Origin of the sequence: Rathayibacter sp. AY1C4 (genome assembly GCF_002932195.1) — a bacterium.
GTDB lineage: Bacteria > Actinomycetota > Actinomycetes > Actinomycetales > Microbacteriaceae > Rathayibacter.
The window spans coordinates 56561-114231 of the sequence record NZ_PSWE01000009.1 but is presented as its reverse complement, the minus strand read 5'-3'; the positions used below and the strand labels follow the sequence as shown (position 1 = coordinate 114231).

The following is a 57671-nucleotide window of genomic DNA, read 5'->3' as shown; positions in this document are numbered from 1 at the left end:
AAGGTGAGGTAGCGGTCGAAGAACTCCTGGGTCGGGGTGATCGCGATGCCCCGCCCGTCCTGCACGACCTTGGGGACGGCCTTCAGGCGGCCACCGTCCTCCGTTCCGACCGTGGCGCTGAGGCCCGCGAGGTCGAAGAAGCCGGGGACACCGGAGTCGAGGACGATGACGTCGCCCGCGCCGGCCTCGGTGACAGTGCCGCCGCCGGCCCAGAATTCGCCGCCGGCGCGCCCGGAGGAGGTGGACGTCGACAGGTCGAGGTCGGCCTCCGCGGACCCGCTCGCAGCAGTCACCTGGAGGTCGGCGGAGAGGGCGAGGACGAAGCCCGTCCGGTCGATGCCGGACGGAGCGTAGGCGTCGGCCGCCTTCTTCTCGGAACCGTTCAGGAGGAGCGACAGCGAGGTGCCGCCGAAGGAGCCGGCGGCGCGCCCGATCGGGATGTCGATCGAGTTGGTGGCGGTGTCGACGACGGATTCGCCGCTCGCGAGGTCCGTCGCGGTGCTCCTCAGCTGCCACGTCACGACCCGGTAGCCGGGGTGCGACCACTCGGTGAAGGTGTCGGGAGCGGTGGAGTCGGGCAGCTCGACGGTCAGCGTGGTCGCGTCTCCGGGCACCGGCAGCGGCTCGGTGCCGCCGAACCGGGCGTTGTCCGACCAGGAGTACGGCGCGGGCGCGACCGGGATCACCTTGTTCGCTGCGGAGGCCGGCCCTGCCGCCACCAGCGATCCCGCTGCGACGGCCGCGATGCTCGCGAGCGCCGCCCCCGTCCTGATCCAGCGCTTCCTCGTGCTCGTAGGCACCACGGACTACCACCCTTCGTCATGGTGGAGGACCGGTCGTCGACGCTGCAGCCCCCCATGCGGATCGATCCCGATCCACGGCCGCGTCCTGGCGTCCGAAAGCTACCGGTCCGCTGTGAGGCGCCGCAATCCCCGAGGACACGATATCCCGGACGGGGGGGGTGCGTCGCCCGTCCGGGAGGGGGGACGGGCGCCGGCGACGGGGCTCGCGCTACTTCTTGTCCTTGGTCTCGACGTCACCCGAGAGCGCGGCGATGAACGCCTCCTGGGGGACCTCGACGCGGCCGACCATCTTCATCCGCTTCTTGCCCTCCTTCTGCTTCTCGAGGAGCTTGCGCTTGCGGGTGATGTCGCCGCCGTAGCACTTGGCGAGGACGTCCTTGCGCATCGCGCTGATCGACTCGCGGGCGATGATCCGGGCGCCGATGGCGGCCTGGATCGGCACCTCGAACTGCTGACGCGGGATCAGCTTGCGCAGGCGCCCCGTCATCAGCACGCCGTAGGCGTAGGCCTTCTCCCGGTGCACGATCGCGCTGAACGCGTCGACCTGCTCGCCCTGCAGCAGGATGTCGACCTTCACGAGGTCGGCCTCCTGCGAGCCGGCGGGCTCGTAGTCGAGCGAGGCGTAGCCGGCGGTCTTTGACTTGAGGTTGTCGAAGAAGTCGAAGACGATCTCGCCGAGGGGCATGTGGTAGCGGATCTCGACCCGGTCCTCGCCCAGGTACTCCATGCCGATCAGGGTCCCGCGGCGGCTCTGGCAGAGCTCCATGATCGTGCCGACGTAGTCCTTCGGCGCGAGGATCGCGGCCTTGACGATCGGCTCCGTGACGGCGGCGATCTTCCCGACGGGGAACTCGCTCGGGTTCGTGACGGTGACGGTCTTCTTGTCCTCCGTCGAGACCTCGTAGATGACCGAGGGCGCCGTGGTGATGAGGTCGAGACCGAACTCGCGCTGCAGGCGCTCGGTGATGATCTCGAGGTGCAGGAGGCCGAGGAAGCCGCAGCGGAAGCCGAAGCCGAGCGCCACCGACGTCTCGGGCTCGTAGACGAGCGCCGCGTCCGAGAGCTTGAGCTTGTCGAGGGCCTCGCGCAGGTCCGGGTAGTCGCTGCCGTCGATCGGGTACAGGCCCGAGAACACCATCGGGAGCGGCTCGGTGTAGCCGGGCAGCGCCTGCGTCGCGGGCTTGGACGCCGTGGTGACGGTGTCGCCGACCTTCGACTGGCGCACGTCCTTCACACCGGTGATCAGGTAGCCCACCTCGCCGACCGCGAGACCCTGTGTCGCGACGGGCTCGGGGCTCGACACGCCGATCTCGAGGATCTCGTGCGTGGCGCGGGTCGACATCATCTGGATCTTCTCGCGCGGCGAGAGCTTGCCGTCGATCATCCGGACGTAGGTGACGACCCCGCGGTAGGCGTCGTACACGGAGTCGAAGATCATGGCGCGCGCAGGGGCGGAGGGGTCGCCGACGGGCGGCGGGATGAGCTCGGTGACGCGGTCGAGCAGCGCCTCGACGCCCATGCCGGTCTTGCCGGAGACGCGGAGGACGTCGTCCGGGTCGCCGCCGATGAGGCTCGCGAGCTCCTTCGCGTACTTCTCGGGATCCGCGGCCGGCAGGTCGATCTTGTTCAGGACAGGGATGATCGTGAGGTCGTTCTCGAGCGCGAGGTAGAGGTTCGCGAGCGTCTGCGCCTCGATGCCCTGCGCCGCGTCGACCAGGAGGATCGCGCCCTCGCAGGCCGCCAGCGAGCGGCTGACCTCGTAGGAGAAGTCGACGTGACCCGGAGTGTCGATCATGTTCAGGGCGAACGTGCGCCCGTCGCGCTCCCACGGCATCCGCACGGCCTGCGACTTGATCGTGATGCCGCGCTCGCGCTCGATGTCCATGCGGTCGAGGTACTGCGCGCGCATCGCCCGGTCCTCGACGACACCCGTGATGCCCAGCATCCGGTCGGCGAGGGTGGACTTGCCGTGGTCGATGTGGGCGATGATGCAGAAGTTGCGGATGGACGCCGGATCGGTCGCGGCGGGCTCGAGCCCGGAGTGTGCACGTGGAGACATCGTGGGACCAGTGTCCCATGCCCGGCGGCGGAGGCCGGGACCGGCGGCTACAGATCGAGTCCGTAGGTGCGGGTGGGCTCGACGCCGGGCGGGTTCTCCCGCTCGCCGAGGCGGACGAAGCCCATGCTCTCGTAGAGGGCGTGCGCGGTGGTCATCAGCGTGCCGCTGTTCATCACGACCCGCTGGAGGCCCCGCTCGGCGGCGAGCATCACGACGAACTCGGTGAGCAGCCGCCCGAGACCCCGCCCACGTGCCTCCGGGGCGACGGCGAGAAGCCGCCAGTCCAGCTCGCCGGGGCGGCCGAGCTCGTACAGGTTGGCGCCCGGGCGCGCAGTGGTGACCGTGGCGAGGATCCGCCCGTCGCCCTCGACGGCGACCCAGACCTCGCCCTCGACGTCGTGCCGGGCGACCGCGGCGACGTCGGCGGCGTACTCCTCCCCCAGCTCGTAGTCGTGGGCGTAGGCGGCGAGCCGCAGGCGCGAGACCTCCTCGTACTCCTCCGCCCGGACGCGCCGGACCAGCACCTCGGCGGCGCTCATCCGCGCACCGGGGCCGGGAGGGCGCGCAGCCCGTGCTCCAGCGCCGCGGGGTCAGCGGCGAGGCAGACGCGGATCCAGCCCTCGCCGGTGCGGCCGAAGGCGCTGCCGGGAGCGACGGCGACGAGGGTCTCGAGGAGGAAGGACTCGACCCAGGAGGCGACGTCCCCGCCGGTCGCGTGCGCCATGTCGATCCACAGGTAGAACGCGCCCTCGGGCTCGCGGTAGGCGATCCCCCGCTCGTCGAGCACGCCCGTCGCGAGCCGCAGGTTGGCGAGGTAGTGGTCGGAGGCGGCGGCCACCGCGTCCTGCGGCCCGGTCAGAGCGGCGAGGGCGGCGCGCTGGTCCGGAGTGGCGACGCAGCTGATCGCCGCCTCCTGCACCGTGACCATGATCGACGTGAAGCCGGGAGGCGTCACGAGGTAGCCGACGCGGACGCCGGTCATCGCGTAGGTCTTCGAGAAGGAGAAGACGCTGAGGACGCGGTCGGCGTCGTCCCCGCGCTCCTGCGCGATCGCCGCGAGGCTCACGTGCGGGCGCCCGTAGGTGAAGTACTCGTAGACCTCGTCGCTGAGCACCCACAGGTCGTGGCGCCGGGCGATGTCGAGCAGGCGCTCGAGGACCTCCCTCGGGAACACCACGCCGAGCGGGTTGGACGGGCTGTTGACGATCAGGACGCGGGTCCGGTCGGTGATCAGGCGCTCGACCTCCTCGGGATCGGGGAGGAAGGCGTTCTCGGCGCGCAGCGTGTACGGCACGGGGACGGCGCCGATGGTCCGCGCGTTGGTCGTGAAGACGGTGTAGCCCGGGTCGGGGATGAGCACCTCGTCGCCGGGCCCGAGCAGGAGCGTCATCGCCTGGTGCAGCGCCTGCGTGGCGCCGACGGTCACCCACACCTGCTCGACGTCCGCCTCGATGCCGTTGTCTCGCGCCAGCTTCTCCACGATGGCGCGCCGGAGCTCGGGGACTCCGCCGTTGGGCCCGTAGCGGGTGTCGTCGGCCGCCCACGCCGCCCGGGCCGCCTCGATGATGTGCGGCGCGGTCGGCACGTCGGGCTCGCCCACCGCGAGGAGGGTGACTCCGTCGAGCCGCAGCGCGATCTCGAACAGGTGGCGGATGCCCGAGGGCGGCACCGCGGAGAGGTGATCGGCGAGACGGGGCACCGGCGTCACGTTACCGGCGGGCCCGGACCGCGAGACGCCACGGCGGTCCGCCTCCCCCTGCGTGTCGCCCCGGCGGCCCCGACCCGGACGGCGCCACCTCCGCGGGCGCGGCGCGGTTGAAGGGTGACGACGGGTGCGCTAAAGTTCCTTGTTGGCTTGCGCTCCCCCTCCGGACACCCGGCAGGCGTGGAGTGATCAGAAGCCGGCGACCTCCAGTCGCACCGCAGGGCGTTCAGACGCCCGCGGAAGGGGCACTCCGTCGAGTAGCCGGCTGCACACACGCACATCCGAGAAGAAGGTAATCCACGTGGCAAACATCAAGTCGCAGATCAAGCGCAACCTCACCAACAAGAAGGCGAACGAGCGCAACAAGGCCGTCAAGAGCGAGCTGAAGACCGCCATCCGCTCGGTCCACACCGCCATCGCCGCCGGCGACACCGAGAAGGCCGGCACCGCCCTCGCCTTCGCCGCCAAGAAGCTCGACAAGGCCGCCAGCAAGGGCGTCATCCACAAGAACCAGGCCGCGAACCGCAAGTCGGCCATCGCGAAGCAGGTCGCCGCGCTGTAGTACTGCGCGAAGCTGCAACGACGAAGGGTCCGGCCTCTGGCCGGGCCCTTCGTCGTTTCCGCTTCGCGGTCGACGGGCTCCTCGTGCCTCGTCGCCCGTCGCGCAGTCGGCTTACAGGGGTGGTCGCGGTGGGAGGAGCGGGTTTCGTTCCGGGTACGACGATCCGCTCGCACGCGGATCGCCTGTGACCCTGCGAGGTCGACGGGCGACGCTTCGTCGTCCATCGGACGTGGCGCGGTCGGGTCTCATGACGGTCGCGGTGGGAGGAGCGGGGAGCGTTCAAGGTACGACGATCCGCTCGCACGCGGATCGCCGGTGGGCCCTACCGTTCTCGACGGGCTCCTCGTTCCTCGTCGCCCGTCGCGCGGTCGGCTTACAGGGGTGGTCGCGGTGGGAGGAGCGGGGAGCGTTCCGGGTACGACGATCCGCTCGCACGCGGATCGGCGGTGACCCGCACCGATCTCGACGGGCTCCTCGTGCCTCGTCGCCCGTCGCGCAGTCGGCTTCCGCGCATGGTCGCAGTGGGAGGAGCGGGTTCCGTTCCGGGTACGACGATCCGCTCGCACGCGGATCGCCGGTGACCCTGCGGGGTCGTCGTCCGACTCTTCGTCGGCCGCGGTGCGACCCTGCGAGGGAAGGTGATCCCCTCACTGCTGGTCGAGCGGCCGCGGAGCGGCGTACCGAGAACCGCAGGGGACGAGGTCGGTGCGGATCGCGGGCGCAGTGTCTTTCGGGCGGGTCAGAGGCCCCGGGCGGAGACGACGGAGACCATGCGCTCGAGGGCGTACACGGGGTCGCGGGTGGCGCCCTTCACGTTCGCGTCGGCGTCGGCGACCGTCAGGATCGCGGTGCCGAGGCCCTCGCCGGTCCAGCCCTGCAGGTCGCGCCGGGCCCGGTCCACCTGCCACGGAGCGAGGCCCAGACGCGAGGCGACCTGGCCCGAGCCCTCGCGCGAGCCGGCGACCTTCGCCATGGTCCGCAGCTTGCTCGCGAACGCGGCGACGATCGGTACCGGGTCGGCACCGGAGGCGAGGGCGTGGCGGAGCCCGAGCAGCGCCTCGCCGTGACGGCCCGCGATCGCGGAGTCGGCGACGGTGAAGGCCGTGGTCTCGACGCGGCCGCCGTAGTACTTCGCCACGGTCGCCTCGGTGATCTCGCCGGTGACGTCGGACAGCAGCTGCTGGCACGCCGACGCGAGCTCGTCGAGGTCGTCGGAGAAGGCAGACACCAGGGCTCGGACGGCACCGGTGGTCGCCGTGCGGCCGGCGGTGCGGAACTCGGCGATCGCGAAGTCGACCTTGTCGCTCTCGCGCTTGAGCTCGGCGCAGACGATCTCGATGCCGCCGCCCGTGCCCGAGCGGATGGCGTCGAGGAGCTTCTTGCCCCGGTTGCCGCCGCCGTGGCGGAGCACCAGGGTCGCCCCGTCCGCGGGCGCCGAGAGGTAGTCGAGGGTCTCGAGGAGGAACGCGTCCGTGCACTTCTCGACGTTCGAGACGCGGATGAGGCGGGGCTCGTCGAAGAGGGACGGGCTCGCGAGCGTCAGCAGCTCCCCCGGCGCGTAGCCGCCGGCGTCGATGTCGCTGACCTCGAGGCTCGGGTCCTCGGCCCGGAGGAACTCGCGGAGGAAGCGCAGCGCGCGGTCGGCGAGGAACTGCTCCGGGCCGGTGATCAGCACGATCGGCGCCGGCCGGGTCTGGTTCCAGGCGAGCTGCGGGATCGCCGCCTTCGAGGGCGCTGCCTTCGCGCGCGCCGGGGCCCTGCCTGCCATGCCGTGTCCTTCCGTGCCGCGCCCGTCCGAGCGCCCTCCACCCTACGGCCCGCTCACGGCGCCCCGAGGCCGCCGCGGGAGCCGTCGCGCCGCTCACCCAGACCGCGATCCCGTCGCTGCGGGACGCGAGCACGACCGTACCCTCGACATCCGACCTCAGCGCCTCGACCCCGCGCTCGGCCAGCAGAGCGAGGAGCGACGGATTCGGATGACCGTAGTCGTTCTCCGCCCCGACGGAGATCAGCCCGACGCTCGCGCCGAGCGCGTCGTAGAGGGCGGGCGACTGGTCGGCGGAGCCGTGGTGCGCGACCTTGACGACGTCGACCCGGCCGACCGGCAGTCGGGAGACGCGCCCCTGCTCCTGCTCGCCGAGGTCGCCCAGGAGTGCGACGGAGAGCGGGCCGCCGCGGGCGTCCGCGCCGATGTCGACCCGGAGGGTCACGCTCGCCTCGTTGCCCCGCAGCGCGCTCCGCCGCTCCGGCCACTCGACCCGCCAGCGCAGCGAGCCGAGCGCGCCGCTGTCGCCGCGGACCGCCTCCTGCACGGCGACCCCGGCGCCGGTGAGCGCCGCCCGGTCGCGCTCGTCGTCGCGGCCCGCGGCGGGCCCGACGAGCGCGGCATCGGTCCGTCCGAGGACGGCGTGGAGCCCGCCGACGTGGTCGAGGTCGTAGTGAGTGAGCACCAGCAGCGGGATCCGGTCCACTCCCATCAGGCGGAGGCAGGCCTCGAGCGGTGCGGGCTCGGGCCCCGTGTCGACGAGCAGCACGCCCGCGTCTCCGCGGAGGAGGACCGCGTCGCCCTGCCCGACGTCGCACATCGCGACACGCCAGTCCTCGGGAACCGAGGCGGCGCGGAGGAGCGGCGTGGCGACGGTGGTGCCGCCGGCGGCCGCGATCGCGCACGCCAGCCCGACGGCGGCGATCCGGCGCACCCGCGCGAGCCGCGGCGACTGCGTGACGAGCACGAGGGCGAGCAGGGTCAGCACGGTGAGCGCGAGCGCTCCTCCCACGCCGGGCCACCAGGCGATCCTCGGAGCGGGCCACGAGTCGACGGCGCGGGCGATCGAGGCGATCCACCAGGCGGGAACGGCGGCGAGACGGATCGCCGCGTCGGCGGCTCCGGGCCACCAGGGAGCGAGCAGGCAGCCGACGAGCCCGAGCCCGGTCGCGGCGGGTGCCGCGGGCTCGGCGAGCAGGTTGGCGAGCACTCCGTACACCGGCACCGACGGGTCCACGAGCAGCAGCACGGGCTGGCAGGCGAGCTGCGCCGCGGTCGGCACCGCGAGCAGCAGGGCGAGAGGCCGGGGCAGCACCCGACCGAGAGCGCCCGCGATCGGCTCGGCGAGCAGCAGGAGTCCGGCGGTGGCGAGGACGGACAGCACGAAGCCGAGCCTCCCCGCGATCGAGGGGTCGGCGGCCACGAGGAGGACGACGGTCGCGAGCAGAGCGGGCACGGCCGCTCCGGAGCGACGCCCCAGCCGCGCGAGGAGGACCACCGTCGCCATCACGGCGGCCCGCACCACGCTCGGCTCGGGGGTCACCAGCACGACGAAGCCGGCGAGCAGGGCGAGGGCGGCGACGGTCCGGAGGCGGCGCCCGGCGCCGAGGAGCGCCGCGATCGTCCAGCCGGCGACCACCACCACGGCGCAGTTGGCGCCCGAGACGGCGGTCAGGTGGGTGAGCGACGCGGTGCGCATCGCCTCCTCGAGCCCCGCGTCGAGCGCGGACGTGTCGCCGGTCGCGAGGCCCGGCAGCAGCCCCGCCACATCGCCGCTGACCAGCGCCGCGCGTTCGAGGAAGCGCGAGCGCAGCACCTCCGCGACGGCCGCCGCTCCCCCGGGACCGCGCCGGTCCTCAACGGACGCCGCCCTCAGCATCGTCGCCTCGCCGACGGACCCCTCCTGCGCCGCAGCACGCGCCTCCAGGTCGAGCTCGGCGCCCACGGGCAGACGACCGCCGGGATCGGCGAGCAGCACGCGGACGGGGGCCGCGGTCGACGCGTCTCCCACCCGCAGCGCCGTCGCGTCGAACCACACTCCCCCGGTCGCGAGCGGTCGGGCACCCGTGTCGACGCGCACGGTGACCGGAGTGAGGGCGCGATCCTCCTGGGCCTCCCGCAACAACGCCGGGTGGCCACCGGGCGCCGCAGCGACGACGGAGGTGAGGGCCAGGGCGGCACCCGCGCCCGCGACGAGCACCGCTCCGACCAGCCGCCCGCCGAGGCCGCGCCGGAGCAGGACGCACGCCGCCCCGAGCAGCACCCAGCCCGCGGCGCACCACGAGAGGCCCCCGTCGAGCACTGCCGCGACCGGCAGCATCCCGGCCGCCCACGCGGTGGTCCAGGCGGCCACCGCTGCCGGCAGGAGCCGCAGGTCCGCCGCCCGCACGCTCCTCACGGCGCGACCTGGTCGCGGAACGCGGCGAGCGTCTTCTCGCCGATCCCGGGGACCTCGAGCAGCTGGTCGACGGAGGAGAACGGGCCGTTCGCCTCCCGGTGGGCGACGATCTTCTTCGCGGTCGCCGGGCCGATCTCGGGCAGCTCCTCCAGCTGGGCCGCCGTCGCCGTGCTCAGGCTCAGCACGGATCCGGCGGCGGAGGCTCCTCCTGGAGCGGCCCCGCCCGGAGCCGCTCCCGCCGCGGCCGGCGCCGCTCCCACGGCCGGCACGACGATCTGCTCGCCGTCCACGAGCCTCCGGGCCAGGTTGACCGCCGCGCGCTCCGCCGACTCCTGGAACCCTCCGGCGGCGGCGACCGCGTCCGCCACCCGCGCCTCCTGCGACAGGACGTACAGCCCCGGAGAGGCGACCTCGCCGGCCACGTGCACGTACAGCGACTCGACCGCCGCAGCAGCGGGCGCGCTCGTCGACACGGCGGGCTCCAGGACCCGCTCATGACCGCTCGACCGCGCTCCCGCGAGCAGCACCGCGACCACCGCGGCGCCGATGACGAGCACGACCGCCGCTCCCACTCCCACGCGCCAGCGCGGGCGGGCGCGGCGGGGCCGCAGCAGCGCCGTCAGCTGCTCGTCGTCCGTCCCGCTGGTCTCTGGCATCCGCCGACGGTAGGACCCGCGTCACCGCCCGGCGCGGCCGCCGACACCGATCCGGGGACAGCCCGCCGGATCGCCTCCCTGTGGAGGAGAGGGCAGCACCGGCAGGACGCACGACGGGGCCCCTCCTGCGAGAGGAGGAGCCCCGTCGGGACGGATCGGCGGCTAGACCGCCTTCGTCACCAGGTTCACCAGGCGCGGCGCCCGCACGATCGCCTTCACGACCTCGCGGCCGACGAGAGCCCGGGCGACGCCGGCCGTGGCCCGCGCCTTCTCCTCGAGCTCGTCGGAGGAGATCTTCGGCGAGACCTCGAGCCGGTCGCGGACCTTGCCGTCGACCTGCAGGATCGCCGTGACCTTCTCCTCGACCAGCAGCGACGGGTCGGCCTTGCGCCACAGCGCGTGCGCGACGGTGCCCTCGTAGCCCAGACGGTGCCACATGTCCTCGGCCGTGTACGGCGCGAACAGGTTGAGAGCCATCGCGACCACCTCGACCGCCTCGCGGACCGCGGGGTCCCCGGCCCCGGCGCCCGAGTCGACGACCTTGCGGGTCGCGTTGACGAGCTCCATCAGCCGCGCGACCACGACGTTGAACTTGAACGCCTCGATCAGCGACGGGGACTCCGCGAGGAAGCGGTGGGTCTGGCGGCGCAGAGCCGCGTCGCCCGACTTCCACTCGACGTCGGGCCTCGAGGTGACGTCCTTCGCCAGGCGCCAGGCGCGGGCGAGGAACTTCGCGCTGCCGCCGGGCGAGACGTCGGCCCAGTCGATGTCGTCCTCGGGCGGGCCGGCGAACGCCATCGTCAGGCGCACGGCGTCGACGCCGAACTCGTCCAGCTGGTCCGAGAGCCGGACGATGTTGCCCTTCGACTTGGACATCGCCGCGCCGTCCATCTGCACCATGCCCTGGTTCAGCAGCGCGGTGAACGGCTCCGTGAACGACACGTAGCCCAGGTCGAACAGCACCTTGGTGATGAAGCGCGCGTACAGCAGGTGCAGGATCGCGTGCGTCACGCCCCCGACGTACTGGTCGACGGGCGCCCACTTCTCGGCGAGCTTCGGATCGAAGGCCTGCGTGTCGTCCTTCGGCGAGAGGAAGCGGAGGAAGTACCACGAGGAGTCGACGAAGGTGTCCATCGTGTCCGGGTCGCGGCGGGCGGGCGAGCCGTCCACCGGGTGCGGCACGTTCACCCAGTCCTCCGCCGCTCCGAGCGGCGACGATCCCTTCGGCTGCAGGTCGAGGCCGTCGGTGGAGGGCAGGACGACGGGCAGCTGGTCCTCGGGCACCGGCACGAGCTCGCCGTCGGCTCCGTGGATGATCGGGATGGGGGTGCCCCAGTAGCGCTGGCGCGAGATCAGCCAGTCGCGCAGGCGGTAGTTCTTGGCCGAGCGGCCGCGGCCGCGCTCCTCGAGCATCCTGATGACGCGCTCGATGGCCGTGCGCTTGGAGAGCCCGTCGAGCGGCCCGGAGTTGATCAGGCGGCCGTCGCCGGTCAGCGCCTCGCCGGTCGTGGCGGGGTCGAGCGAGTACTCCTTCTCGAGCGCGGCCAGCTCCTCCGGATCCTCGGGGATGACCGGGATCGCCCCGGTGACGGACGCGTTGGTGTCGACGACCACGCGCACGGGCAGGTCGAAGGCGCGGGCGAAGTCGAGGTCGCGCTGGTCGTGCGCGGGCACGGCCATGACGGCTCCGTGGCCGTAGTCGGAGAGGACGTAGTCGGCGGCCCAGATCGGCAGCCGCTCGCCGTTCACGGGGTTCACCGCGTAGCGGCCGAGGAACACGCCGGTCTTGGGGCGGTCGGCGGTCAGGCGCTCGATCTCGCTCGACTTCTGCACCGTCTCGAGGTAGCTGCGGAACGCGTCGCGGATCGCGGGCTCGGAACCCTCGACCAGCTCGGAGGCGAGATCGGAGTCGGGCGCGACGACCATGAAGGTCGCCCCGTAGAGCGTGTCGGGGCGCGTGGTGAAGACGGTGACGCGCTCGTCGCGGCCCTCGATCTCGAACTCGACGTCGGCGCCGATGGAGCGGCCGATCCAGTTGCGCTGCATGGCGATGACCTTCGACGGCCAGGAGCCCTCGAGCTGGTTCAGGTCGTCGAGCAGCCGGTCGGCGTAGTCGGTGATCTTGAAGTACCACTGCGTGAGCTTCTTCTTGACCACGACCGCACCGGAGCGCTCGGAGGTGCCGTCCGCCAGGACCTGCTCGTTCGCCAGGACCGTCTGGTCCACCGGGTCCCAGTTGACCCAGCTGTCCTTGCGGTAGGCGAGGCCCTTCTCGTACATCTTGAGGAACAGCCACTGGTTCCACTTGTAGTACTCGGGGTCGGAGGTGTGCAGCACGCGGTCCCAGTCGAAGGACGCGGCGTAGCGCTTCATCGAGCGCTTCTGCTGCTCGATGTTGTCGTAGGTCCAGGTGACCGGGTTCAGCCCGCGCTTGATGGCGGCGTTCTCGGCGGGCAGGCCGAAGCTGTCCCAGCCGATCGGGTGAAGGACGTTGAAGCCCTGCTGGCGCCAGTAGCGCGCGATCACGTCTCCGAGCGCGTACGCCTCGGCGTGGCCCATGTGCAGGTCGCCCGAGGGGTACGGGAACATGTCGAGCACGTACTTGCGGGGGCGCTTGTCGTCGGGGTCGTCCGTCGCGAACGGGCGCGTCTCCTCCCAGATCGGGAGCCACTTCTCCTGGAGCGCTCGGAAGTCGTAGCGCTCCTCGTCGCTCGCGCCGGTCTGCCGGGAGGTGTCTTCTGCCACAGGTGCTTCTCACTTCTGAAGGAGGGGGAGAACGCGCACACGTGGGCGGCTGCGTTCGACCATCAACCCTACTGGCCCTGCGCGCACGGCAGACGAACGCGGCGCCCGCTCACTCCTCGGCGGCGCCCAGCACCGCGAGGAGCGCCCGCGCCTTCAGCCGCGTCTCCTCGACCTCCTCCTCCGGCACCGAGAGGGCGGTGATGCCGCCGCCGGTCCCCAGGCGGGCGCGCTCGCCGTCGAGCACGAGGGTGCGGATGGTCATCGCGAGGTCCAGCGAGCCGTCCGAGCCCAGGCGGCCGAAGGCGCCGGAGTAGACGCCGCGGGGACCGCCCTCCCACTCCCGCAGCAGCTCCACCGCCCGGCGCTTGGGCGCTCCCGTCATCGAGCCGGCCGGGAAGAGGGCCGCGATCAGCTCGGCGATCCCGACGCCCGGCGCGCGGCGGGCCGAGACCTCGCTGACCAGCTGGTGGACGTGCGGGTAGCTCTCCACCTCGAGCAGGCGGTCGACGACGACGGAGCCGGGGGCGGCGATCCGGGCGAGGTCGTTGCGGACGAGGTCCACGATCATCACGTTCTCGGCCCGCTCCTTCACGCTCGACACGAGCTCGTCCCGGTGCGCGCGGTCCTCGTCGGCGTCCCGGCCCCGGGGGCGCGTGCCCTTGATGGGATGCGTGGCGACGCGTCCATCGGCCCCGCCGGAGAGGAACCGCTCGGGCGAGGCGCTGACGAGCGCGAGCGGGCCGAGGCGGATCAGCCCGCCGTGATGGCTCGGGCTGGAGCGGCGGAGGCGACGGTACGCCTCGACCGGATCGAACCGGCCCTCGACGACGATCTCGTCGGTGAGGCAGAGCTGGTAGGCGTCCCCCGCGCGGATGGCCTCCTGGCAGCGGCCGATCAGCGCCGTGTACTCGGCGGCGGAGTGGCGGCGGACCGGGTCGCCGGCGGGCTCGGGATCCGCGGGGTCCGCGGGTGCGGGCGCGCCGACGAGCTCGAGCAGGCGCGCGGTGAGCTCCTGCACGTCTCCCGTGGCGACCAGGCGGACGGTCCGGGTGCCGTGGTCGAACTCGAGCACGGGGTCGCCCCGGAGCAGGGCGAGGGCCGGCGGATCCGCGGGGCCGGTCGGCGCCGAGGGCAGGGAGACGGAGGCGGCTCCCGCCTCGTAGGAGATCCAGCCGTAGCGGCCGAGCGCGCGGTCGCCCGCGGGGGCCTCGTCGTCGACCGCGGCGAGCGCCGCCGCCACGTCGCCGCCGGCCTCGACGAGCAGCACGTCCCCGCGGGCGCACGCGCCGAGGTAGGAGCGGCCGCTCGTCGCTCCGAGGCCCGAGTCGAGCCAGAACGACGCCTCGGCCGTGGCGAACAGGGCGTGGTGCGCGAGCTCCGGATCGACCCAGGGCAGCTCGATCGAGCGGACGTGCCGATCCTCCGAGACCACTGGGCTAGCGTAGGCGGTCGTGGACGGCGAGCAGGTTCGGGAGTGGGACGGGCGGGCCCTGACGAGCGTTCCCGAGCCGCCCGGCACCTCCCTGGACGCGGCCGACTCCTGGCTGGTGGACGAGGGACGCGTCCGCGGGCTCGACCTGCACCGCGAGCGGTTCGCCGCCTCCGTCGCCTCGGCGGGCGGGCACCCGGACGTCGAGCCGTTCCTCCACGCCGCGATCGCCGCCCTGCCCCGCGAGGGCCGCTCCTTCCCCCGCGTCGAGCTCTCGGGAGGCGCCCTGCGGCTCCGGCTGCGATCCGCCCCGCCGACGACCCGCTCCGTGGTGCTGTGGACGAGCCCCGTGGATCCGCGCCGGACACCGTCCTGGAAGGGGCCGGACATCGCACGTCTCGCCCTCCTGCGGACGCGCGCGCACGCCGCGGGAGCGGACGAGGCCGTGCTGCTCGACGCCGAGGGCGCTGTCATCGACGGAGCGAGCAGCGCGATCCTGTGGTGGCTGGGCGACGCGCTGGTCGTCCCTCCGGCGACGAGCACCCGCGTGCGCAGCGTGACGGCTCGCACCGTCTCGGTGCTCGCCGGCGCGCTCGGCGTGGACGTGATCGAGGCCCCGGCCGAGCTGGAGTCGCTCGAGGGCCGTGAGGTCTGGACGGCCAACGCCCTGCACGGTCTGCGGCTAGCGACCGCCTGGGCGGACGGACCGGCGCTCGCCGCGGAGCCGGGCCGCCTGGACGCCTGGCGGAAGCGGCTGGACGCTCTCAGGCGGCCTCTCCCGGCGCTCTGACCCGCGGAGGACCTCAGCTCCCGCGCGTCCCCCAGACGGAGGGCCCCCGTTCCGGTCGCACTCGTGCGTCCGCCGTGCGAGCATCGAGTACCCCCTCTGCCGGCCCCCGCCGGCCACTCGAGAAAGTCCTGCGATGACGCGTTCCCCCTCCCCCCGCCCCCTCGCCTCCGGGCTGATCGCGCTCGTCGCGACCGGTGCCCTGCTCTTCGGCGCGACCCCGGCCCTCGCCGCGGAGAACCCGCAGAAGCCCCTCTCCTCCTCCGAAGAGGCGCCGACCGGCCTCGCTCCCGCGAGCGAGTCGCCCGAGGCCGCCCAGCAGACCGCCCGCGCGGCCGTCAGCTACTACAACGCCCTCGTCGGCGGCGAGGAGCTGGCCGCCGGACAGCGGATCGTCTCGGGCACGAACGGCTACTCGTTCCGGATGCAGACCGACGGCAACGCGGTGGTCTACGACCCGCAGGGCCGCCCCACCTTCGCCACGAACACCCAGGGCCGCGGCGACCACCTGGTCATGCAGACCGACGGCAACATGGTCGTCTACTCCGCCAAGGGCGGCCCCGTGTGGAGCACGAACACGATCAACGAGGCGGGCGCCTCGGTGATCATGCAGCCCGACGGCAACCTCGTCGTCTACCGCGAGAACGGCTCGCCCGCCTGGGCGAGCAGCGTCCGCCGCGTCATCGCCGAGCCGGTGACCGACACGCTGTTCACGGAGCAGACCCTCCGCCCCGTCCACCAGCTCACCTCCGCCGACGGCCGCTTCAGCGCCGTCATGCAGAACGACGGCAACTTCGTCGGCTACGGCCCCCAGGGCGCCGTCTGGGGCACCGGCACCGGCGGCTCCGGCAACCGCATCACCATGCAGAAGGACGGCAACGCCGTCATCTACGGCTCCGACGGCTCCGTCAAGTGGTTCTCGGGCACACGCGGCAAGGACCTCCGCCTGGGCATCAACAACGCCGGCTCGCTGATCATCGTGAACCCGTCCGACGACGTGATCTGGACCAGCCAGGCCGCCTTCCCCTCGACCACGCTCTACGCGGCGAACTCGCTCGAGGCGGGCAGCTTCCTCCGCTCGGCGAACGGCGTCTACCGAGCGGTGATGCAGGCGGACGGCAACTTCGTCGTCTACGGCAAGAACGGCCCGATCTGGGCGTCGAAGACCACCCGCGCAGGCGGCTTCTTCGCCCTCGACACCAGCGGGCAGATCGCCGTGGGCACCGAGACGACGAGCGGATGGTCGGTCGTCCCGCCCGCCGCATCGGTCGGCCCCTACAAGCTCGTCATGCAGGACGACGGCAACCTCGTCGAGTACGACAGCCGCCGCGCGGTCTGGGCCAGCCGCGGCTGACGCCCCTCCGCCACGACGCCCCCTGGTCCCCGGACCGGGGGGCGTCGTCGTCTCCCCCGCCGTGGGACGATTCCCCGACCCCGCCGCCCTCCCCGACAGGACCCCTGCGATGACGCACCTCCCCTCCGGCCGCTCCCTGACCGCCTCCCTCGCGGCGCTCGCCGCCACGAGCGCGCTCCTGCTGGGCTCGCTGCCCGCCGCCGCGGTCGAGGCCCCGCCCTCGGCGTCCTCAGCCGTCGCCTCCGCCGCGGTCCTCCGTGCCGGCGAGCAGCTCGCGCGCGGCGAGCGCCTGGTGTCCCCCGACGGCGCCTCCTCCCTCGTGATGCAGACCGACGGCAACGCCGTGGTCTACGCCGCCGGCGGCCGTCCCACCTGGGCCTCGGGCACGCAGGGGCGCGGCGACAGCCTGCGGATGCAGGATGACGGCAACCTCGTCGTGTACGCCGCCGACGGACGCCCGGTCTGGGCGAGCGGCACGGTGGCCGACCCCGGCGGCGAGCTGCGGATGCAGGACGACGGCAATCTCGTGATCTACCGTCGCAGCGGCTCGGCCGCCTGGGCCAGCAGCATCGGCGGCCGGATCGACGAGCCGCGCACCGACACCCTCCGCCGCGGCAGCACCCTCTACGCGGGGAACCGGCTCGCCACCCAGGGAGGCACCACGGCGGTGATGCAGGCGGACGGCAACCTCGTGGTCTACGGGCAGGGCGGGGCTCTCTGGGCGAGCGGCACCCGCGGCCGGGGCAACGTACTCCGGATGCAGGACGACGGGAACGCCGTGGTCTACACCGCGGACGGCGCGCCCGTGTGGGCCTCGGACACGTCCGGCGAGCCGGGCGCCACGATGGTCCTCCGCGAGGGCGATCTCCGGATCGCGGACGACTCCGGCGTCCTCTGGAGCAGTGCTGCGCTCGTCGTGCGCGACTCGCTCTCCCCGAGCGGCCTCGTCGTCGCGGGCACGCGGCTGACCTCGGCGAGCGGGCAGTGGCGGGCTGAGATGCAGCGCGACGGCAACTTCGTCGTCTACGGGCCGAACGGCGCGGACTGGGCGACGAACACCTCCTCCGCCTCCGGCGCCGCCTTCTCGATGAGCTCCGAGGGCCGGCTCGACGTGGCCGACTCCCGGATCCTCTGGCTGCGGTTCCCGAGGATCTCCTTCGGCATCGGCCAGAGCGGCGTCGTCGCGCCCTACCGCCTCGTGCTGCAGGACGACGGCCGCCTCGTCGAGTACGACGGCATCGGACGGGCCGTCTGGGCCAGCAGGGGCTGACGCGCGACGCATGATGGAGGGGTGAGCGACCCCGGCGACTTCATCCGCTCGGCCCTGGAGTACGAGGGCGACGTCTGGCGCGCGCAGGACGTGCGCGAGCGCCTGGGAGCAGGGCTCGACTCGACGGGCGCCTCGGTCGGGGCGGTCCGCGGCACCGTCCGCGACGCGCTGAGGAAGTTCCGCTCGCTCGAGCACGACGACGTGACAGCCCTCTCCTCCGAGCTGTGGGAGCCGGCGGTGTTCGAGCCGCGGCTGGCGGCCGTCGTGCTGCTGCAGTCCCGAGCCGAGTGGCTGCGCGGCTCCGACCTCACCCGGCTCGAGGGCTTCGTCCGCGACTCCCGCGTGGACGAGCTGAGCGACCCGCTGGCCCGCGACGTCGTCGCTCCGCTCCTGGCAGGGCTGCGCGGTGCGGCGCGGACCCGGGCGGACGCGGTCCTCGACCGCTGGGAGGCGGAGGGCGGGCGCCTGGCGCGCGCGGCCTCCCTGGCGCGGGCCTCGGTCCGGACGGAGCACGGCTGAACGGCCGCTCGGACCGACCGCCCCGCGGAGCCGGACGCCTGCTCAGGCGGCCCGGTACTCCTGAGCCGCCGTGCCGTCCGCCACCCGGATCCGCGTGTCGAACTCCAGGCCCGGATCGACCCGGTGCGCGATCAGGACCACCGTCCGCCCCTCGGCGGCGCGGAGCAGATCCCCGAGCAGGGCGTCGGCCACGGGAGCGTCCACCGACGCCGTCGGCTCGTCCAGCACCAGGACGCGGAAATCGGCCAGGAGTGCGCGTGCGAGGGCGATCCGCTGAGCCTGGCCGCCCGAGACGAGCGAGCCCCGCTCCCCCACCCGCGCGTCGAGCCCGCCGCGTGCAGCGACCCAGGGCCCGAGCCCGACCCGCTCGAGCACCGCCTCGAGCACGGCGCCATCGGCCTCGGGCCGCGCGAAGAGGAGGTTCTGCCGGATCGTGTCGTCGAAGAGGTACGGCTGCTGCTCCACGAGTCCGACCCGCTTCCGCACCTCCGCCTGCGGCAGCGTCCGCGCCTCGACCCCGCCCAGGAGGTAGCTGCCGGAGTGGTCGAGGAAGCGCACCAGAGCGTGCGCGAGCGTCGTCTTCCCGGAGCCGCTGCCGCCGGTGACGAGGACGCGCGCACCCTCCGGCAGGTCGAGCGAGACGCCCCGCAGCGCGGGCGTGTGCGCGCCGGGCCAGCTCACCGACAGGTCGCGCAGGACGATGCCGGCGCCCCGGGGAGCCGGGGCATCCGGGTCCACGTCCGCGTCGGTCGCGAGCGCCGGCGACGCCGCCTCGGCGTCCAGATCGGCCAGGCGCTGAGCGCTCGAGAGCGCGGTGCGCGCCGCATGCACGGCGAGCGGCGCGGCGGCGGCGACCTCGAAGACCGCGAGCGGCACGAGCGCGACGACTCCCAGCGCCGGACCGCCGAGGTCGCCGATCGCCGGGATCCCGAGCGCGAGGCCCGCCCAGACCGCACCGCCCGAGCAGAGGGCGAGGACGGCCGCGGCCAGTCCGGCGGAGGCCGCCCGCCGACGCGCCGCCCGGGCGAGCGACTCCTCCGCGCGTGCCACGTCCGCCAGAGCGTCACCCGCCGCATCGAAGGCGATGAGCACGTCGAGGCGGGTGACCAGCAGGTTGAGGCGCTCGGCGAGCTCCCCGCGCAGCGGCGCCAGCTCGCGATCCGCCTGCGCGGAGAGCCGGCCGGCGCCCAGGGCCCCACCGGCGAAGGCGAGGACCAGCAGCGCCAGCAGCACGGCGCCCATCGCCGGCAGCAGCAGCCAGACGCCGACCACCGAGACCGCAGCGACCAGCGCCGCGACGACCAGCGGCTGCACGACGCGCAGCGGCACGTCCTGCTGGGCGTCGACGTCCGCCACCACCCGGGAGACCAGGTCGCCACGGCGCACGCGGCCCAGCCCGTCCGGCGCGACCGGCACCAGGCGCTCGTAGACGCCCGCCCGGAGCTCCGCGAGCGCGCGGAAGGCGGCGTCGTGGCCGGTCAGTCGCTCGAGGTAGCGGAAGAAGGCCCGCGCCAGCGCGAAGGCCCGCACGCCCACGACGGCCATGGAGAGGAACAGGATCGGCGGCTGCTCGGCCGCGCGGACGATCAGCCAGGCCGAGCAGGCCAGCAGCGCCACGACGGCGGAGGAGGAGAGCAGCCCGAAGGACAGACCCGGCAGGAAGCGGCGCGGCCCGGGCATCGCGGCGCGGAGGACGTCGGAGCGGTTCACCTCACGACCGCCCCCGCCGGCGCCAGGGCGATCACGGCGTCGGCCGCCGCGACGGTCGCGGGCCGGTGGCTCGCGACGACGACGATCGTCCCGCTCTCCGCCAGCGTCCTGAGTCCGGCGAGCAGCGCCCGCTCGGACTCCTCGTCGAGGGCGGCGGTCGGCTCGTCCAGGGCCAGCACCGCGCACCCGCGCTCGAGCAGGCGGTGCACAGCGCGGGCGACGGCGACACGGGCGCTCTGCCCGCCCGAGAGGCCCGTCCCCTCGGCGTCGAGCCGGCGCTCGGGGTCCACGTCGACGGCGGCGATCGCCAGGGCCCGCCGCACGCGCTCGGGGTCCGGCGAGAGTGCTCCGAGCCCGACGGCGGAGGCGACGCTCCCCGGGAGCAGGTCGGGCCGCTGGCCCGCCCAGGCGAGCGTCGACCGCAGATCCGCGACCGGCGACCCGCCGAGCAGCAGCGTGCCCGAGAAGGGCACGAAGCCCGCGAGCGCGGCGATCAGCGTCGACTTCCCCGACCCGCTGGGCCCGGTCACCACGGTGATCGACCCGACGGGGAGCACCGCGTCGACAGGAGCGAGCGTCCGCCCGCGTCCGTCGTCGACCGCGAGACCCCGCAGCTCGAGCGCCCCCGTCGCCGCCGGGGCCTTCCCGCGAGCGGGCAGGGCCGCCGCGCGCTCGAGGACGGCGAAGGCGCGGTCCGCCGCCTGCACCCCGTCGGCCGCCGCATGGAACTCGGCACCGACCTGGCGCACCGGCAGGAACACGTCCGGCGCCAGCACCAGGACGAACAGCCCGACGGCCAGCCCCAGCGAGCCGTCGACGAGCCGCAGCCCGATCGAGACGGCGACCAGTGCGACCGAGAGCGAGCCGGCGAGCTCCAGCACGAAGCCGCTGACGAAGGTCACCCGCAGCACCTTCATCGTGTGCACGCGGTAGTCCTCGGTCAGCGCGCGGATCCGCGTCGCCTGCCGCTCGGCCCGCCCGAAGATCTTGAGCGTCGCGAGGCCGCCGACGGTGTCGACGAAGCCGGACGCGAGCGCCTGCAGCCGCTCCCACTGCCGCGCCTGCACGACCTGAGTCGCCCAGCCGATCAGCACCATGAACACCGGGATGAGCGGCAGGGTCACCACCAGGAACACCGCGCTGAGCGGATCGGCGAGGAAGACCACGAGCGTCAGGAGCGGCGTCGCCACCGCGGTGGCGATCAGCTGCGGGAGGTAGCGGGCGAAGTAGCCGTCGAGGGAGTCCAGTCCGCCGCCCAGCAGCGCGACGACCCCGCCCGAGCCCCCTTCGGAGCGGCCCGCCGGGCCGAGCTCGACCAGTGCGGCGAGGACCGCCTGCCGCAGCTGCGCCTTCGCTCCTGCTCCTCCGCGCACCGCGTTCACCTCGGTCGCCCAGGCGAGAGCCGCCCGCGCCGCGACGACCGCGAGCAGGGCGGCCAGCAGCGGCGCGAGATCGTCGGCGCTCCTCCCGTCGACCGCACCGGCCACCAGCTGCGCCACGAGCCACGCGAAGGCGACGATCGCCAGGGTCCTCGCCAGCGCGAGCACCCCGCCGAGCAGGAGGAACACGCGGGCCGCCCGGGCGTAGCGGAGCAGGCGCGGATCGAGGGGCTTCACGTCAGTGGGCGTCGACCGGGATGTGCGCGCGGCTGATGCGCTTGCGGAAGATCCAGTAGGTCCAGGCCTGGTAGCCGACGATGAGCGGCACGAACACCAGGGCGGTCCAACTCATGACCGCCAGCGTATAGGGCGTGCTGGAGGCGTTCTCGATCGTCAGCCCGTAGGCGGGGACGTTCGAGGCCGGCATCACCGCGGGGAACAGCGTCGCGAAGAGGGCGAGCACGGCGAGCGCGATGGTGCCGGCCAGCAGCGCGAAGGCGCGTCCCTCCCGGCCTCGCGTGATCGCGAGCCAGCCGCCGACGAGGGTCGCGGCCGCGCCCGCCGAGAGCGCCCAGGAGGCGGTGCTCCCCTGGCCGAGGTTGGTCCAGGCCAGGAAGACCGCGGCGACGACCACGGTGAGCAGCCCCGCGCGGGTCGCCAGGCGGCGCGCACGCTCGCGGATCTCCCCCTCCGTCTTCAGGGCGACGAAGACGACTCCGTGCGTGAAGAAGAGCAGGAGGGTCGTCGCTCCGCCCAGGAGCGCGTAGGGGTTCAGCAGGTCCAGGACGGTGCCGGTGAAGTTGTGGTCGGCGTCCATCGGGACGCCCTGCACGATGTTCGCGAAGGCCACGCCCCAGAGGAAGGCGGGCACCGCGGAGCCGACGACGATCATCGTGTCGAAGCGCCGCTTCCACTGCGCCTCCGGACGCTGGTGCCGGTACTCGAACGAGACGCCGCGGGCGATCAGCGCGAGCAGGATGAGCAGAAGCGGCAGGTAGAACCCGCTGAAGAGCGTGGCGTACCACTCCGGGAACGCGGCGAACAGGGCGGCGCCGGCGACGATCACCCACGTCTCGTTGAGGTCCCACACCGGGCCGATCGTGTTGATCAGCACGCGGCGGTCGGTGTCGTCGCGCCCGAGGAACGGGAGCGACATGCCGACGCCGAAGTCGAACCCGTCGAGGACGAAGTAGCCGATGAAGAAGAACGCGACGATCCAGAACCAGAGAACGGCGAGATCCATGAGGGGTGCCTCCTAGTAGACGGTGCCGACGAGCTGCGGGCGACCGCTCTCCTCGTCGACCTCGGGAGCGTCGTCGGGGCCGGCCTGCGCGGCCCGCTTGATCAGGCGGAACTCGACCACGGCGAGCGTGCCGTAGATCGCGGTGAAGGCGAGCAGCGAGATCAGGACCTCGAGGCCGCTCACTCCGGGCGAGACTCCGTCGGCGGTCTTCAGCAGTCCGAACACGAGCCACGGCTGGCGGCCCATCTCGGTGAAGACCCAGCCCACGATCATCGCCATCAGCGGCAGCGGGGCGGCCCAGATCGCGACCTTCCACATCCACTGCTTCGGCTCGCGGCCCTTCCGGGTGAACCAGAGGCCGGCCGCGGCCACGCCGATGGCCAGGACGCCGAGCGCCATCATCCAGCGGAACGACCAGTAGGTGACCCAGATGATCGGCGTGTAGTCGCCGGGTCCGTAGACCTGGGTGTACTGCGCCTGGAGGTCGTTAATGCCCTCGACCGTGCCGGTGAAGGTGTGCGTCGAGAGGAAGGAGAGCAGGTAGGGGATGCGGATCGAGAACAGCTCGCTCGAGCCGTCCGGCGTGCCCCAGGTGAAGACGGAGAAGGAGGCGTCGACGCCCGTGGAGGTCCTGTAGAGCGCCTCCGCGGCCGCCATCTTCATCGGCTGCGTGTCGACCATCGCGAGGCCGAGCGAGTCGCCGGTGAACAGGGTCAGGCCGCCGCTGACGAGCATCATCCAGGCGCCGAACCTCAGCGCGGGGCGCATGGTCTCGAGGTGCTGGTTCCGCGAGAGGTGGTAGGCCGCGACGCTGATGATGACGGCAGCCGAGACCATGAAGCAGGCGAAGATCGTGTGCGGGAACGCGGCGAGAGCGACCTTGTTGGTGAGGAGCGCCCAGATGTCGGTGAGCTCCGCGCGGCCCTTGGTCTCGTTGATGCGGAAGCCGACCGGGTTCTGCATGAACGCGTTCGCGGCGATGATGAAGTAGGCCGAGAGCGTGGTGCCGAGCGTGGTCAGCCAGATGGTGGCCAGGTGCAGCTTCTCGGGCAGCTTGTCCCAGCCGAAGATCCAGAGGCCGATGAAGGTCGCCTCGAGGAAGAAGGCGAGCAGGCCCTCGAACGCCAGCGGGGCCCCGAAGACGTCGCCGACGAAGCGGGAGTAGTCGCTCCAGTTCATCCCGAACTGGAACTCCTGGACGATCCCGGTCACGACGCCCATCGCGAAGTTGATCAGGAAGAGCTTCCCGAAGAACTTCGTCAGCTGCAGGTAGTGCACCTTCCCGGTGCGCACCCAGCAGGTCTGGAAGATCGCGACGGTGAGCGCCATGCCGATCGTGAGCGGCACGAACAGGAAGTGGTAGATCGTCGTCAGACCGAACTGCCATCTCGACAGCAGGAGCGGGTCCAGGAGTTCGTTCACAGCTCCGAGAGTAGGTCGGCGGAAGGGGTCCGACGGCCTCCGATCCCAGTACTGGGGCGGATGTGCGGCCTTCCGCGAGCTCCTGGCGGCACCCTTTCCGGGGTGGCCCCGGACGCCCCTCCGAGCGCTCCCGCCGACCGGTCGCTCGACGTCGAGACAGTCCCTCTCGACGTCGAGGGAGTCCACCGCGCGGCGACTGCCGAGCGGGGCTCGCCTCCGTCGGACCAGCCGCCGCCGGCCTCTCGACGCCGAGCGATCAGGCGGGCGACGGAGCGCTGAGACTTCCTCTCACGGGCCTTCAGCGGATTCCCAGGCGCACATCCGCGAGATCGGCTCTGGGAAACCGTTCAAGAGACTCCCGGGGCCGATGCCGAGGCGCCGTCGGCGGGCGCCCCGCGGTCAGCCGGCGTCGACGCGCGAGCGGGAGCCGGAGAACCAGGCGGGCGCCTGGAAGCCGTACTTCAGCACGGGCAGGTCGCGGGTGAGGCGCCAGTAGCCCAGTGCTGCCGCGACGCCTATCCCGCAGACCAGGAGCGGCACGACCGGCCCGATGACGTCGAGCCAGCGCTCTCCGTCGAAGAACAGCAGGGCGCTCGTGGCGAGCGAGACGAAGAGGACGTGCACCACGTACACCGGGAGCGTGTTGCGGCCGATGAAGGTGATCCAGCCCGCGCCGCGCCGGTTCGAGAGGAAGCGGGCGACCACGAGCCCGGCGAGGACCGCCAGCACGCTCACCAGGACCAGCCCGATCGTCAGCAGCGGGAAGCGGGCGCGGACGGCGAGGATCACGCCGGCGAGCACGAGGAACAGCACGCCGAAGCCGACTCCGCTGAGGATCCCGCGGCGCTCCACGAACGCGATCACCGCGTTCCGCAGGTAGAGGCCGAGCAGGAAGAACATCAGGTAGCGGGCCATGCCGTCCCAGGCGATGTTCCCGGTGCCCTCGGAGGTGCTGGAGCGGACGGCGTACCAGACCACGGCGATCGCGGTCGCGATGCCGATCTGCACCCGCCAGTCGATCCGGCCCTGCGCGAGCTTGGCGGCCACGAAGAAGATCGTGAGCGCGTAGAGGAACCAGAGCCCGTTGTGCGGCATCACCGGCTGGAGGAGCAGCGCGAGCGGGTCGGACTCGTCGGTGCCGCCCGGGTTGGGCACCACCAGGAAGAAGAGGAACCGCACCACGGACCAGAGCAGGAAGGCCCAGACCAGCAGGCTCAGCCGCGAACGCCAGAGCTCCGGCCACGACCGGGTGAGCACGGAGCCGGCGAACAGCCCCGAGGCGAGGAAGAACAGCGGCATCCGGAAGGTGATGAGGAGGAGATTGATCTCGTTCCACGAGTCGGGGGCGATCCCGGCCGTCGTGGTCCACTGCACGGAGTGGGCCAGGGCGACCAGGATGATCGCGATGCCTTTCGCCGTGTCCACCCAGGTGATGCGTGCGCGTGCCATGAGTCCTCGTCGTGATCGTCTATCGGAAGTCGGCCGGCGGCGACGATGGCGATGGCGATGTGCAAGTGTCGCACGGCTGTGCATCCTCTGTGATGTTCTGCGCGTATTCGATCACGGCGATCCGGTGACGGAGAGACGGCCACCGGGTGCGCGGGTCCTCGGACGGCCTCCTCGTGGACGACGCGCCCCCGCCGATGCCCGAGGATCGAGCCATGACTCGAGCGACGCCCTCCGGCTCCGCCCCCGGCCCCCGCCGCATCCGCCTCCGCCTCCTGGTCGCGCTGCTGGTGCTCGCGCTGGTCCTCGCCGGCGCGGGCATCGCCCTCTCGCTCGCCTCGCGGAGCGGAGGCGCGGGCGCTCCGGCCGCGAGCTCCCCCGACCCCGGCCCGACCTCCTCCGTCGACATGGCCGAGCGCGTCGCCGGTCTCGAGAAGCGCTTCGCCGCCGGGTTCCCGCAGCACAGCATCGTCCTCACGGGCAGCTCCACGATCGGCCGCTGGACGACCTCCAAGGAGGACCTGCGTCCGCTCGAGACCTACAACATCGGGATCGGCGGCACGACCGTCGCCGATCACCTCGCGTGGCTGGACCGCATGGTCGTCCCCTTCGATCCCCGCGCCGTGATCGTGTACGTGGGAGCGAACGACATCAGCGGCGAGGAGGGCTCGCGCACCGGCGCCCAGACCGCCGGCGCCGTCGTCGAGTACCTCCAGCGCGTGGAGGAGGTCGCCCCCGACGCCGAGCTGTTCTACGTCGAGATCGCGGAGACGCCCGCCCGCGCCTCCGTCGGCGCCGAGGTCCGCGCCGCCAACACCGCGGTCAGCGCCTACGCCGAGACGGACGACCGCGTCACCTTCGTCCCCACCGCCGACGCGCTCGTCACCTCCGACGGCTCTGTCGACCCCTCCCTCTTCGTCGACGACGGCCTGCACTTCGACGAGGCCGGCTACGCCCGGTTCTCGGAGGCGGTCCGCGCGGTGGTCCTGCCCGCTCTGGAGTGAACCGGCGGGCCGACGCACTGCAGCCCCGCTCGACGTGAGCGGCCCGGGGACACCGCGCCCGGAGCCCCCAGTGTTGACCCTGAAGGGGGACACGGCCCCTCCGCCGCGCGCGCCTATCCTGGCCCCGCGTCATCGCCGACAGCGCCCTCTGCACCGCCGCAGACCGCCGCTCGCTCAGCAGCGCCGACCGTCTCGGAGTCACCGATGCCCCGCTCGAGGATCCGCCCCCGCGGTCTCGCCCTGCTCACCGTCCTGGCGATCACGGCCGCCGCGCTCGTCGCCGGGCCCGCGGGTCCGGCGTCCGCCGCTCCCGTCGTGCCCGCCGGCTTCACCGACTCCCGGGTGGCGGCCGTCCCCGCGCCGACCGCCCTCGCCTTCACGACCGACGGGCGCACCCTCGTCTCCTCGCAGACCGGAGCGATCCGGGTGATCCGCGGAGGCAGCCTTATCGCCACCCCGGCCCTCGACCTGCGCTCGAAGGTCTGCGCCAACGGCGAGCGCGGCGTGCTCGGCCTCGCGGTCGACCCGGCACCGGGCTCGCGCACCGTCGTCGTCTACTACACCGCGAAGGGCTCCGACTCCTCCTGCCCGACCAACGCCGGCGGCACGGTGAACCCGGCGGGAGCCCCGCGCAACCGCGTCTCCTCGTTCCAGCTCGGCACCGACGACCGCATCGACCCGGCCTCCGAGCGCGTCCTCCTCGACGGCATCTACTCCCCCGCGAGCAACCACAACGGCGGCGACCTCGCCATCGGCAAGGACGGCCTGCTCTACGTCAGCGTCGGCGACGGCGGCTGCGACTACCGCGGCGGAGTCGGCTCGCCGGGCGGCAGCGGCTGCGGCGGCCGGAACGACGCCGCCCGCGACCCGAACATCCTGAACGGCAAGATCCTCCGGATCACCCTCACCGGCGGCGTCCCGGCCGGCAACCCCTACCTGGGCACCGGGACCGCCTCCTGCCGGCTCGCCCCGGCCGCCGAGGGCCTGCGCTGCCGCGAGACCTTCGCGAGCGGCCTGCGCAATCCGTTCCGGATGGCCTTCGACCCGAACGCGACCGGCACCGTCTTCCGCATCAACGACGTGGGCCAGGACGCCTGGGAGGAGATCGACCAGGGCGTCGCCGGCGCCGACTACGGCTGGAACACCCGTGAGGGCCACTGCGCGAAGACCGGCTCGGCCTCGAACTGCGGAGCCGCGGCGCCCGCCGGGCTCACCGACCCGGTCCACGACTACGCGCACAGCAGCGGCTGCGCCTCGATCACGGGCGGCGCCTACGTCCCCCGCGGCGTCTGGCCGGCCGCCTACGACGGCGCGTACCTCTTCGGCGACTACGTGTGCGGGAAGATCCGGACCCTCGGGCGCACCGGCGCGGCCGGCGACCTCGTGACCGGCCTCGGCGGCAGCAGCGCCGTCGCCATGGCCTTCGGTCCCTCGCGCGGGACCCAGGACCTCTTCTACACCAGCTACGCGAACGGCGGCGAGGTCCGGCGCCTCGCCTACACCGCCGCGGCGAACCGCGCTCCGACCGCGGCCCTCACCGCCGCCCCCTCCTCCGGCGCGGCTCCTCTCGCCGCGCGGCTGAACGGCTCGGGCAGCAGCGACCCGGAGGGCGGTGCCCTGACCTACCTGTGGTCGTTCGGCGACGGCACGCCCGACCGCATCACGACCGGCCCGACCTTCACCCACAGCTACGCCGCCGGCAGCTGGACCGCGTCCCTCCGCGTCCGCGATCCGAAGGGAGCCGTCTCCGCCCCCGCGACGACGAGGATCACCTCAGGCGACAGTGCCCCGACGGTGAGCATCACCGCACCCGCCGACGGAGGGGTGTTCGTGACGGGCCGGAGCTACGGCCTCCGCGCCACGGCGACCGACGCCGAGGACGGCGTCCTGCCCGCCTCGGCGCTCACCTGGACCGTCCAGCGCCGCCACGCTCAGCACACGCATCCCTTCCTCGGGCCGCTGACGGGGAACGACCTCTCCTTCGTCGCCCCCGGCCCGGAGGACCTCGCCGCCGCCGCGGACAGCGACCTCCTGATCAGCGTCACGGCGACGGACTCGAGCGGAGTGTCGACGACGGCGACGCGGACGTTCTCCCCGCAGAAGGTCTCCGTCACCCTGGCCACCGCTCCCGCCGGCCGGACGGTCGTCGTCAACGGCACCGAGGTCGCCGGAGGCACGACCGTCGTCTCGTGGGCGGGCTCGGCTCTCCAGCTGGAGGTCCCGGACCAGACCGACGCGTCGGGCACGGCCTACCGGTTCTCGTCCTGGTCGGACGGCGGCGCCGCCTCGCACAGCGTCGTCACTCCCGGGAGCAGCACCACGCTGACGGCGACCCTCGTCGCCGCCGGGCTCCCCGGCGCGCCGACCGCGGTCACCGCCACGGCGGGCTCGGACGGCACGGCGACGCTCGCGTGGTCGCCCCCCGCGGGGACCGGCGGCTCGGCGGTCACCGGCTACCGGGTGTCGCGCGACGGGTCCGACACAGGCGGAGCCGGAGCCTGGAGCGCCGTGGTCGCCGCGACCAAGCGCTCGCAGACCTTCACGAAGCTGGTCCCGGGCCGCAGCTACACCCTCTCGGTGCAGGCGGTCACGGCGAACGGCACCGGCCCGGCGGCCTCCGCGCTCGTCGCCGTCCCCTGACCGCTCGGCGTCCACCGGCCTCCCGGGCGCAGCCCTGCCGCCGCCCAGCCGTGCGCCCCTACGATCGAGCCATGCCGAGCATCCGGAGCCGCCGTCGGCCCCAGCCCTTGATCGAGTCCGCGGCGGGCGGGGGCGCCCGGTGAACGACACCCTCACCGGGATCCTGGACTTCGTCGTCAGCGTCCCCCCGGTCTGGCGGACGCTCCTCGCCGGACTCGCGATCTTCTTCGAGACCACGATCCTGGCGGGCCTCGTCGTCCCCGGCGACACGATCGTGATCGTCAGCGCGACCGGCGTGACCAGCCCGCTGCAGTTCGCGGCGCTGGCCGTCACGGTCGTCATCGGCGCCCTCTGCGGCGAGTCCGTCGGCTTCTACCTCGGCCGCTGGTTCGGGCCGCGGATCCGCGCGTCGCGCCTGGGACGCCGGCTCGGCGAGAAGAACTGGCTGAAGGCCGAGCGCTACCTCGCGCGGCGCGGCGGGTTCGCCGTGTTCCTCTCGCGCTTCCTGCCGGTGCTGCACTCGCTGATCCCGCTGACGGTGGGGATGAGCGGGATGCGCTATCGGACCTTCATGGCCTGGACGATCCCGGCGTGCGTGCTCTGGTCGTCCGCCTACGTCGGCGTCGGCGCGGCCGCGGCGGGCAGCTACCGGGAACTCTCGGAGAGCCTGCACGGCGCCGGCTACGTCTTCGTGGGCGTCATCGTCGTCTTCGCCCTGCTCGTGCTCCTCGGGAAGAAGCTCCTGAACAGAGCGGAGGCGCGTCACCTCGACGAGTGACGCGCCTCCGGGCGTGGATCCGGGGAGGATCAGTCGACGAGACCCGCCGACTTCAGCCACTCGCCCGCGATCGCGGACGCGGACTTCTGCTCGTTGACGCTCTCGGAGTTGAGGGCGACGAGGTCGTCCGCCGTGAGCTTCGCGCTGACCGCGTTCAGCACCTCGGCCGCGTCGTCCGTGATCTTGCTCGAGACGATCGGCACGACGTTGTCGGCCACGAACAGTCCGTCCGGGTCCTCGAGAGCGACGAGGTCGTTCTTCTGGATGTTCGGGTCGGCCGTGTAGACGTTCGCCAGCTGGATCTGGTCGCTGGTGAGCGCGTCGACGGTGGTCGATCCGCCGCTGTCCTCGATCGCCTGGAAGGTGGTCGTGATGCCGTACTTCGACTGCAGGGTGTCGGGCCCGTAGGGGCGCGTCTGCAGCTCGGAGTTGCCGCCGACCACGATCGGGTCGGTGACGTTCTTGAGCGACGCGATGTCGGTCAGGTCCCACTTGTCGGCGAAGGCCTGGGTGACGGTGTACGAGTTCTGGTCGCTGGCCTCAGCGGCGTCGAGGGCGCGGAGGCCGTCGGGCAGCGCGTCGCCGAGCGCGGAGTACACGTCGTCGGCGGTGGTGGCCGTCGCGTCGGGCTCGAGCGCCTGCAGGAGGCTGCCGTCGTACTCCGGGAAGACGTCGATGGATCCGCTCTCGATCTCGGGCAGGTAGATCTCGCGCTGGCCGATGCGCAGCTGGCGGTCGACGGTGAAGCCGTCGTTCTCCAGCGCCTGCGCGTAGATCTCGGCGAGGATCTCGTTCGAGTAGTAGTCCTGCGAGCCGACCACGATGGTCTCGCTGCCCGCAGTCGCACCCGATCCCTCATCGAGCGGATCGCTCGAGGAACACCCTGCCAGTGCCACGACGGCACCGACCGCGAGTGCGCTGAGCGCGACACGGCCCTTCGTGAAATGTGCTGTGAACATTGCTATTTCCCTTCTTCGATGGGGATTCCCATCACCGCGCGTCGTCGGGGCGACGAAGCGCGGGAACCTGTGCGGCCGGCGGTGCCGGCCAGGCCGAGCACGACTCCGCGCGGCACGGCGAGCCGCTGGAGGAGGGCGAACAGGACCTCGCTGAGGAGCGTCAGCACGATCACCAGGATCGAGCCGGCGAGCATCTGCGGGTAGTCCCCCGACTTCACTCCGCGGAAGATGTACTGCCCGAGGCCGCCGGCGCCGATGTAGTCGGCGAGCGTGGCGGTCGCGATGATCTGCAGCGCCGCCGAGCGGAGCCCGCCGATCAGCAGCGGCAGCCCCAGCGGGATCTCGACCTTCGTCAGGATCTGCCACTCGGTCATGCCCATCGAGCGCGCCGCGTCGACCGTGCGGCGGTCGACCGCCTCGAGCCCGGAGTACGCGCCGGCGAGCACCGACGGGATCGCGAGCACGACGAGGGCGATCACCGGAGCGCCGAGGCCGAGCCCCAGGCTCATCGCCGCGAGGACGAGCACGCCCAGTGTCGGCAGGGCGCGCAGGCCGCCTGCGACCGGCACGGCGATGCCCTTGCCGCGCCCGGTGTGCCCGATCAGGTAGCCGATCGGGATCGCGATCGCGGCCGCGATCACGAGCACCAGCAGGCTGATGCCGACGTGCTGGGCGACACGGGTCGGGATCGCGTAGACCCCGGTCCAGTGCGCGGGGTCGGCGATCCAGGCGAAGGCCTCGGCGATGAGGTTCACGACGTCACCGCCCTCTCGACCGCGACCGGTCTGCGCGAGCGGCGCGTGCGGTCCAGAGCCGTCCAGGGCATGAGGAGACGGCCGATCAGCACCAGCAGTCCGTCGAGTACCAGCGCGAGGACGATCGTGAGGACGATGCCCGTGACGATCTCACCGGTGATGCCGCGCTGGAAGCCGTCGGTGAAGAGCAGGCCGAGGCTCTGGATCCCGAGCACCGCGCCGACCGTCACCAGGCTGACCGTGCTGACCGTGACCACGCGCAGGCCCGAGAGCAGGACCGGACCGGCCAGCGGGAACTCGACCCGCCAGAAGCGCGCCCAGCCGGAGTAGCCCATCGCGGTCGCCGACTGGCGGACGTCGTCCGACACCGCGCCCAGTGCGTCCGAGGTGGTGCGGACCATCAGCGCGACGCCGTAGAGGGTGAGGCCCGTGATCACGTTGGCGGTCGAGCGGAGCGGGATGCCCAGCAGCACCGGCAGCAGGATGAACATGGCCAGCGAGGGGATGGCGTAGAGCACGCCGAGCCCTGTCAGCAGGGTGCCGCGGCTCCAGCGGTAGCGGTTCGCGAACCAGCCGAACGGCAGCGAGACGAGGAAGCTGAGCAGGATCGGCGGGACCGACAGGGCCAGGTGCGCCAGCAGGTTCGCGACGATCGCGTCCGTGTTGTTGACGACCCAGTTCACGCGGCGGGGCCGTCCTGCGCGCGCAGCACTCCGGTCGGGCGCCCGTCGCCGTCGACCACGATGCGGGCGCCGTCGCGCTCCTCGATCCGGAGCGAGCGCTTGCCGCGGTCGGCACCGACGAAGCCGGCGACGAACTCGCTCGCGGGGTTCGCCAGGATCTCGGCGGGCGAGCCCTTCTGCGCGATCCGGCCGCCCTTCTCGAGGATGACGACCTGGTCGCCGAGGAGGAACGCCTCGTCGATGTCGTGGGTGACGAAGACCACGGTCTTGTCGAGCTCGTCCTGGAGCCGCAGGGTCTCGCGCTGCAGGTCGGCGCGCACGAGAGGGTCGACCGCGCCGAACGGCTCGTCCATCAGCAGGATGTTCGGGTCGACCGCCAGGCCCCGCGCCACCCCGACGCGCTGCTGCTGGCCGCCGGAGAGCTGGCTGGGGTACCGGGCGGCGAGCGCACGGTCCAGTCCGACCGTGTCCATCAGCTCGAGCGCGCGGGCGTGCGCCTGCTTCTTGGCGACCCCGTTCAGCCTCGGCACGGTCGCGATGTTGTCGATGACCTTGCGGTGCGGCAGGAGGCCGGAGTTCTGCATCACGTAGCCGATGCGGCGGCGGAGCGCGACGGCGGGCAGGGACGAGATGTCCTCGCCGTCGATCTCGATGGTGCCGGAGGTCGGCTCGATCATCCGGTTGATCATGCGGAGGATCGTGGTCTTCCCGCAGCCCGAGGAGCCGACGAAGACGGTCGTCTGCCGGGAGGGCAGCACGAGCGAGAAGTCGTCGACCGCCCGCGTGCCGTCCGGGTACTGCTTGCTGACGTTGCGGAACTCGATCACGAGGCCGCCCGCCGTCCGGCGATGTGCGCGCCGATCTGTCCCTGGTCCACGACTGTGCCCGCTCTCGCTCCGCGCGTCCGGCCGTTGCACGGCCCGCGGCCCCGAACGGGGCCAGGCGGCAAGGAAAACACCAATAGCAGCCGCCTGCCAACCCGGACCGCGAAGTGTTGCGGGATGTTCCGGGAGCGACTAGGGCCTTGACAGTCCTAGCCGGTCAGGACTCCTCGACGGCTCCGTAGTGCGAGGTCATGTAGTGGCGCAGCAGCGAGCGGCTCTCGTCGATGAAGCGCTGGTCGCCGTTGGGGTCGATGAGGAACGCCCGCGTGAGCAGCGCGTCCGCGACCTCGATGGTCACCTCGAGGCGGAAGGACAGCTGCGCGCCGCCCGGGAGGCCGTACTCGGACGCGAGGATCTCGGCGAAGCGGCGGGCGAAGAAGCCGGCCTCGAACGCCTCGCCCGCGACCTCGGGGGCGTGGATCGTGTCGACGAAGCGGATGGAGCGGAAGCCCGGCTCGTTGCGGTGCATCTCGCAGAAGGCGTCGATCGCGCAGTCGACCGCGCCCCACCAGTTGCCCGGGTGGGTGTCGCGGATCTCGGTGATGACGCGGCGGCGGAAGCGCTCGAGGGCCCGCTCGCGCAGCGCCTGGAGGACGGCGATGCGGTCCGGGAAGTAGCGGTAGACCGTGCCGATCGCGGCTCCCGCGCGCTCGGCGACCATCGCCGTGGTCAGGCGGTCGAAGCCGACCTCGTCGACGACGGCGGCCGCCGCGTCGAGCAGCGAGGCGAGACGGGCGGCGCTGCGCACCTGCACCGGCTCGTTGCGGACCTGGGACGATTCACCGAACGGTCGATCGACGAGGTTTCCAAGAGGCACGGCGGGCTCCTTCGGTCGTGGTTCCTACAATCGTACGCACGGCGGCCGCCGGTCGGGGTCGTCTCATCGAAAGTCCCTCGTGTTTCGCGCCCCCGGAAGGGCGACGGCTCCGCGGGTCCGATACACCCGGGAGAAACCATGTGCGGACGCTTCGTCCTCTCGCAGACCACCGCCGACCTGGTGGCGCTCTTCGACATCGACGAGCCGGGCGCCGACCTTCCGGAGCCGTCCTGGAACATCGCGCCGACCCAGCGGATCGCCGTCGTCGCGGAGTCGATGAAGGGGGTCGAGGAGGGCAGCCCGCCGCGGCGCCGGCTCGCCGGAGCCCGCTGGGGCCTGGTGCCCCGCTCCGCCGCCGACCCGTCCGCGGGGCCGCCGCTGTTCAACGCGCGGATCGAGTCCGTCGCCGAGAAGCCGTCGTTCCGCGAGTCCTACGCCTCCCGGCGCGCGATCGTGCCCGCCTCGGGCTGGTACGAGTGGCGGGTCGGCGCGGACGGGGCGAAGGCACCCGTCTACGTCTCGCCGGGCGAGGGCTCGCTCCTCCTGTTCGCCGGTCTCTACGAGTGGTGGCGCTCGGCCCAGCCGGGCTCTCCGTGGCTGCTCTCGGCGACGGTCCTCACCCGCCCCTCCGCCGGGCCGCTCGCCGAGGTGCACGAGCGGATGCCCGTGCTGCTGCAGCCGGAGCTGATCGAGGACTGGCTGGACCCGGCGCCCCCCGGGGACGGCGAGCTGCTGCGCGCGGCCGCCGAGGGTGCGGCCGAGCTGGCCGAGGAGCTCGAGGTGCACGGCGTCGGTGCAGCCGTGGGCTCCGTCTCGGCGAACGGCCCCGAGCTGATCGAGCCCACCGGAGCCTGACGATCGCGTGAGAGCGCGATCCGCGGTCCGGCATCCGGTCTGACAGACTGGGCGGATGCCGCTGACGCCCGAGAGCAAGCCCCTGAGCGCAGGCAAGGCGGAGGTCATGCACCGCGCCGCCCGCCTCGAGGACCGACTCCACTCCTTCCGGATGAGGCGCGTGAAGCGCAAGGGCTACGTCCCGAGGGTCATCCCCTACACCGGCTACGGCTCGACGACGCAGCTACGCGTCCTGGCCCGCGTCCTCTACACGCGGCCGACCCCTCCCGGGGTCGAGGAGGTCCGCCCCGTCGAGGGCGTGCGCGGCTGGCGGAGCTTCACCAGCGTCTTCGTGAGCGGGGCCGTCGTGACCGTCGAGGCCGACGGGCAGACCCACCGGGTGACGGCCGACCGCGGCGGAGTCGTCGACGCGGACCTCCCGATCACGCTCGAGCCCGGCTGGCACACCATCACCTTCTCGACCGCGGGCTCGAAGCCCGTCGAGGCGCCCGTCTTCATCGTGCGTCCGGAGTCGCGGCTGGGCGTCGTGTCGGACGTGGACGACACGGTGATGGTCACCGCGCTCCCCCGCCCCTTCGTCGCCGCCTGGAACACCTTCGTGCTCGACGAGCACGCCCGGATGCCCACGCCCGGCATGGCGGTCTTCCTCGACCGCTTCGCCCGGCAGTACGAGGGCTCCCCGGTCATCTACCTCTCCACCGGCGCGTGGAACGTCGCCCCGGCGCTCACCCGCTTCCTGTCGCGGCACCTGTACCCGGCCGGAGCGCTCCTCCTGACCGACTGGGGCCCGACGCACGACCGCTGGTTCCGCAGCGGCAAGCAGCACAAGGAGATGAACCTCCGCCGACTCGCGGCCGAGTTCCCGGACGTGCGCTGGCTGCTGGTCGGCGACGACGGGCAGCACGACGAGGAGATCTACTCCGACTTCGCGGACGAGCACCCCGACAAGGTCGCGGCGATCGCGATCCGCCAGCTCTCCACCGGCGAGGCGGTGCTCGCGGGAGGCCGCTCCAAGGCCGAGGACCGCTCCCTGACCAGCGGCACGACCTGGGTCTTCGCGCCCGACGGCGCGGGCATCTCCGAGCAGCTGACGGAGCTCGGCATCCTCTGATCCCGGACCGGCTCCGGGAACGACGGAGCCGTCCGCTCCCCGGGGGGAGGGACGGCTCCGGTCGATCGGCTCGGACTACGCCTGGTGGGCGGCCTGCAGGTCGAGGGTGATGGTGACCTTCTCGCCGATGAGCACGCCACCGGTCTCGAGGGCCGCGTTGTAGGTCAGACCGAAGTCGGTGCGGTCGATGGTGGCCTTGGCGGTGAGGCCGGCCTTGTAGTTGCCGTAGGGGTCGGTGCCGAAGCCGCCGAACTCCACCTCGAAGGTGACGGGCTTGGTGCTGCCCTTGATGGTGAGCTCGCCGTCGACGAGGAAGTCGTCGCCGTTCGGGCGGACGGCGGTCGAGACGAAGTGGATCTCCGGGTACTGCTCGGCCTCGAAGAAGTCGCCGGTGCGGAGGTGGCCGTCGCGGTTGGGCTCGTTGGTGTTGACGGAGGCGACCTCGGCGGTGGCCTCGACCTTGGAGTCGAGCGGGTTCTCGCCGGTGGTGAACGTGGCGGTGAAGCGCTCGAACTTGCCCTTGACCTTGCTGATCATCAGGTGGCGGACGCTGAACGCGACCTCGCTGTGGGTGGGGTCGATGACCCAGGTGCCGGCCTTGTAGCCGGGGATGGTGACGGTGTCGGTCATGGTTTCTCCTCGAGTGTGACGGTCGTCGCGGGGAGAGCGTCCCCGTCCGATGTATGCAAGCGCATCGACGTCGATCAGTATTCCATGTAGCGACAACTATTTCATCCACGTTCCGTCGAAGGATCGGCGGACACCGCGTGAACACGGAGCGCCGCACCCCGGACGGGGGTCGGTGCCGCTCCCCAGAGCGGTCGTCAGCGGTCGGCGGGAGCCGGGTTGCGGATGCCGAGGAGGGAGACGACGCCGCCGGCGACCAGGAGGGCAGCGGTCGCGACGGCGGCACGGGAGAAGCCCTCGACGTCGAGCGAGTCTCCGACCACGAGCGAGGTCGCGGCGATGGCGACCAGCCCGGCGATGCGCGAGACCGCGTTGTTCACGGCGGAGCCGACTCCGCTGTGCCCGTCCTCGACCGCGCCGAGGATCGTCGAGGTCAGCGGGGCGACCGTCACCGCGAGGCCGAAGCCGAAGAGGAGGATCCCCGGGAGCAGCTGCGTGGCGTAGTCGGCGCCCTCGTCGACGAAGGAGAGCAGGAGGAACCCGGCCGCGGCGATCAGCGGTCCGACGCCCATGAAGAGCCGCGGGCCGAACCGCGCCGACAGCGACCCGGAGACCTGCGAGAGCAGGAGCAGCAGGATCGTCGGCGGGAGCGTCGCGAGCCCGGCCAGGGTCGCCGAGAAGCCCAGGGTCTGCTGCAGGAACAGGCCCAGCGCGAAGAAGCCGAAGGAGAGCGCGCCGTAGACGAACGCCGTCGAGACGTTGCCGACGGTGAAGTTCCGCGACGCGAAGAGCGACAGCGGCAGCATCGGATGCGCCGCGCGCCGCTCCCACACGACGAACGCGACGAGGGCGGCGACTCCCCCGATCAGGGCGGTCAGCACGAGCGGATGCTGGACCCCGAGCCGCTCCTGCTCGATCAGCGCGAACACCGGCCCTCCCAGGCCGATCACCCCGAGCACCGCGCCGACGCCGTCGATCGGCACCCGGGTCCCCGGGTCGACCGCGCCGAGCCTGCGCAGCAGGACCAGCGTCACCGCGATCGGCAGCAGGTTGAGCGCGAAGACGTACCGCCACGAGCCCGCGTCCACCAGCAGGCCGCCGAGCACGGGGCCGGCGATCGTCGCCGTGCCGGTCCAGGCCGTCCACGCGCCGATGGTCCGGGCCTGCGCGGCGCCGTGGACGGTCGCGATGATGAGGGCGAGCGAGCTGGGCACGAGGATCGCGCCGGCGGCGCCCTGGAGCATCCGCGCCACGATGAGGACCTCGGCGGTGGGGGCCAGCGCGCACAGCAGCGAGGTGACACCGAAGCCGATCAGGCCGATGGTCATGCTGCGGGCCCGGCCGATGCGGTCGGCGAGCGAGCCGGCCACGAGGATCAGCGCGCCGAGCGTGATCAGGTACCCGTCGACCACCCACTGCTGCACCGCGAGCCCACCGCCGAGCTCCCGGGTGATCGCGGGCAGGGCGACGTTGACGACGGTGCCGTCGAGGAAGGCGACGAAGGAGGCGAGGACGGCCACCACGAGCACCGCGCGGCGGCGCGTCTCGGCGGAGTCGGCGGAGGCGGTCATGCTCGGGCTCTGGTCACCCGCTCACCGTACCGGCGGCCGCCGCTCCCGGGGCCGGGAGGGCGGGCATCCGGGCCCCCGAGCGCGGCCGCACGACGGATCCAGACTCGTCGCCTACTCTCGTAGCCATGTCTGCGCAAGGAACCGCCCGCGGCGGCGTGCTCGCCCGGGTCCTCGGGATCGTCGGAGCCAGCCTCGCCGGGGGCCTGCTGATCACGGTCGGGGTCACTCCCGCCCTCGCCGTCACCGGTCTCGCCGAGAACAACCCGATCGGGCTGTTCGAGACGGTGCCCGAGTACCTCGAGCTCGGCCAGCTGGCCCAGAAGACCGAGATCTACGCGAAGCGCACCGACGGCTCGGACGAGCTGCTCGCCTCCTTCTACGCGCAGAACCGCGAGGAGGTGGCCTTCGACCAGGTCAGCCAGTCCGTGAAGGACGCGGCGGTCTCGACCGAGGACCCGCGCTTCTACGACCACGGCGGCGTCGACCTGCAGGGCACGATCCGCGCGGTGCTCAGCAACATCGTCGGCGGGGACCTCCAGGGCGGATCCTCCATCACTCAGCAGTACGTCAAGAACGTCCTCGTGCAGAAGGCGGAGTCGCTGAGCGCGACCGACGAGGCGGCCTCCGAGGCCGCCTACGAGGAGGCGACCGCGACCACTCCGAGCCGCAAGCTCAAGGAGATGAAGCTCGCCGTCGACCTCGAGAAGAAGTACAGCAAGGACGACATCCTCCTCGGCTACCTCAACATCGCGGGATTCGGCGGGCAGGTCTACGGCATCCAGGCGGCGGCCGAGTACTACTTCTCGACCACCGCGGCCGACCTGAGCCTGGCGCAGGCCGCGAGCCTGATCGCCACGGTCAACAACCCCAACGGCCTCAGGATCGACCAGCCCGAGAACATCCCGGACAACAAGATCCGCCGCGACTACGTCCTCGACCAGATGCTGCAGGAGGGGAAGATCTCGCAGGCCGACCACGACGCCGCCGTCGCCGAGGAGGTCGTCCCCGCGATCACGCAGACGCCCACGGGCTGCCAGACCGCCGGCAACGCGGCCTTCTTCTGCGACTACATCACCCGCGTCGTCCAGAACGACCCGGCGTTCGGCGACGACGCGGACACCCGCCTCGCGAACTTCCAGCGCGGCGGCTACAAGATCTACACGACGCTCGACCGCGACCTGCAGGACACCGCGGCGAACGCGACGAACAACGCCGTCCCCAAGGTCCCCACCCTCGACACCAACATCGGCAGCGCGACCGTCTCGATGGAGGTCGGCACCGGCCGGATCCTGGCGATGGTGCAGAACAAGGACTACGACGCGGCCGGCGCCGTGAACGGCGCGAACTTCTCCGCCGTCAACTTCAACACCGACACGGCCTACGGCGGCTCCGCCGGGTTCCAGGTCGGATCGACCTACAAGGTGTTCACGCTCGCGCAGTGGCTCGCGAGCGGACGCACCCTGAACGAGACGATCAACGGCCGCGAGCGCACCTTCTCGGGCTTCCCCGCCAGCTGCGCGCCGGGCGGCGAGCTCGACACCTCCTACGAGGTCAACAACGACGACAGCGAGAACGGCAGCTACAGCGTGCTGACCGGCACGATGCAGTCGATCAACACCGTCTACGTCTCGATGGCGCAGCAGCTCGACCTCTGCGCGATCCGCGACCGCGCGGTCGGCTTCGGAGTGAAGGCCGCCGACGGCGGCGAGGTCGACTACAAGCCGTCCGCCGTCCTCGGCTCGGACACGCTCATCTCCCCCCTCTCGATGGTCACCGCCTTCGCAGGCTTCGCCAACAACGGCACCGCCTGCTCCGCGATCGCCATCGACTCGATCACCGACGCGACCGGCGCCGCCGTCCAGCCGCCGACCTCCACCTGCAACCAGGCCCTCAGCCCCGAGCTGACGGCGGTCGCGAACTACGCCCTGCAGCGCGTCGTCACCGGCGGCACGGCCGCCCAGTCCGACCCGGACGACGGCATCGAGCACATCGGCAAGACGGGCACCACCGACAACGCGGAGTCGACCTGGATGGACGGGGCGAGCTCTCGCGTCGCGACCGTGGTCTGGGTGGGCAACATCGACGGCCACACCTCGATGCGCGAGGTCCGCTTCCCGAACTCGGAGCTCGAGAGCCGCCCGTACGCCTCCAACATCCGCCACTACATCTGGAACTCGGTGATGACCCGCGCCGACCAGAAGTACGGCGGAGACGACTTCGAGGAGCCCAGCAGCGCCCTGCTGAACGGCCGCCAGATCGCCGTGCCGACCGTCTCCGGCCGCTCGGTCGACGACGCCACGGAGGCGCTGGAGGACCTCGGCTTCGACGTCGAGGAGGGGGCGACCATCGACTCGTCGCTCCCGGCCGGCGTGGTGGCGGGAACCGACCCGGCCGCGGGCACGACCGTCGCGCGCTACTCCGACATCGCCCTGCTGATCAGCAACGGCTCGCAGGTCCCGGCTCCCGCCACCCAGGCACCGGCTCCGACCGGCACGGGAGTCCCCGCGACCGAGGCTCCCCCGGCGACGCCCACGGCGACCCCGACAGCGACAGCCACGGCGACTCCGACGGCGGAGGTCGAGGAGTGAGCTTCGACGCGGACTTCCTCGGCGTCCCCGCGGGTGCGCCGCGCCTGAGGGTCGAGCGCCCGGTGCGGCTCCTGCCGTACACGCACTTCGAGGTGCTGCTGGATCCGGAGCGGCGCCTGGCCGTCTCGACGGCCGTGAACATCGACGGCGCGCGCCTGGTCGAGCTCGGCCGAGGCGACGACTGGCACCTCGACGACCGCATCCCCGCCTCCGAGCAGACCGGGCCGGAGGTGTACGCCCGCAACGACCTCGACCGCGGCCACCTGGTCCGCCGCCGCGACCCCGTCTGGGGCGACCGCGACGAGGCCGCCGCGGCCAACCGCGACAGCTTCTGCTACACGAACGCCGCGCCCCAGGCGAGCGGCTTCAACCAGTCGCAGGAGCTGTGGCTCGGGCTCGAGACGCTGGTGCTCGAGTACGCGCAGACCTGGCGCACGCGCCTGAGCGTCTTCACCGGGCCCGTGCTCGCGGACGACGACCCGGTCTACCGCGGTACGGGCATCCCCCGCCGCTTCTGGAAGATCGCGGCGTGGAGCCCGGACGGATCGACGCTCGCGACGAGCGCTTACCTGCTCGACCAGAGCGAGCTCGTGGAGCGCGTGCGCGAGGGCCTGGTGCCGCTCGGCGGCTTCAGGACGTTCCAGCTGCCGGTCGCCGCGATCGGCGAGCTGACAGGTCTCGACGTGGACCTCCTCGCCGCGGCCGACGTGCTCGGCTCGGCAGGACTCCGGCCGGAGCCGTGGCGCGAGATCGTCGAGCCGTCCGATGTGGCGAGCGGCCTCCTCCCCCGCTGAGGCTCCGCCGGGGGCAGGATGAGCGGATGAGCACCCCCGTCCTGGTCGAGATCACCTCCGGCGCCGTCGTCCTCCGCGACCCGGAGGGTCCGCTCGTCCGCGTCGACGAGGCGGGCTACCTCCGCGGCGACGGGGTCTTCGAGACCGTCGCGGTCCTCGACGGACGTCCCCGCGCGCTCGGCGAGCACCTCGCGCGGCTGGCCGGATCGGCCCGGGCCGTCGGGCTGACGATCCCGGAGGCGCCCCTCTGGTCCCGAGCGGTCGACCTCGCCGTGGCGGAGCACGACCGGGTCGACGACCTGACGGTCCGCTTCATCGCCGCCCACGGCTCGAGCGACTCCGCCCGGTGCACCGTGCGCGCGGCTCCGACTCCCGACTCGAGTGCGCTCCGGGAGAAGGGCGCGGCCGTCGTCGTGCTGGACCGCGGGTACGCGAGCGGTCCGCTCGCGCCGTGGCTGCTCCCGGGCGTCAAGACCACCTCGGGCGCCGTCACCCGGGCGGCGCTGCGCGAGGCGGCGTCCCGGGGCGCGGACGACGTGGTCTGGCGCACGAGCGACGGGCTTCTCCTCGAGGGGGCGACGTCGAGCCTGGTGCTCCTCGGCGACGGGGTGCTCGCGACGCCGCTCTCGGACAGCGTGCTCGCCGGCACGACGGTCGAGCGGGTCCTCGCGCTGGGCGAGCGCCGCGGGCTCGCGTCGTCGCGCCGCGAGCTGCCGGTCTCGGCGCTCACCGGTGCCGATGCGGCGTGGCTGGTGTCGAGCACCCGGCGGGCGATCCCCGTCCGCTCGGTCGACGGCGCACCGCTCGCGATCGACGCGGGCCTGACGGCGGCGTTCGAGGCGGGGCTGCTCGCCGGCTGATCGCGTCCGCGGCTCGGACTCCCTGCGCGTCAGGCCGCTGCGGCCAGCGCGCGGGAGGTGTGCGGGCCGACGCCGGCCTCCTCCGCGTCTCCGAGATCGGCGAGCGTGTCGACGTCCAGCCTCAGCGTCGACGAGCCTGGCAGCACGACGACGGCGCAGCCCGCGTCGCGGTGCCGGGCCAGAGAGCCCGGGCCGAACGCCGGAGCGACGAGGGCTCCGGCCGCCAGCAGGAGCGCCGTGGTGCCGCTCCCCTCGCGGTCCGGGACGACGGCCGGGAGCGACCGCGTCGCGAGCGCCTCGGAGAGGTCCGACGGCAGCAGGGCGGGCAGGTCCCCGGTCAGCACGATCACCGGGGCGCCCGGCCGGCGATGGAGGGCGGCCTCGGCTCCCCCGGACACGGCGGCGTCGAGGGTCCCCGGGTCGGGCACCACCACCAGCTGCGGGTGCTCCGCCCGTGCGCGGTCGGCCGCACCGGCGTCGGAGGTGACCAGGAGAAGGCTCGCCACCGGCTCCGCGGCGGCCACGGCGGCGAGCGTGTCCAGGAGGAACGCCTCGGCCAGCGCCGCGCGGCCCGGCACGTCGAGGCGCGTCTTCGAGCCGCCGCGGCCCTTGAACACGACGACCGCGCTCCAGCCGGTCACGCGCGCTCCTCGCGCGAGGCTGCTCCGGCCGCGAAGCCCTCGGCGAAGGCCTCGTCGGCGCCGAGGCGGAACATGTCGTCGGGGCCCGTGCGGGTCAGCGTGCGGGCACCCGGGCTCTCGACCCTCGTCACCAGGCGGGCGAGCCCGCGGACGACGGCGACGGGGCGTCCGCTCGCCTTGCCCTTCACCAGGTCGCCGAGCGCGGCGATCTCGTCCGCGACGGCCGGCATGGTCACTCCCAGCGTGCGCCCCAGGGCGTCGACCCCGCCGCGGAGGTCGTCGATCACGAGGACGCCCGCGGCTCCGATGGCCGCGTCGGTCTGCCCGACCCGCCAGGCGCGGCCCAGGGTGTCGCTGACGAGCACGCCCACCTCCACGCCGAGCCGCTCCCGGAGGCCCGCGCAGAGGGCCCGCGCCGAGGCGTCCGGGTCGAGGGGGAGGAGGAGGACCGTCCCCTCCGCGACGTTGCTGGCGTCGACTCCGGCCGCCGCCTGGACGATCCCGAGGCGGTTCTCGACGATGCGGGTGACGCCGGAGCCGTGCGCCCGGGTGGCGACGACGCGGACGGTCTCGGCCGTGATCGCGTCCTCGCGGTCGGTCGCGGCGACGATGCGCCCCTCCGCCTTCGAGACGATCTTGCTCGTGACGACAAGGATGTCGCCGTCCGCGGGCCGGTCCTCCTCGGCGGCGGCGGCGACGGCCGCGAGGATCAGCTCGAGCAGGTCGTCACCGGGAGTCACCTCCGGGATGCCGTCGAGGGCCCAGGCCTGCACGCGCGTCTCGCTCACCGGTCCATTCTCCCGGCTGCCGCGGGCGCCCGGGTCCACGGCCCGGGATCGCCCGAGTGGACGATCGGCGGCGCCTCAGCCGGCGGCGAGGTACGCGGCGACCGCGGGCGGCACGTAGGGGGCGACGTCGCCGCCGAGGGAGGAGACCTGCCTCACCAGCGAGCTCGACACGTGGGCGTGCGCGGGATCGGGCAGGAGGAACACCGTCTCGACGTGCGCGAGGTTGCGGTTCACGATCGCCATGGGGGTCTCGTACGCCACATCGACCTGCGAGCGGATGCCCTTCACCAGGATGCTCGCGCCGACGTCGGTGCAGTAGTCGACGAGCAGGCCCATGCTCCACGAGGCGACGACGATCCGTCCCTCGACGCCCGCGTCCGCGATCGACTGCTCGATGAGCGAGACGCGCTGGGCGATCGGCAGCAGCGCGGTCTTGGCGGGGTTGTGCACCACCACGACGTGCAGCTCGTCGACCAGGCGCGCGGCCCGCTCGATCACGTCGAGATGACCGAGGGTCACGGGGTCGAAGGAGCCGGGGACGACGGCGATGCGGGCCATGCCGACAGAGTAGCGGGCGGGCACCGCCTAGCTCTTGGCGAGGAACTCCCGGTCGCGGTCCTGCACGCGGCGCTCGAGCGCGGCACGGAGCCGGTCGTGCGCGGCGAGCGACGGGTCCTCCGCGAGGAGCCGCTCGGCCAGCGCCCGCGCCTCCACGATCACGTCGGCGTCCTGCACCACCCGCAGCAGGCGGAGCGACGAGCGCCCGCCGGACTGCGAGTCGCCCAGCACGTCGCCCTCGCGGCGCAGCTCGAGGTCGACCTCGGCGAGCGCGAAGCCGTCGAGCGTCGCGGCGACCGCCTCCACCCGCTCGCGCGCGACCGTCCCCGCCTCCGCCGCCGTCACGAACAGGCACACCCCCGCGACGCCGCCGCGCCCGATGCGCCCGCGGAGCTGGTGCAGCTGCGAGACCCCGAACCGCTCCGCGTCGAGCACGACCATCATCGAGGCGTTCGGCACGTCCACGCCGACCTCGATGACCGTCGTCGACACCAGGACGTCGATCTCCCCCGCGGCGAAGGAGCGCATCACGGCGTCCTTCTCCTCCGTCGTCATCCGCCCGTGCAGCGCGGCCGACCGCCGCTTCCCGAGCAGCGGATGCGCGCGCACGCCCTCCAGCGTGGCCGCGACGGTCGTGAGCGGCGCGGCGGCGTCCTCCTCGGGCGGCTGCGCGCCCTCGGCGGGCTCCCCCGGCTCGATCGCCGGGCAGACGAGGTAGACCTGGTGGCCCGAGCGGATCTCCTCCTCGGCGCGCTCCCACGCCCGCGCAATCCACGCGGGATGGTCGGCGAGCGGGACCACGTGGCTCGTGATGCCGGGGCGCCCGGCGGGCAGCTCGCGGATGGTCGAGGTGTCGAGATCGCCGAAGACCGTCATGGCGACGGTCCGCGGGATGGGCGTGGCCGTCAGCACCAGCACGTGCGGCGGGGTGGCGCCCTTCCGGCGCAGGGCGTCCCGCTGGTCCACGCCGAAGCGGTGCTGCTCGTCGATCACGACGAGGCCCAGGTCGTAGAAGGAGACCGCGTCGCCGAGGAGGGCGTGCGTGCCGACGACGATCTTCGCCGTGCCCGAGACGATCCGGAGGAGGGCAGCGCGGCGCTGCGCCGCCCCCAGCCCGCCGGTGAGGAGGGTCGGCACCAGCTCGGCCGCGAGCTCCGGGCCGAGGGTCCTCGCGATCGAGCGGAGGTGCTGCCCCGCGAGCACCTCGGTGGGAGCGAGCAGCGCCGCCTGCCCGCCGCTCTCGGCCGTGGCGAGCATCGCCCGGAGCGCGACGAGGGTCTTGCCGGAGCCGACCTCGCCCTGCACCAGCCGGGTCATCGGGCTCTCGGCAGCCAGATCGGCGGCGATCTCGTGCCCCACCGCGGTCTGGTCGCCGGTGAGGGCGAAGGGCAGCGCGGCGTCGAAGCGCTCGAGCAGCCCGCCGGGGCCGGGCACGCGGGCGGTCGCGGGGCTGCTGCGCGCCGAGGCCCGGCGCTCGAGCAGGGCGAGCTGCAGGAGGAACGCCTCGTGGAAGCGGAGCGTCTCGCGCGCCTGCGCCTCCTCGCCCTCCCGCTGCGGGCGGTGGATCAGCTCCAGCGCCTCGCCGAGGCCCAGCAGCGAGCGGCCGGCGCGCACCTGCTCGGGCATCGGGTCGGGCACGTCGCGCAAGCCGTCCAGCAGCACGCCGATCGCGGCCTGGAGCTGCCAGCTCGAGAGCGCGCTGGTCGCCGGGTAGATCGGGATCGGCCGCTCGGCCCAGTCCTTCGCGAGCTCACCGCCTCCCGTCTCCGTCGCGGCGGCCTCCTCGTCGTCGAACAGACGGTAGTCGGGATGCGTGAGCTGCGGGGTGTCGCGGAACATCGAGACCGTGCCCGCGAAGATCCCGCGCACGCCGCGGTGGAGCTTCGCCGCGCGCCAGGGCTGTCCGAAGAACGTCAGCGAGAGCGTGCCCGAGCCGTCCGAGATGACGACCTCGAGCAGGGTGCCGCGCCGGTTGCGCATCGGCCGCTCGCGCACCTCGCGGACCTCCGCCACGATCGTCACGCTCTCTCCCACGGGGAGACGCGAGAGCGCCGTCAGCTCGCCCCGCTTCGCGTAGCGGCGCGGGTAGTGGCCCAGGAGCTCGCCGACCGTGCGGTACCCGAAGGCCTTCTCGACCGCACTCGCCGTGCGCGGCCCGATCAGCGGCGCGAGCGAGGCGTCGAGGGGGTCCGGGATCACCTAGCGATCATAGGTCGGACCTCGGACGCGCGAGCCGGGCGACCGGGTCCAGCGCCGAGCGGGGCACGACCGACGCGAGCACCCGACGACCGGCACCCGCGGAGCCGCGGAGCGCGGCGGCCACGGCGGTCGCGTCGTCCCACGCCTCCGACTCGCTCGCGGACGGCGAGTAGCGCCGGCGCTCGACGCGCTCCCGGAGCCCCTGCAGACGTGCCGCCGCTCCGGGGTCGAGGGCGGGAGCCATGCGGGCCTCCTGCGCGCGCGGAGACTCCGTGCCCTCCACGGGGACGCCCAGGTCGCGGGCGGTCGCCAGCAGCTCGGCCCACGCGGCCTCGACGGAGCCGGAGCGCGCGGACCGGCGCCGCAGCGCGCGCTGGACGGCGCGCATCAGCCAGGGGACGAGCACGAGCAGCAGGAGCAGCACCCAGAGCGTGGCCGCGGGAGCCGCCGTGGTGCTCGAGGCGCCGACGGCACCGGGGGTCGGCGTCGCCGACGCGGCCGTCGGAGTGGGTGTCGCGGCGGGAGCGCTGGTCGCACCGGGCGCGGTGGTCGCGGTCGAGCCCGGGGCGGTGGGGCCCGAGGAGGCCGTCGCGCTCGGCAGGGTGTAGGAGGCCGGAGCGCCGCGGCTGGGCGTCGGCTCGAAGGGCAGCCAGCCGACTCCCTCGAAGTACAGCTCGGGCCAGGCGTGCAGGTCGGAGGAGAGGACGCGGTAGGTGGTCAGGTCGCTGCCGCCGGAGGGCACGACGGAGCCGGGCTGGTAGCCGATGGCGAGCCGCGACGGGATCCCGAGCTCGCGCGCCATCACCGCCATCGCCGAGGCGAAGTGGACGCAGTAGCCCTCCTTCGTCGTCAGGAACGCCGAGAGCACGCCGACTCCGTCGCCGTCGTAGCCCTCCTCCGCGGGGGTGTCCTCGGAGTAGCGGAACTCGGACGAGCGGAAGTACGTCTGCAGCGCGCGCGCCCGGTCGTAGGCGGTCGGAGCCTCCGCCGTGACCTCCTCGGCGGTGGTGCGGACGATCTCGGGCACGTCGTCGGGGAGCGAGAGGTACCGGTCGACGCCGGACGGCGCGGGCGCGGCGAGCAGCTGCTGCGGGTCGGGCTCGAGCCGCAGCGCCTGCACCTGGTAGTCGTCTCCGGAGCGGGTCGTCGCGTCGCCGCGGATCGAGCCGTCCTGCACGTCCTGGAGCCAGCCGTCGCCGACGCCCGTCAGCGACGAGACCGGATACGGCACGGGGAGCCACTGGCTCCGCAGCGTCTCCACCGAGACGTCGACCTCCTCCGCCTCGCGCGGCACGCTCTCGGAGAGCCCCTCGGGCGCGATCGGCGCCTCGATCGGAGCGGTCTGCTCCGTCTCGCTCGGCGCCCAGTCGTCACCGTCGAAGTCCGAGACGGTCAGCACGCGGAGGTAGACGGGCAGGTCGGAGTCGGTGGCGTAGCGCAGCACGGTCACGGGGTTCGGGCGGCGCAGGTCCGCGCCGAGAGCGACCACCGGGTCGATCGCGCCGTTGAAGAGGCTGCCGGAGACGCCCGAGGGGGCGGTGGTGCGCGCGTAGCCTGCCGCCGACCCGGCGACGACTCCCGCGCCCAGGACGACGACGGTCACGGCCGCGAAGGCGGGCAGCACGGCCGCGGCCGCGCTCGGGCCGCTCGGGCGGCGAGGGGCGGCCGTGGCGGCGAGCACGCCCGCGTAGGCGAGCGCAGTGACGACGAGGCTCGCCCAGGACACCTCGGAGGGGTCCACGATCGCCGGCACCGCGAGCAGCGCCGCAGGGAACAGACCGGCCAGGGCGGGGAGGCGGACGGAGAAGGCGAACAGGTCGGCCGCCCAGGCGAGCACGACCACCCCGCCGATCAGGAGGAACGAGATGCCGTCGTCGGCGATGGCCGGGAGCCCCTGCTGGGCGATGGACTGGAAGCCGCCCTGCGCGAGCGCCTCCGCCTGCGCGACGGCGCCGGGCGTGGGGATCACGAACAGCAGGGCCCGACCGGGCACGAACATCGCGGTCAGCACGCCGACCATCGTCAGCGTGCCGAGGATCGGCGGGACGACGGGGTGCACGCGCAGAGCCCGGGCGGCGGCCGGGACGCCGAGCACCACGGCGACCGCGCTCGCGAGGAGCACCAGCCAGTCGACGCCGACGAGGAGCCGCCCGATCCCGGCGGCGGCGGCCGTGATCGCGAGGAAGAGCAGACCGCTCAGAGGAGCCGACCCGGCGCGCGGATCGCTCTCGACGCGGCGGCTCACGCCACCACCCGCAGAGCGAGGGCCTGCGCCCACGCCTCCTCGACGGAGGCACTCGGGTCGACGGACACCGCGTACCAGCCGAGCGAGGCGAGAGCCGCCTCCTCCTCAGCGGTGCCGGCGACGACGAAGGCGATCGCGGGGCGCGACTGCGCGGCCAGGGAGCCGAGGGCGTCGAGGTCCGACTCGAGGAGTCGGGTGAGGACGGCGAAGACCGGTCGCACTCCCCCGGTGTCGCGCATGTCGGCCGAGATCCGGGTCACCGCGTCGACCGACTCGCGCGAGGGCGCCAGCTCGGCCAGGCGCAGCAGCACGTCGTGCGCCACCTCGCGCTCGTCCTCCGAGTGCTCCGGCTCGCCGTCCGCACCCGTCTCGACGAGGTGGGTCTCGAAGCCGCGGTCGAGCAGGTGCACGGCGAGGGAGGCCGTCATCGACACCGCCCACTCGAGCCGGTCGTCGCCGCGCCGCTCGAGCACGCGCTCGGCCCGGGTCTCGAGGAGGATCCACGCGTGCGGATCGGTGTTCTGCTCGTCCTGGCGGACCATGAGCTCACCGGAGCGGGCGCTCGCCCGCCAGTGCACCCGGCGCATGGCGTCCCCCGGGCGGTAGTCGCGCGGGATCACGTCGTCCGTGCCGGCGCCGGCCGTCGCGTGCGCGACCGGGCTCGATCCGCCTGCTCCGTGCGCGTCCAGGACGTCGCTCTGGAGCGGCACGACCCGCGGAGTCACGACGAACGGCTGCGCAGCCCCCACGACGCTCTCGCGGAGCGCGAGCCCGAGGCCGTCGCCGCGCACCAGGCGCAGCGGGCCGATGCGGTGGATCCCGCGCCGCTCGGCGGGCAGACGGTAGCGGGCGCGCACGCGGCCGCCCGACGGGACGCCCGGCAGCCCGAAGACGCCCTCGGCGACCGCCCGGCCGACGACGACCCCGCGCTCCACGCGCTCGAGCCGGTCGTGGGCGCGCGCCCCGCTGCGGACGGCGCGGCCGCGGTTCTCGAGCAGCACGTCGACCTCCACCACGTCGCCGGCCGCGACGGTCTGGGGAGCGAAGCGGCGCTGCACTCGGAACGACGCCGGCGCCAGGAGCAGGGAGACGAGCGCGCCCAGGGGCAGGCCCAGCAGCACCAGGCCGACGAACAGCAGCTCGCGGAACTCTGTCAGCGGCGCGATCACCACTCCCGCGACGCCCAGCAGAACGAGCGCCCAGCCGCGCAGCGTCAGCGCGACCCCGCGGAGCGCGGGCAGACCGCCGAGACGGGACGACGGCGTCTCGGCGGCGCGGGCCTCAGTCGCCACGGTTGCCGAAGGGGACGGGGGTGGCCGCGACGATGCGCTGCACGATCTCGGTGACCGAGTGCGAGGATCCGGCGCCGGAGCGGCCGGGGAGGCGCGTGGCGGGCAGGAGGCGGTGGCCGAGCACGGGGACGGCGAGCGCGTCGACGTCGTCCGGCACCACGAAGTCGCGGTCGCTGAGGGCGGCGAGAGCCTTCGCGGCGGCGATCAGCTGGAGCGTGGCGCGCGGGCTCCCCCCGAGCCGCAGCTCGGGGTCGACCCGCGTGGCCTGCATGATCGCCACCACGTACTCCTGCACGGGTGGTGCGACGTACACGGAGCGCACGTAGGCCATCATCCGCTCGAGCTCGGCGAGGCCCACGACGGGCCGCAGCTCCTCGAGCGGGCTGGCCGAGTCGCGGGTGCGGATCATCTCGAGCTCGGCGCGCTCATCGGGGTAGCCGAGCGAGAGGCGGGCCATGAAGCGGTCGCGCTGGGCCTCGGGCAGCGAGTAGGTGCCCTCCATCTCGACCGGGTTCTGCGTCGCGATCACGGCGAAGGGGCGCGGGAGGAGGTGGGTGGTGCCGTCGACCGAGACCTGGCGCTCCTCCATGCACTCCAGCAGCGCCGACTGCGTCTTGGGCGAGGCCCGGTTGATCTCGTCGCCGATCAGGATGTTCGCGAAGACCGGGCCCGGCTTGAACTCGAAGTCGCGGGTCGCCTGGTTGTAGACCGAGACCCCCGTGACGTCGGAGGGGAGCAGGTCGGGCGTGAACTGGATGCGCGCGACGCTGCCGCCGACCGAGGCCGCCAGCGACTTCGCCAGGACCGTCTTGCCGGTGCCGGGGACGTCCTCCATCAGGAGGTGCCCACCGGCGAGGAACACCGTCAGCGCCATCGAGACCTCGGCCGACTTGCCGTCGATCACGCGGGTGAGGTTCCCGAGGACGGCGCCGCAGTGCGCCGTGAACTCCTCGCGGGTCAGGGGCGTCTCGGGAGCCGCTCGGCGGCCGACAGCGGAGCGGGTGTCTTCGAGCGACGTCATAGCTAGGGATTCTCGCAGTCCTGACGGGAAAAGGGTCCAGGTTCCGAGAGTTCGCAGTGTGCCGCCAGGCGGGAGCGCGCGGCGGCCGCCGGACGCCGTGGGCAGGGGTACCGCCCTATGCTCGATCCGGTGACCAGGATCATCGCCGGATTCGCCGGCTCGCTCACCCTCCGGGTCCCGCGCGCGGGCACCCGCCCCACCAGCGACCGCGTGCGCGAGGCCGTCTTCTCGGCCCTCGAGGCCCGGGACGCCCTCGACGGCGCGACGGTGGTCGACCTCTACGCGGGCTCCGGCGCCCTCGGGCTCGAGTCGGCCAGCCGCGGAGCGAGCGCGGTCGTCCTGGTCGAGCGCGACCCGAAGGCCGCCCGGACCGCGGGCGAGAACGCACGGGCGATCGTGACCGCGGCTGCCAAGAACAAGCGGCCCGCCCCGCGGATCGAGGTGGTGACCGGCTCGGTCCGCTCCTTCCTCGACGGGTCCCCGGCCCTCAACACGGACACGGTGTTCCTCGACCCGCCCTACGACCTCGGCGAGGACGACCTCGCCGCCGATCTCGCCGGCGTGCTGCCGCTGCTGCGCGAGGACGCGGTGGTCGTCGTGGAGCGGAGCTCCCGCAGCCCGGAGCCGCGCTGGCCCGCGGGTCTGGAGCGGGAGCGGAGGAAGGACTACGGCGAGACCACGATCTGGTGGGCTTCACCGGCGTCGCCCGTCTCGCCCGCTTCCTCCGCGGCCGGCTGACCGGCCTCAGCCCGCCGCGCCGTCCCAGCCGAGGTACGGGTCCCAGCCCCCGCGCCCCTCGAGCGCGACCCCGCCCAGGCGCACCTCCGGGTCCCCCTCGCGGACGACCCCGAGCGGGACGAAGCCCTCCGGCAGCGCCGCGGCGGGCGGGAAGCACGCGAGCATCGCGTGGTCCTCGCCGCCTCCCAGCACCAACGCCCTCGCCAGGTCGAGGTCCACGCCCTCCACGCCCGTGAGCCCGCGCGCGTGCACGTCGACCGCCGCGGCATCGAGGTCGATCGCCACTCCGCTCGCACGCGCCATCCGACGGGCGTCGAGCACCACGCCGTCCGAGACGTCCATCATCGCGGTGGCGGTCCCGCCCGCGGCCTCGCCCGCGGAGATCGGCGCGGTCGGGCGCAGCTGCGCCTCGAGGAGGGACGGATGCCGCTCGCGGAGCCGGGCGGCGAGGTCGGCCGACGGCTCCCCGTCCCGCCGCGCCTGCTCGAACAGCAGGCGCAGCCCGAGCCCCGCTCGTCCCAGCGGACCGGCCACGGCGAGCACGTCCCCCGGCCTCGCACCGCTGCGGAGCACCGGCGGTCGTCCGTCGAGCGAGCCGAACGCCGTGATCGAGAGCGTCAGCGTCGCGGAGGCGGACAGGTCTCCCCCGACGACTCCGCATCCCGGCGCCATCGCGGCGCAGCCGGCGGCGAGGCCGCCCGCGATCCCCTCCAGCACGTCGACGCCCAGCGACTGGGGTGCCGCGAGCGCGACGACGAGCCCGGTGGGACGGGCCCCCATCGCCGCGACGTCGGCGAGGTTCGAGGCCGCCGCCTTCCAGCCCAGGTCCGCCGGGCGCGACCAGGCCAGCCGGAAGTCGGGGCCGTGCACCATCATGTCCGTGGTCACCACGAAGCGGCCGTCGGGAGCGCGCAGCACCGCGCAGTCGTCGCCGGGCCCGACCAGGGTCTCCGCGCCCGGGCCGCCGAGCCGGGCCAGCACCCTCGCGAGCACCTCGCCCTCGCTGAGCTCGGCCAGGGTGGGACTCCGATCCTCTGCCATGGTTCACACGCTAGCGTTGACGGCGATGTCCCCCCGCCGACTCCGCTCCCCCCTTCTCGCCGCCGCCGCCGCCGTCCTGCTGCTCTCGGGCTGCTCGGCCAGCGTCGCCCTCGAGCCCGCCGCCGATGCGACGAGCACCGGCTGCGCGGAGGTCTCGGTGCGCCTGCCCGACGTGGTCGCGGAGCAGCCCGAGCGCGAGACGAACGCTCAGGGCACCGCCGCCTGGGGCACCCCGGCCGCCGTCATCCTCCACTGCGGAGTCGAGGTGCCCGGCCCGACGACGGACCTCTGCGTGAACGTCAGCGGAGTCGACTGGATCATCGACGAGACGCAGAAGGACGAGGACATCTACACGCTGACCACCTACGGTCGCGATCCCGCGGTGGAGATCACCGTCGACCAGAGCCGCGCGTCCGGATCCTCCGCCGCGCTCGACCTGGCGAACGCCGTCTCCTACGTCCCGCAGACGCGCGAGTGCACCGACGTCTCGGACGCCGACACCCTCGATCCGACGGACACGCCCACCGGCTGAGCTTCAGCGTCAGACGCCGAGGGCTCGACTCGCTGCGGTGAGCGCACCATCAAAGGTCGCCCCCAGCTCGCGCGCGCGGGACGCGAACACGGCGGCCGCGGCCTGCAGCTCGCGCTCCAGCGCGTCCACGCCTCCCGCGACGACCGTGCCCGCCCGGCCGCGCGTCTCGACCAGGCCCGCCGACTCCAGCTCCCGGTAGGAGCGGGCGACCGTCCCCGCGGCGACGCCCAGCGTCTCGGCCAGCGCGCGCACCGGCGGCAGCCGCGTGCCGACCGGCAGCTCGCCCGCGGCGATCAGAGCGGTGATCTGCTCACGGATCTGCTCGAAGGGCGCCGCGGCCGCGCCCGCCTCGACGCGGAGCGCGAGCGCCGACGTCATCGGGCGGCGACCGGGACGCGGTCGAGCGCCGAGTCGAGCAGCTCGCTGATCAGGTCCGGGTAGTCCACGCCGCTCGCGCCCCACATGCGCGGGAACATCGAGACCGGCGTGAAGCCGGGCATGGTGTTGATCTCGTTGACGACGAAGCCGTCGGCGGTGAGGAAGAAGTCGACCCGGGCGAGGCCCTCGGCTCCGATCGCGTCGAAGGCGCGGATCGCGAGGGACCGCATCTCGGAGAGCTCGCCGTCGGTGAGATCGGCCGGGCAGACCAGCTCGATGCCGGACGCCCCGAGGTACTTCGCCTCGAAGTCGTAGAAGCCGCGGCCGGTGACGACCACCTCGCCGGCGACGGAGGCGCGGGCCGGAGCACCGCGGCGGCCGCCGAGCACGCCGATCTCTACCTCGCGGCCGACGATGCCCGACTCGATCAGCACCCGCGAGTCGTGCGCGAACGCCTCCTCCAGCGCGGCCTCGAGCTGCTCGCGCTCGTCGATCCGGCTGACGCCCACGCTCGAGCCGGCCCGCGCCGGCTTCACGAACGCGGGCAGGCCCAGCTCGTCGAGGGCCGAGGAGGCGTCGCCCGGGTCGGCGCGCCACTCCGCCTCGGTCACGAGGTACCAGGGCGCCACCGCGAGGCCCGCGGCCCGCAGCACCGTCTTGGTGAAGTGCTTGTCCATGCCGAGCGCCGACGCGAGCACGCCCGAGCCGACGTAGGGCAGCCCGACGAGCTCGAGCATCCCCTGGACGGTGCCGTCCTCGCCCCACGGGCCGTGCAGGATCGGCAGCACCACGTCGACCTCGCCGAGCGAGCGCGTCGCGCCGTCCTCGGTCGTCACGGTGAGCTCACGCGAGAGGGCCGACTCCGGCCAGCGCACACGGGAGTCGTCGTCCTCGACGCGGGGCAGCGACGCGGCATCGAGAGCGAACTTCTCAGGACGGTCCTCCTCGAGCACGAAGGCGCCGTCGGAGGTGATCCCGACGGGGATCACCTCGAAGCGGTCACGGTCGATCGCCCGCAGCACCCCGGCCGCCGTTGCGCAGCTGATCGAGTGCTCGCTGGAGCGCCCCCCGAACAGAACGGCCACGCGGAGCTTGCTGGTCATCGAGGTTCCTCTCACCCTGTGGCTCGTCCGAATCCGTGGTCAGGTGCGGCGCGATGTCCTTCGGATCGAGCGTACCGGCGAGCACCTGCGACACCTGCTCGACGATGGGCATGTCGACTCCCCTGGCGCGCGCCAGCTCGAGGACCGGCGCGACGGAGGCGAGCCCCTCCGCCGTCTGCTGCATCGACTTCACCACGTCGGTGAAGCTGTAGCCCTGGCCGAGCAGGCGCCCGGCCGTGTTGTTGCGCGAGAGGGACGAGCTCGACGTCGCGATGAGGTCGCCGAGCCCAGCGAGTCCGGCCATCGTCTCGGCCCGTCCGCCGTACGCGACCGCGAAGTCGGTCATCTCGGCGAGACCGCGCGTGATGATCGATGCCTTCGTGTTCTCGCCGTAGCCGACGCCGTCGACGATGCCGATCGCCACGGCGATGAGGTTCTTCAGCACGCCGCCGAACTCGGTGCCGATCACGTCGGTGTTGACGTAGGAGCGGAAGTAGCGGTTGGTCGCCGCGAGAGCCACCTCCTGCGCGGTGACGAGGCTCTCGGAGGCGATGACCGCCGCGGTCGGCTGCTCCTTGGCGATCTCGAGGGCGAGGTTGGGCCCGGAGGCGACGGCGATCCGGTCGAGAGAGACCGGCAGCATCTGCGCGATCACCTCGCTCATCCGCTGGCCGGTGCCCTTCTCGACGCCCTTCATCAGGCTCACCAGCACCGTGCGCTCGGTGAGGAACGGCGTGATCGCCTCGAGGTTGCTCCGCAGCGACTGCGACGGGATGGAGAGGTAGACGTGGTCCGCGCCCTCCAGCGCCTCCTCGATGCGCGGCGTGGCCCGGATGTTGCGCGGGAGGTTGATGCCGGGGAGGTAGTCGCTGTTGCGCTTGGCCTCGGTGATCTCGCGGGCCAGCTCGGCGCGGCGCGCCCACATCACGACGTCGGAGCCGCCGTCGGCGAGGATCTTCGCGAACGTGGTGCCCCAGCTGCCGGCGCCGAGGACGGCGACGCGGCGGGGCACGGGGATGGGCGCCTTCCTACTGCTCGGACTCAAAGCGACCCGTGCCCTTCTGGTTGTGCTCGGAGGGGTTCCAGCGCTTCTCGGGCGCCGCCTCGCCGCGCAGCTCCTCGAGCAGGGCGGTGATCGCCGCCATCACGACCGCGGAGGCCTCGTTGAGTGTGGCGGAGTCGAGGCTGCGTCCGCGGAAGGCGGACAGGTCGACGGGGTCGCCGACGATCACGTCGACGCGCTTGCGGCGGAAGAGGGTGATCCGCTTGGAGTAGCGGCCCATCAGCTGCTGCGCGCCCCAGTGCGCGACCGGGACGACAGGCAGGCCGTACTGCAGCGCCATCCGCACCGCTCCCGTCTTGCCGCGCATCGGCCAGAGCTCGGGGTCGCGGGTGAGGGTGCCCTCGGGGTAGATGATGACCGAGCGGCCCTCGTCCACGAGAGCCTTGGCGGTCTTCAGCGGCTCGCTGCCGCGGACCGAGCCCGAGCGCTCGACGGGGATCTGCCCGGAGCCGCGCAGGATCGAGCCGAGCACGGGCACCGAGAACAGCGAGGCCTTGGCGAGGAAGCGCGGTGCGCGGCCGGCGCGCCACAGGGTCCAGCCCGTGATGATCGGGTCGATCTCGCTGTAGTGGTTCGGCGCGAACACGAAGGCTCCGGTGCTCGGGATCTTGTCGCCGTTCCGGATCCGCAGGTCGACCGAGGCGGTCATCACGGGGATCACCGCCGCCGCGAGGAACCAGAAGATGGACGGACGGCTTCGCTCAGACACCCGCCCATCCTCGCATCCCGCATCGGAGGGGCCGCGTCCCCACGCCCGGGAGCAGCGGGGCCCCGCGGTGGGAGGAGCGGCCCGGCCGCCGGGTACGGTACCGGCACGCCCCGTCCGCGTCGCCGCCCGTCGCCGTGGGACGCCGTCGGCCGAGCGCTCGGCCGACTCGCCGACTCGCCGATCGCGCTGTCCGGCCTGGTGCTCCTGATCGTGTGGGGAGTCGTGCTGCTCGCCACGCAGGCCGGACGCGACGCGGCTGCGCTCGGCGACGGCCTCCTGCTGACGCTCGCGGTCCTCGTCGGCGGCTCGGCGGCCGTCACCCTCGTGATCGGCGGGGTCGACGCCCTCTGGCGCGTGGCGGTGGCACCGCTCGCCCACGTCGAGGCGGAGGCGACCGGCGGCGTCGCGGTCCTCGGACGCGGCCGGCTCGGGGCGGGCCTCCGTCGTATCGAGCCGCGGTTCCCGCTGCCGACGCTGCGGCCCTACGCGGTGGTCGTGCCGCGCCGCCGGGGACTGACCGTCTCCTTCGGCGACTGGGGCGTCGTCGTGCCCTGGGCGCGGATCGCGCGGCTGGAGCGGCGGTGGGTGCTGGTGGGCCTGCGTCCGCGCGAGGCCCTCGAGGTCGTCCTGGCCGGCACGCGGCGCGGACGCCTGACGCTGGTCCTGGTCGAGTCGCCCGGACCGCTGGGCCTCCGGCCCGCGCCGGAGACGACGCTCGCGCTCCTCGAGAAGCGGATCCGGGGACGCCTGGAGGAGGACGCGGAACCGCCCGCGTGGGGCGCGCCCGGGCGCGACAGGACCCCGGGCCGCTGAGGACGGTCGTCCTCCGCGGCACCGAGGTCCCGGTGGGCGGCTACGCGTCGAGCGAGAAGTCGGCGCCCAGCAGCTCGAGCTTGGTGAGGAAGTTCTCGTAGCCGCGGCTGATGATGCCGACGTTCGAGACCGTCGAGGTGCCCTCGGCCGAGAGCGCCGCGATCAGGTGCGAGAAGCCGCCGCGCAGATCCGGCACGACGATGTCGGCGCCGTGCAGCTTCGAGGGTCCCGAGATCACGGCCGAGTGCATGAAGTTGCGCTGCCCGAAGCGGCAGGCCTGCCCGCCGAGGCACTCGCGGTGGATCTGGATGGTCGCGCCCATCTCGACGAGCGCGTCGACGAAGCCGAAGCGCTGCTCGTAGACGGTCTCGT

General features: G+C 73.2%; 49 protein-coding genes and 1 pseudogene (2 of these 50 running past the window's edge). 16 read left to right on the top strand and 34 right to left on the bottom strand.

What is annotated here, in order from left to right; genetic code table 11:
• The 4 genes from C5C99_RS06725 to C5C99_RS06710 form a co-directional block, all read right to left on the bottom strand.
• On the bottom strand, positions 1-800 hold the 5' portion of the coding sequence (locus tag C5C99_RS06725; protein ID WP_146085477.1) for a cell wall-binding repeat-containing protein. It extends 1060 nt beyond the left edge of the window; the window shows 800 of its 1860 coding nt (coding positions 1-800); the start codon lies at positions 798-800; its stop codon lies off the left edge, out of view.
• A 211-nt stretch (positions 801-1011) separates the two neighbouring features.
• Entirely contained in the window at positions 1012-2862 is a 1851-nt protein-coding gene (gene lepA, locus C5C99_RS06720; protein WP_104223127.1) for a translation elongation factor 4, read from the bottom strand.
• A 47-nt stretch (positions 2863-2909) separates the two neighbouring features.
• Positions 2910-3401 carry a GNAT family N-acetyltransferase gene (locus tag C5C99_RS06715; protein ID WP_104339819.1) on the bottom strand — a complete coding sequence of 164 codons (492 nt, stop codon included), beginning with the start codon at positions 3399-3401 and terminating at the stop codon, positions 2910-2912.
• A complete protein-coding gene (locus C5C99_RS06710; RefSeq protein ID WP_104248213.1) occupies positions 3398-4561 on the bottom strand; it encodes a pyridoxal phosphate-dependent aminotransferase in 1164 nt (387 codons plus the stop codon). Before C5C99_RS06710 ends, C5C99_RS06715 begins: the two co-directional genes overlap by 4 nt.
• A 307-nt stretch (positions 4562-4868) precedes the next feature.
• Here C5C99_RS06710 and rpsT point away from each other — a divergent pair, with 307 nt between their 5' ends.
• Positions 4869-5129 (top strand): 30S ribosomal protein S20, encoded by a 261-nt coding sequence (gene rpsT / locus C5C99_RS06705; protein WP_097165711.1) that lies wholly within the window; start codon positions 4869-4871, stop codon positions 5127-5129.
• A gap of 739 nt (positions 5130-5868) precedes the next feature.
• On the opposite strand, the gene holA is transcribed toward rpsT, so the two are convergent.
• The 5 genes and pseudogenes from holA to pabB all read right to left on the bottom strand — a co-directional run bounded on the left by holA (position 5869) and on the right by pabB (position 14125).
• Entirely contained in the window at positions 5869-6897 is a 1029-nt protein-coding gene (holA, locus tag C5C99_RS06700) for a DNA polymerase III subunit delta (RefSeq protein WP_104225645.1), read from the bottom strand.
• A 568-nt stretch (positions 6898-7465) separates the two neighbouring features.
• Positions 7466-8773, bottom strand: a pseudogene (locus tag C5C99_RS17670) (ComEC/Rec2 family competence protein); the annotation flags it as partial.
• A 515-nt stretch (positions 8774-9288) separates the two neighbouring features.
• Entirely contained in the window at positions 9289-9948 is a 660-nt protein-coding gene (locus C5C99_RS06680; protein ID WP_104339818.1) for a ComEA family DNA-binding protein, read from the bottom strand.
• Positions 9949-10110: 162 nt separating this feature from the next.
• Entirely contained in the window at positions 10111-12693 is a 2583-nt protein-coding gene (gene leuS, locus C5C99_RS06675) for a leucine--tRNA ligase (RefSeq protein WP_104225642.1), read from the bottom strand.
• Between the two features lie 109 nt (positions 12694-12802).
• Positions 12803-14125 (bottom strand): aminodeoxychorismate synthase component I, encoded by a 1323-nt coding sequence (gene pabB / locus C5C99_RS06670; protein WP_104339817.1) that lies wholly within the window; start codon positions 14123-14125, stop codon positions 12803-12805.
• A 19-nt stretch (positions 14126-14144) separates the two neighbouring features.
• Here pabB and C5C99_RS06665 point away from each other — a divergent pair, with 19 nt between their 5' ends.
• The 4 genes from C5C99_RS06665 (at position 14145) to C5C99_RS06650 (ending at position 18052) form a co-directional block, all read left to right on the top strand.
• Positions 14145-14912: an aminotransferase class IV gene (locus C5C99_RS06665; protein WP_258063654.1), complete on the top strand. Its 768-nt coding sequence runs from the start codon at positions 14145-14147 to the stop codon at positions 14910-14912.
• Between the two features lie 133 nt (positions 14913-15045).
• Entirely contained in the window at positions 15046-16263 is a 1218-nt protein-coding gene (locus tag C5C99_RS06660; protein WP_104251260.1) for a hypothetical protein, read from the top strand.
• Between the two features lie 109 nt (positions 16264-16372).
• Positions 16373-17533, top strand: coding sequence for a hypothetical protein (locus tag C5C99_RS06655; RefSeq protein WP_181074562.1), 1161 nt, complete (start codon positions 16373-16375; stop codon positions 17531-17533).
• Between the two features lie 21 nt (positions 17534-17554).
• The gene (locus C5C99_RS06650) at positions 17555-18052 is read left to right on the top strand and encodes a DNA alkylation repair protein (RefSeq protein WP_104295034.1); all 498 of its coding nucleotides are present in this window, start codon (positions 17555-17557) and stop codon (positions 18050-18052) included.
• Positions 18053-18094: 42 nt separating this feature from the next.
• Here C5C99_RS06650 and cydC read toward each other — a convergent pair whose 3' ends face one another.
• The 5 genes from cydC to C5C99_RS06625 all read right to left on the bottom strand — a co-directional run bounded on the left by cydC (position 18095) and on the right by C5C99_RS06625 (position 25255).
• Positions 18095-19762, bottom strand: coding sequence for a thiol reductant ABC exporter subunit CydC (cydC, locus tag C5C99_RS06645; RefSeq protein WP_104339816.1), 1668 nt, complete (start codon positions 19760-19762; stop codon positions 18095-18097).
• Positions 19759-21378: a thiol reductant ABC exporter subunit CydD gene (cydD, locus tag C5C99_RS06640; protein ID WP_104339815.1), complete on the bottom strand. Its 1620-nt coding sequence runs from the start codon at positions 21376-21378 to the stop codon at positions 19759-19761. The genes cydC and cydD overlap by 4 nt, the downstream gene beginning before the upstream one ends.
• A gap of 1 nt (position 21379) precedes the next feature.
• Positions 21380-22384: a cytochrome d ubiquinol oxidase subunit II gene (gene cydB / locus C5C99_RS06635; protein ID WP_104246540.1), complete on the bottom strand. Its 1005-nt coding sequence runs from the start codon at positions 22382-22384 to the stop codon at positions 21380-21382.
• Positions 22385-22396: 12 nt separating this feature from the next.
• Positions 22397-23806: a cytochrome ubiquinol oxidase subunit I gene (locus C5C99_RS06630; protein ID WP_104233758.1), complete on the bottom strand. Its 1410-nt coding sequence runs from the start codon at positions 23804-23806 to the stop codon at positions 22397-22399.
• A 399-nt stretch (positions 23807-24205) separates the two neighbouring features.
• Positions 24206-25255 (bottom strand): acyltransferase family protein, encoded by a 1050-nt coding sequence (locus tag C5C99_RS06625; protein ID WP_181074561.1) that lies wholly within the window; start codon positions 25253-25255, stop codon positions 24206-24208.
• A 212-nt stretch (positions 25256-25467) separates the two neighbouring features.
• Between C5C99_RS06625 and C5C99_RS06620 the strand changes: the two genes are divergently transcribed.
• The 3 genes from C5C99_RS06620 to C5C99_RS06610 all read left to right on the top strand — a co-directional run bounded on the left by C5C99_RS06620 (position 25468) and on the right by C5C99_RS06610 (position 29674).
• Positions 25468-26256, top strand: coding sequence for a GDSL-type esterase/lipase family protein (locus C5C99_RS06620; RefSeq protein WP_181065445.1), 789 nt, complete (start codon positions 25468-25470; stop codon positions 26254-26256).
• A 204-nt stretch (positions 26257-26460) separates the two neighbouring features.
• Entirely contained in the window at positions 26461-28896 is a 2436-nt protein-coding gene (locus tag C5C99_RS06615) for a PQQ-dependent sugar dehydrogenase (RefSeq protein ID WP_104339813.1), read from the top strand.
• Between the two features lie 139 nt (positions 28897-29035).
• Entirely contained in the window at positions 29036-29674 is a 639-nt protein-coding gene (locus tag C5C99_RS06610) for a DedA family protein (protein ID WP_104223112.1), read from the top strand.
• 29 nt (positions 29675-29703) lie between these two features.
• Here C5C99_RS06610 and C5C99_RS06605 read toward each other — a convergent pair whose 3' ends face one another.
• The 5 genes from C5C99_RS06605 to C5C99_RS06585 all read right to left on the bottom strand — a co-directional run bounded on the left by C5C99_RS06605 (position 29704) and on the right by C5C99_RS06585 (position 33772).
• Positions 29704-30633, bottom strand: a complete 930-nt coding sequence (locus C5C99_RS06605) for an ABC transporter substrate-binding protein (RefSeq protein ID WP_104223111.1) — start codon at positions 30631-30633, stop codon at positions 29704-29706.
• A gap of 2 nt (positions 30634-30635) precedes the next feature.
• The gene (locus tag C5C99_RS06600) at positions 30636-31388 is read right to left on the bottom strand and encodes an ABC transporter permease (protein ID WP_104225632.1); all 753 of its coding nucleotides are present in this window, start codon (positions 31386-31388) and stop codon (positions 30636-30638) included.
• Positions 31385-32071: an ABC transporter permease gene (locus C5C99_RS06595; protein WP_104223109.1), complete on the bottom strand. Its 687-nt coding sequence runs from the start codon at positions 32069-32071 to the stop codon at positions 31385-31387. Before C5C99_RS06595 ends, C5C99_RS06600 begins: the two co-directional genes overlap by 4 nt.
• Positions 32068-32898: an ABC transporter ATP-binding protein gene (locus tag C5C99_RS06590; RefSeq protein WP_104225631.1), complete on the bottom strand. Its 831-nt coding sequence runs from the start codon at positions 32896-32898 to the stop codon at positions 32068-32070. The genes C5C99_RS06595 and C5C99_RS06590 overlap by 4 nt, the downstream gene beginning before the upstream one ends.
• A gap of 214 nt (positions 32899-33112) precedes the next feature.
• Entirely contained in the window at positions 33113-33772 is a 660-nt protein-coding gene (locus C5C99_RS06585; RefSeq protein ID WP_104223107.1) for a TetR/AcrR family transcriptional regulator, read from the bottom strand.
• Between the two features lie 138 nt (positions 33773-33910).
• Between C5C99_RS06585 and C5C99_RS06580 the strand changes: the two genes are divergently transcribed.
• Together C5C99_RS06580 and C5C99_RS06575 are read left to right on the top strand one after the other, a co-directional pair.
• Positions 33911-34627 (top strand): SOS response-associated peptidase, encoded by a 717-nt coding sequence (locus C5C99_RS06580; protein ID WP_104255134.1) that lies wholly within the window; start codon positions 33911-33913, stop codon positions 34625-34627.
• 55 nt (positions 34628-34682) lie between these two features.
• A complete protein-coding gene (locus C5C99_RS06575; protein ID WP_244230626.1) occupies positions 34683-35738 on the top strand; it encodes an App1 family protein in 1056 nt (351 codons plus the stop codon).
• A 75-nt stretch (positions 35739-35813) separates the two neighbouring features.
• On the opposite strand, the gene C5C99_RS06570 is transcribed toward C5C99_RS06575, so the two are convergent.
• On the bottom strand, positions 35814-36368 hold the full coding sequence (locus tag C5C99_RS06570) for a YceI family protein (protein ID WP_104339812.1): 555 nt from the start codon (positions 36366-36368) through the stop codon (positions 35814-35816).
• A 194-nt stretch (positions 36369-36562) separates the two neighbouring features.
• Positions 36563-37936: a DHA2 family efflux MFS transporter permease subunit gene (locus C5C99_RS06565; RefSeq protein WP_104339811.1), complete on the bottom strand. Its 1374-nt coding sequence runs from the start codon at positions 37934-37936 to the stop codon at positions 36563-36565.
• 125 nt (positions 37937-38061) lie between these two features.
• Here C5C99_RS06565 and C5C99_RS06560 point away from each other — a divergent pair, with 125 nt between their 5' ends.
• The 3 genes from C5C99_RS06560 to C5C99_RS06550 are packed head-to-tail and all read left to right on the top strand — an operon-like array spanning position 38062 to position 42178.
• Entirely contained in the window at positions 38062-40524 is a 2463-nt protein-coding gene (locus C5C99_RS06560; protein ID WP_104339810.1) for a transglycosylase domain-containing protein, read from the top strand.
• Entirely contained in the window at positions 40521-41318 is a 798-nt protein-coding gene (locus tag C5C99_RS06555) for a DNA/RNA non-specific endonuclease (protein ID WP_258063652.1), read from the top strand. The genes C5C99_RS06560 and C5C99_RS06555 overlap by 4 nt, the downstream gene beginning before the upstream one ends.
• 26 nt (positions 41319-41344) lie before the next feature.
• Positions 41345-42178 carry an aminotransferase class IV gene (locus C5C99_RS06550; RefSeq protein ID WP_104262532.1) on the top strand — a complete coding sequence of 278 codons (834 nt, stop codon included), beginning with the start codon at positions 41345-41347 and terminating at the stop codon, positions 42176-42178.
• Positions 42179-42207: 29 nt separating this feature from the next.
• On the opposite strand, the gene cofC is transcribed toward C5C99_RS06550, so the two are convergent.
• The 7 genes from cofC to C5C99_RS06515 all read right to left on the bottom strand — a co-directional run bounded on the left by cofC (position 42208) and on the right by C5C99_RS06515 (position 50922).
• Complete coding sequence (gene cofC / locus C5C99_RS06545; RefSeq protein WP_104225626.1) at positions 42208-42819, bottom strand: 2-phospho-L-lactate guanylyltransferase; 612 nt, start codon at positions 42817-42819, stop codon at positions 42208-42210.
• On the bottom strand, positions 42816-43607 hold the full coding sequence (locus C5C99_RS06540) for a coenzyme F420-0:L-glutamate ligase (RefSeq protein ID WP_258063651.1): 792 nt from the start codon (positions 43605-43607) through the stop codon (positions 42816-42818). The genes cofC and C5C99_RS06540 overlap by 4 nt, the downstream gene beginning before the upstream one ends.
• A 75-nt stretch (positions 43608-43682) precedes the next feature.
• Positions 43683-44165, bottom strand: a complete 483-nt coding sequence (gene coaD / locus C5C99_RS06535; RefSeq protein ID WP_104337471.1) for a pantetheine-phosphate adenylyltransferase — start codon at positions 44163-44165, stop codon at positions 43683-43685.
• A 27-nt stretch (positions 44166-44192) separates the two neighbouring features.
• Entirely contained in the window at positions 44193-46364 is a 2172-nt protein-coding gene (locus C5C99_RS06530) for an ATP-dependent DNA helicase RecG (protein ID WP_374953730.1), read from the bottom strand.
• A 7-nt stretch (positions 46365-46371) separates the two neighbouring features.
• A complete protein-coding gene (locus C5C99_RS06525; RefSeq protein ID WP_104225625.1) occupies positions 46372-48609 on the bottom strand; it encodes a DUF3488 and transglutaminase-like domain-containing protein in 2238 nt (745 codons plus the stop codon).
• Positions 48606-49901 (bottom strand): DUF58 domain-containing protein, encoded by a 1296-nt coding sequence (locus C5C99_RS06520; RefSeq protein ID WP_104337469.1) that lies wholly within the window; start codon positions 49899-49901, stop codon positions 48606-48608. The genes C5C99_RS06525 and C5C99_RS06520 overlap by 4 nt, the downstream gene beginning before the upstream one ends.
• Complete coding sequence (locus tag C5C99_RS06515; RefSeq protein WP_104225624.1) at positions 49891-50922, bottom strand: MoxR family ATPase; 1032 nt, start codon at positions 50920-50922, stop codon at positions 49891-49893. Before C5C99_RS06515 ends, C5C99_RS06520 begins: the two co-directional genes overlap by 11 nt.
• Before the next feature lie 129 nt (positions 50923-51051).
• Here C5C99_RS06515 and C5C99_RS06510 point away from each other — a divergent pair, with 129 nt between their 5' ends.
• Entirely contained in the window at positions 51052-51660 is a 609-nt protein-coding gene (locus C5C99_RS06510; protein ID WP_104223136.1) for an RsmD family RNA methyltransferase, read from the top strand.
• Positions 51661-51666: 6 nt separating this feature from the next.
• Here C5C99_RS06510 and thiL read toward each other — a convergent pair whose 3' ends face one another.
• Complete coding sequence (gene thiL / locus C5C99_RS06505) at positions 51667-52701, bottom strand: thiamine-phosphate kinase (protein ID WP_104225623.1); 1035 nt, start codon at positions 52699-52701, stop codon at positions 51667-51669.
• 25 nt (positions 52702-52726) lie between these two features.
• On the opposite strand from thiL, the gene C5C99_RS06500 reads away from it, so the two are divergent.
• Positions 52727-53233, top strand: coding sequence for a DUF3515 family protein (locus C5C99_RS06500; RefSeq protein WP_104337468.1), 507 nt, complete (start codon positions 52727-52729; stop codon positions 53231-53233).
• Between the two features lie 9 nt (positions 53234-53242).
• Here C5C99_RS06500 and C5C99_RS06495 read toward each other — a convergent pair whose 3' ends face one another.
• From C5C99_RS06495 to C5C99_RS06480, 4 genes are read right to left on the bottom strand one after another with little or no spacing between them, the layout of a single operon-like run.
• Positions 53243-53611: a GntR family transcriptional regulator gene (locus C5C99_RS06495; protein ID WP_104337467.1), complete on the bottom strand. Its 369-nt coding sequence runs from the start codon at positions 53609-53611 to the stop codon at positions 53243-53245.
• Positions 53608-54714, bottom strand: coding sequence for a D-alanine--D-alanine ligase family protein (locus C5C99_RS06490; protein ID WP_104339809.1), 1107 nt, complete (start codon positions 54712-54714; stop codon positions 53608-53610). Before C5C99_RS06490 ends, C5C99_RS06495 begins: the two co-directional genes overlap by 4 nt.
• Positions 54611-55726 (bottom strand): NAD(P)H-dependent glycerol-3-phosphate dehydrogenase, encoded by a 1116-nt coding sequence (locus tag C5C99_RS06485; RefSeq protein WP_181027083.1) that lies wholly within the window; start codon positions 55724-55726, stop codon positions 54611-54613. Before C5C99_RS06485 ends, C5C99_RS06490 begins: the two co-directional genes overlap by 104 nt.
• A gap of 16 nt (positions 55727-55742) precedes the next feature.
• On the bottom strand, positions 55743-56486 hold the full coding sequence (locus C5C99_RS06480) for a 1-acyl-sn-glycerol-3-phosphate acyltransferase (RefSeq protein ID WP_244229445.1): 744 nt from the start codon (positions 56484-56486) through the stop codon (positions 55743-55745).
• A gap of 198 nt (positions 56487-56684) precedes the next feature.
• Between C5C99_RS06480 and C5C99_RS06475 the strand changes: the two genes are divergently transcribed.
• Positions 56685-57299 (top strand): hypothetical protein, encoded by a 615-nt coding sequence (locus tag C5C99_RS06475; protein ID WP_104327302.1) that lies wholly within the window; start codon positions 56685-56687, stop codon positions 57297-57299.
• Positions 57300-57339: 40 nt separating this feature from the next.
• On the opposite strand, the gene murA is transcribed toward C5C99_RS06475, so the two are convergent.
• A protein-coding gene (gene murA / locus C5C99_RS06470; protein ID WP_181065448.1) for a UDP-N-acetylglucosamine 1-carboxyvinyltransferase crosses the window boundary here: on the bottom strand, positions 57340-57671 show its 3' end. Its footprint extends 991 nt past the window's final position; only the last 332 of its 1323 coding nucleotides appear in the window; its start codon lies off the right edge, out of view; the stop codon is at positions 57340-57342.

Excerpts from the sequence above, each read along its gene's own strand:
- C5C99_RS06680 (WP_104339818.1), bottom strand. The coding sequence starts at position 9,948 with ATGCCAGAGACCAGCGGGACGGACGACGAGCAGCTGACGGCGCTGCTG.
- coaD (WP_104337471.1), bottom strand. The coding sequence starts at position 44,165 with ATGGCCCGCATCGCCGTCGTCCCCGGCTCCTTCGACCCCGTGACCCTC.
- C5C99_RS06660 (WP_104251260.1), top strand. The coding sequence starts at position 15,046 with ATGACGCGTTCCCCCTCCCCCCGCCCCCTCGCCTCCGGGCTGATCGCG.
- C5C99_RS06620 (WP_181065445.1), top strand. The coding sequence starts at position 25,468 with ATGACTCGAGCGACGCCCTCCGGCTCCGCCCCCGGCCCCCGCCGCATC.
- C5C99_RS06655 (WP_181074562.1), top strand. The coding sequence starts at position 16,373 with ATGACGCACCTCCCCTCCGGCCGCTCCCTGACCGCCTCCCTCGCGGCG.
- C5C99_RS06550 (WP_104262532.1), top strand. The coding sequence starts at position 41,345 with ATGAGCACCCCCGTCCTGGTCGAGATCACCTCCGGCGCCGTCGTCCTC.
- C5C99_RS06515 (WP_104225624.1), bottom strand. The coding sequence starts at position 50,922 with ATGACGTCGCTCGAAGACACCCGCTCCGCTGTCGGCCGCCGAGCGGCT.
- lepA (WP_104223127.1), bottom strand. The coding sequence starts at position 2,862 with ATGTCTCCACGTGCACACTCCGGGCTCGAGCCCGCCGCGACCGATCCG.
- C5C99_RS06605 (WP_104223111.1), bottom strand. The coding sequence starts at position 30,633 with ATGTTCACAGCACATTTCACGAAGGGCCGTGTCGCGCTCAGCGCACTC.
- C5C99_RS06615 (WP_104339813.1), top strand. The coding sequence starts at position 26,461 with ATGCCCCGCTCGAGGATCCGCCCCCGCGGTCTCGCCCTGCTCACCGTC.
- C5C99_RS06500 (WP_104337468.1), top strand. The coding sequence starts at position 52,727 with ATGTCCCCCCGCCGACTCCGCTCCCCCCTTCTCGCCGCCGCCGCCGCC.
- C5C99_RS06495 (WP_104337467.1), bottom strand. The coding sequence starts at position 53,611 with ATGACGTCGGCGCTCGCGCTCCGCGTCGAGGCGGGCGCGGCCGCGGCG.
- C5C99_RS06560 (WP_104339810.1), top strand. The coding sequence starts at position 38,062 with ATGTCTGCGCAAGGAACCGCCCGCGGCGGCGTGCTCGCCCGGGTCCTC.
- cydB (WP_104246540.1), bottom strand. The coding sequence starts at position 22,384 with ATGGATCTCGCCGTTCTCTGGTTCTGGATCGTCGCGTTCTTCTTCATC.
- C5C99_RS06565 (WP_104339811.1), bottom strand. The coding sequence starts at position 37,936 with ATGACCGCCTCCGCCGACTCCGCCGAGACGCGCCGCCGCGCGGTGCTC.
- C5C99_RS06570 (WP_104339812.1), bottom strand. The coding sequence starts at position 36,368 with ATGACCGACACCGTCACCATCCCCGGCTACAAGGCCGGCACCTGGGTC.
- C5C99_RS06625 (WP_181074561.1), bottom strand. The coding sequence starts at position 25,255 with ATGGCACGCGCACGCATCACCTGGGTGGACACGGCGAAAGGCATCGCG.
- holA (WP_104225645.1), bottom strand. The coding sequence starts at position 6,897 with ATGGCAGGCAGGGCCCCGGCGCGCGCGAAGGCAGCGCCCTCGAAGGCG.
- C5C99_RS06580 (WP_104255134.1), top strand. The coding sequence starts at position 33,911 with ATGTGCGGACGCTTCGTCCTCTCGCAGACCACCGCCGACCTGGTGGCG.
- C5C99_RS06490 (WP_104339809.1), bottom strand. The coding sequence starts at position 54,714 with ATGACCAGCAAGCTCCGCGTGGCCGTTCTGTTCGGGGGGCGCTCCAGC.
- C5C99_RS06715 (WP_104339819.1), bottom strand. The coding sequence starts at position 3,401 with ATGAGCGCCGCCGAGGTGCTGGTCCGGCGCGTCCGGGCGGAGGAGTAC.
- C5C99_RS06575 (WP_244230626.1), top strand. The coding sequence starts at position 34,683 with ATGCCGCTGACGCCCGAGAGCAAGCCCCTGAGCGCAGGCAAGGCGGAG.
- thiL (WP_104225623.1), bottom strand. The coding sequence starts at position 52,701 with ATGGCAGAGGATCGGAGTCCCACCCTGGCCGAGCTCAGCGAGGGCGAG.